Source organism: Pseudomonas sp. LjRoot277 (genome assembly GCF_964253845.1).
GTDB lineage: Bacteria > Pseudomonadota > Gammaproteobacteria > Pseudomonadales > Pseudomonadaceae > Aquipseudomonas.
Genome location: NZ_CAXURI020000001.1, coordinates 3,743,838 through 3,801,508, shown reverse-complemented (window position 1 = coordinate 3,801,508; position 57,671 = coordinate 3,743,838). Strand labels below are relative to the sequence as shown.

The window sequence follows — 57,671 nt, the reverse complement described above, 5'->3', positions numbered from 1 at the left end:
TCTGCGCGGCCAGCGGTGTGAGCTGGGCAGTGAGTTCTGTCTTGCGGGCGAACTGGTGCCGTTGCGGGGCCAGTTGTTCCAGGCGAGTCAGCTTTAAACGTTCGCCGGCCAGACCTTCCCAGTGCTGCCGGGCCGATTGCAGCTGTTCGGTGGCGCTCTGCTGCTCGTCCTGCAACTGGCGCAAATCTTTGAGCCAGGTGTGTTGCAGTTCCAATTGCTTGAGTTGCGCTTGCTGGGTCTTGAGTTGCTGCTGAGCCTCGTTGAAGCGTTCATCGAGCTCGGCCCGGGCTTCTGGCGACAATGGCGTCACGCCGGTGGCCTGGTCCTGCAACAGCTTGTGGGTTTCGCGAGCCTCTTTGGTTTTGTCGAACGCCCGGCGACCGAGGCGCGTATAGAGCGCGGTGTCGGTGAGTTTTTCCAGCAGTTCGCTACGTTCGTTGTCGTTAGCCTTGAGGAAAGCACTGAATTCACTCTGAGCCAGCAACACCGCGCGAGTGAATTGCTCAAAGTTCAAGCCCAGTACGGATTCGAGATGGGTTTTGAATTCAACTTTCTGACTGGCCAGCAGTTGATCCAGATCGATGTCGCGCAAACTCTGACGACTGGCTTGCAGCTTGCCGCCGGCCTTCTCCCGGGCGCGATTAGCCTCCCAGCGAGCGCGGTAGCGACGGCCATCGATGCCAACGAAATCTACTTCGGCATAACCTTCACCGGTGCCGCGACGCAGTAGCGTGCGGGGGTCGCCAGTGCTGATCTCGCCATCGGCGTCTGGCGCTTTGGCAGACACCTGAGCATTGCTCAGCCGAGGCACGGCGCCGAACAGCGCCAGGCACAAGGCGTCGAGCAAGGTGCTTTTACCGGCGCCGGTCGGCCCGGTGATCGCGAACAGACCGGCGCTGGCCAACGGCTCAGCGGTAAAGTCGATTTCAAAAGGCCCGGCCAGTGAGGCGAGGTTTTTCAGGCGGATCGCGAGGATCTTCATGGTTGTTCGCTCTCCATCTGCACGTCTTGCAACAGCTCGGCAAAGTCCTTGAGGGTTTGCTCATCGACCTCGCTGCCGTAGTTGTCCTGCCAGGCGCGGCTGAACAGTTCCTGAGGTGAGAGCTGGTCGAGCTCGATCAAGGTCGTGCCGTCATCGACGCCATCGCGGCTGCCATTGCCGGCATATTCAGCTGCGATTCGCACCAGGCGCACGGCTTTGCCTTGCAGGGCGGTTTCCACTTGATAGCGCAAGTCGGGTTGCGGCTCATCGAGACGGACCCGAACTTCCAGCCACGGCTGGCGCTGGATATCGGCCAGCAGGTCAATGTTCGGCAAGTCGGCCAGTTGCAGCAGGATTTCCGCCAATGGCGCCGGACCGATGCGTTGCAGATTCACAGCCCGGGGGATCAGTTTGGGTTCGACGCTGACCAGGGTTTCGCCTTTCAATTGGATGTCGAGAATCTGGTGCTGATAGCCAATCTCGGAGAACGACAACGGAATCGGCGAGCCGCTGTAGCGGATACGCTCTTCACCATTGACCTTCTGCGGCTTGTGCAAGTGACCGAGGGCGACGTAACTGATGCTCGGCCCGAACAGGCTGGCGGGCAGCGCTTCGGCGTTGCCGATGATCAGGCTGCGCTCGGAGTCTTCCGACACCGAGCCGCCGGCCATGTGCGCGTGGCTGATAGCGATCAGCGCCTGACCTGGTTTGCGCTTGGCATTGGCCGCTTCGATCAGCCATTCGTGAACCTGACCGATACCGCGAAGGTAGTTGTCACCCAAATGCGCACCGGTCACTTCGGCGGGTCGCAGGAACGGCAGCGCCAGGCACCAGGCGACGGTTTTGCCTTTGGCATCCGGTAATGGCAGCAACAAGCGCTCGGCGTCGAGTTGACCATCATCCAGCCACAGCACACGGCCCAGCGCATGCGTGCGCAAACGCCGCATCAACGGCGCGGGCAATTCGATCCGCGAGCCGGAATCATGGTTGCCGGCGATCATCACGATGGTCAGCTTCGGTTGTTGTTCATGGGCGCTGACGATGAAGTCGTAGAGACGTTCCTGGGCTTTGACCGGCGGATTGACCGTGTCGAAGATATCGCCGGCGATCAGCAGCACGTCTGGCTGGTCCAGCTTCAGCTGGCGCAGCAGCCATTCGAGAAAGCAGGCGTGTTCGAAGTCGCGTTCCTGGCCGTGCAGGTTCTGCCCGAGGTGCCAGTCGGAGGTATGAAACAGACGCAAGGTGAACTCCGTAGGAAATAAGGTGATGGCCGCGAGGTAAATGATGGCGGCTAAAGGGGAGGGAGTTTACTGGCAAACACGATAGATGTGGCCACGGACTCCTTGTAGCAGCTGGCGAAGCCTGCGTCCGGCTGCGCAGCAGTCGTAAAATCAGCACACGCGGTGTATCAGACAAACCGTGCAAGCAGGATTTACGACTGCTGCGCAGCCGAACGCAGGCTTCGCCAGCTGCTACATGGAATGCGGTGGCAGTGGTTATTTGGGGTAAAGCGGCGGCAACCCGCTGTCACCCACCGGGTCCTGAACCCGCTCGGCATTCGGAATCGCCTTGATCGCCCGCCACAGATCGTCACCTTGCCAATGCTGGCCGGTTTCGCTGTAGAGCGCGCCGTTCAAGCCATCGAGGGCGTCGGACAGCGGCACAAAACGCGCCGCCATATCGGCCAGGGTTTCCGGTTGTTGGCGGGCCCAGGCGTCGAGGGCCTGGCGGGTGGCGTGGGAGTCGTTGGCCTGACAGGCGCGCTTGAGATCGTCGAGCACGGTGCGCGGGCTCGGGCCGGTCTGCGCCGCGCGCAGGATCGCCGGTTGCCAGCGGGCGCGCCACCAGAGACCGAAGCCCAGCAGGGTGGTGCAGGCCAGGATCAGGCTGCTGAGTTTCCACCACCAGAGGGCTTCGTTGTCGGCAGCGGAAAAGACTTGTGGCATGCCGGCCGGGGTGTCGACCATCAGGCTTGGATTGTTCGCCACTGGCAGGGTTCGGGCCGGCAGGCTGCTGTGATCCAGGTGGTCCTCGAAGGTGTTCCACCAGATCACTTCAACCGCTGGCAACTCGATTGCGCCGCTGCGCGTTGGCACCAGGGCCTCACGATCTTCGCGACTGCCGATCAGCCCGCGCTCGCTGTTCTGGTTGCCCAGCACCGGTTGATCCGGGTAGCGCCGCAAGCCGTTGACGTCGGTGGCGGGCAGTGGTGGCAATTGCGAACTGTCCAGCCCCTCAGCCTTTACCGTCAGGCTGCGGGTCAACGAATCACCCACCTGCGCATGATCCGGTTCCGGGTTCCAGCTTTCGCTCAGGCTGAGGCTGCGGGCCGGCAGCCATGGCATGTCGGCCGGGTAGGTGACGGGTTTGGCTTTGACCGTCAGCAGAATCTCGGCGGAGCTGACCCGCATTAATTTGCCGGATTTCGGTGCCTGGGCGGCGGCGTCCTGAGCGGGGTGTGCATCGACCAGTGCGGCATTGAATATCTGCGGCGGAATGACCAACTCACCGCTGTGTTGCGGGTAGATCGCGTAGCGCATCTCGATCACGCCGTGGCGCAGGCCATTGATGTCTTTCTCGTAGGTGCGCGCCTCGCCCAGTTGCTCGATGCGCACATCGGGGATTTGCAAAGGGGGCAGGCTGCTGTCGTCGTACAGCGACACCGAATGGTAGATACGCAAGGTCAGGATCGCCTGGGCTTGTACGTACACGCTGTTTTGATCAAGGCTGGCGTCGATGAACACCGGGTCCCGTTGGGTCGGGCTGTCCTGGGTTTCGGTCTCGACCACTTGTACGGTGATCGGCTGGCTCTGCACGTCACCCAGTCGCAGTGATGGAATCACCACGCTGCCATTCTGCCGAGGCAACAGAGTGATGATCCAGCGGGTGGTCGCACGGTTGTCGCCGTTCAGGGTGGTCAATTGGTTGACCTGACGGGTGCCACGCACGTCGAACAGCGGCTCCAGCGGTGTCAGATCAGGCTTGCCGAACTGCGTCACGTCGTTGGTTTCCAGGGTCAGATCAATCGTTTCGCCGCTGTTCAGGCGACTGCGATCGACACTGGCGACCAGCCCCGCTGCCTGGGCTTGAACAGTCCAGAGCAGCAGTGCGAGCAAGAAAGCGGTGAAGCGGGTCATCGAGTTTTTCCCTGATCCTGATGTTGTTGCTGTTCGTACCAGAATTTGCGTCTGAGCAATTCACCCGGATCATCCGGGATCTTGCGCAGCCATTGCTCCAGCGCCTGGCGTTGTTCACCATCGATGCTGTCGCTGGCCGGACGCATCGGTGGTCGGGTGCTGTCTTCATTCCCCAGCTCGCTGCCAGGGACTTCATTGGTGCCGGGTTTCGACGGCGTTTTGCTCTGTGGGTCGGAGTCCGTCGTGGTTTGTTGGCCGTCGGTTTTCGGTTCGCCATTATCCGACGGTTGCGTGGCCGCGCCCGGCGGCGGTTCTTGTGTGTGGGGCTCGGTCTGGTTTTCGGAATTTTTGTCTGGAACAACGGGCGGTGGAGTGTTTTTCTGCTTGAGCAGACTTTCCACCAGCGCCTTGTTGGTCAGGGCCGGGCGCAAATCCGGTTGACGCTCCAGCGCCTGTTCGTAGGCATCCAGCGCGGCTTCCAGCTCACCGCTTTTGGCCAGGGCGTTGCCACGATTGTAGTGGGCGTGGGCGTCGCTGCCTTCGGCGAACCGCTGGGCGGCGCCGCTGTAGTCGCCTGCCTCGTAAAGCGCCACACCTTGCCATTGTCGATCTTCGAAATGCTGCGCAGCCTCGGCCGCGCGCTTCTGCTTGAGCAAGATCAGACCCTGTTGGTCGGGGCGCAGCCACAAATCGTTGAAGTCGAAGGCATAACTCGGTTGTGGCAGCAAAAACAGCAGAGGCAAGCAGAACAGCCAGCCGCGGCGACCGGCGCACGCCGCCAGCAGCAGCAACGGCAACAACAGCCAGTAACCCTGATCGGCCCACGTATCGAGGCGCAGGGTCTGGCCGTCGTTGCGCAGCGCGCGTGGTCCCTCGAGCAAGCCGAGTGCGCGCAGGTCGGCATCGTCCAGGCGCGCGTGGCGATAGCGTCCGTCCAGGCCGTTGGCAAAGGCTTTCAGGCCTGGTTCGTCCAGATGTGGCACCAGAATCGCGCCCTGGTCGTCCTTCAGAAAACTGCCGTCCTCCTGGGTGATCGGCGCGCCTTCGGCAGTGCCGATACCGAGCATCTGAAATTGTGTCGACTTGCCGTCCAGCGCCTGTTGAATCCCTTGGCGTTCCTGTTCGGTCAAGGTTGAACCGATCAGCAGGATCCGCCCGTCACCGAGGGCGCCCTGTTCCAGCAGGGCAAGGGCCTTGGTCACCGCGAGATCGGCGCGATGTCCTGCCTGGGGCATCAGCGAAGGCTTGAGGGCATCCAATAGATTGCGGCTGGTCGACAGGTCATCCGACAGCGGCACCAGCGTGTGAGCGCTGCCGGCGTAGACGACGATCGCGGTCTGGGCATCGCTGCGGTTCTCCAGCAGGTCGAACAGCTTGCGCCGGGCCTGTTCCAGCCGGTTGGGTGGTACGTCGGTGGCGAGCATTTCCGGGGTCAGCTCAAGGACCACGACCAGCGGGTCGGCGGGCTTCTGACTGGCTTGCTCGACACGTTCCCAGCTCGGGCCGAGCAGCGCCAGAACGGTCAGCACCCAGGCACATCCAAGGATGACCCATGGCAATTTGCTGTCGCGACCGTTGCCACCACTGAGCAACGCCGCATGGAAGGCCGGTGGCAGAATCATCTGCCAGCGCCCGGCGCGTTTCTGCCGATGCCAGAGCTGCCAGAGCAACCAGCCGAGCAATGGCAACAACAGCAACCACCAGGGGCGGAACAAGTACGGCCAGAGTGCACTCATCGGCGCCTCCGCAGACGCAGGCGTTTAAGCCGCTGGCGCCAGTCGGGCAGTTGCGATTGCAAAAACAGATCCTTGGTAAACAGTCGCCGAAACGGGTTGTCCGGCCAGCGCTCGCGAACCACCAACAGCATGCTCAACAGCAACGCTATTGCCAACGGCCAGTGGTACAACGCCTGCGCCGGGCGGGCCTGAGTCGGTTGCTGGGTCACCGGTTCCAGTTTGTCGAGGGTGTCCTTGATCGCTTGCAGTTCCTTGTCATCGTGGGCGCGAAAATACTGGCCGCCGGTGGCTTCGGCGATCGCCATCAAGGAGGGTTCATCGAGGTCGAGGCTCGGGTTGACCCCAAGGAAACCCAAAGTGCCGCTTTGCTCCGGATCGGCGCCGATACCGATCGGGTAGATTTTCACGCCTTCGCTAGCCGCCAGCCGCGCAGCCGTGAGCGGATCGATTTGGCCACCGTTGTTGGCGCCGTCAGTGACCAGAATCAGTACGCGACTTTGTGCCGGACGTTGGCGCAGGCGTTTGAGGGCCAGGCCGATGGCATCGCCGATGGCGGTGTTCTTGCCGGCGATGCCGATCCGCGCTTCGTCGAGCCACACGCGCACCGTGTGTCGGTCGAACGTCAGCGGTGCTTGCAGATACGCTTGGCTGCCGAACAGGATCAGGCCGACGCGATCGCCATCGCGACTTTCAAGGAAGTCACCGAGCAAATGCTGAACCAGTGTGAGTCGACTGACGTCTTCGTCCTGCCACTGCATGTCGGGGTAATCCATCGAGCCAGACACGTCGACCGCTACCAGCAGATCGCGACCGCTGGCGGCGATGGGCAGCGGTTCGCCAAGCCATTGCGGGCGCGCCGCGGCGATCAGTAACAACAGCCACAGCAGAATGAACGGTGCCTGTTGGCGCCAGGCCGGCAGGTTGGCCCGGGCGCGGCGGCGGACCAGACCTTCGAGGTCGCCGAGGAAGCTGACTTTGAGCGCCGGTTCGCCACTGTCGGCGACAGGCAGCACGATGCGCATCAGCCAGGGCAGTGGCAGCAGGGCAAAGATCCACGGCCAGGCGAACTCAAACATGTTTACGAATCCAGGTGTCGACAGCCTGAGTCAGGCCGGCGATGGCCTTGTCGTCGAGTTTGCATTCGGGTTTGTAGGCGCCTTCGACCAGCACCATCCAGCGGGTCAGGCCGGCGGCGGGGCAGCGATTATCGAGGAATGCCAGCCATTTGCGCCCATTGAGGGTATGGCTCTGGCTGTAGGGGTAGTGGTTGCGGCACAGGCGTTTGAGCAAACCGTTGAGTTGCTGCAACCAGGCACCGGCCGGAGCCCCGTCGTAGGGTTTGGGCATCCGCGCCAGTTCGGCCAGCGCGGCGAGGCGCACTGGGTCCAGCGGTTGTTCGGCGCGCACGATCGGACGCTTGCTCGGAAGGAAGTGCCTTGCCTTCCACAGACCGAAACCGATGAGCGGTATTAACAGCAGCAACAGCCACCAGCCCGGTGCCGGTGGCCAGAATTCGATCGGTGGCGGGGAGATCAGCGGTTGCAGTTGATCGAGGCTGCTCATCGGCCTTTCCCCGGCTTCTGTGGGTTCAGGTACTCGCGCAGTTGCTCGACCATCTCACTCTGGGTGCTCAAGGGCATCAGCAATATCCGCAGCTTCTGCGCCAGCAATTCCCAGCGAGCGATGCGTGCTTCGGCCTGGGCGCGATAGGTCTGGCGCAGCTCGAAATTGAGGGTGTCGAGTTCCAGTTGCGCACCGCGTTCGGCGAAGCGCAAAAGTCCGGCGGCGGGCAGGGCGTGATCGAGAGGATCAGACACCGGCAGCAGCAATAGATCGCAATGCCGCGACAACAGGCTCAGCTGTTGTTCGGCGCCTTCGGTCAGGGTGCGTTCGTCGCAGATTATGATCACCAGGCTGCCGGGGCGCAGGACTTCCCGGGCACGGCGCAGGGCAATGTTGAAGGCGTCCCGGTCCGGCTCGTTTTCCGTGTGCAGCGACTGATTGACCCGCACCAGACGGTTGAGTAATTGCAGCAGGCTCTGTTTGCTGCGTCGTGGCTTGATTTCATAGTGTTCGTTGTTGCCGAACACCAATCCGCCGACCCGATCGTTATGACCCAGTGCGGCCCAGCCGATCAGGCTCGCGGCCTGGGCGGCGAGCACCGATTTGAACATCAGCCCCGAGCCGAAAAACAGCCGGCGACTTTGCTCGACCATGATGAAAATCGGCCGCTCGCGCTCTTCATGGAACAGCTTGGTATGGGGTTCCTGGGTCCGCGCGGTGACGCGCCAGTCGATGCTGCGCACGTCATCGCCGGCCTGATAGACCCGCACCTGATCGAAGTCCACCCCGCGCCCGCGCAGTTTGGAGTGGTGCAGGCCGATCAGCGGGCTGCGCTGGCTCGGTGTGGAAAACAGTTGCACTTCACGCACACGATGGCGCATCTCGATCAGCTCGGCGAGGCTGACACGGATGCCCGGCTCGGGCGGCAGGATGACGTTCATCGGGGTCAAGCGACGGCTACGACGTCGAGAATCCGCTGGACCACCCGGTCCTGGTCGATGCCCGCGGCTTCGGCTTCAAAGGAAAGAATGATGCGGTGACGCAGCACATCGAACAGCACCGCTTGAATGTCTTCCGGGCTGACGAAGTCGCGACCGGCCAGCCAGGCGTGGGCCCGGGCGCAACGGTCGAGGGCAATCGAACCGCGCGGACTGGCGCCATAGGCGATCCACTCGGCCATCTCCGGGTCGAACTTGGCCGGGGTACGTGTGGCCATGACCAGTTGCACCAGGTATTCCTCCACGGCGTCAGCCATGTACAAGCCGAGGATTTCCTTGCGCGCGGCAAAAATCGCCTGCTGGCTGACCCGGCGCTCGGGCTTGGTTTCGCCATTCAACGCTTCGCCACGGGCCTGTTGCAGAATCCGTCGTTCGACGGTGGCGTCCGGAAAACCGATTTTTACATGCATCAGGAAGCGGTCGAGCTGCGCTTCGGGCAGTGGATAGGTGCCTTCCTGTTCGATCGGGTTTTGCGTGGCCATCACCAAAAACAGCGGCGACAGCTCGTACGTGCTGCGCCCGACGCTGACCTGGCGCTCGCCCATGGCTTCGAGCAGGGCGGACTGAACCTTGGCCGGGGCGCGGTTGATTTCGTCCGCCAGCACCAGGTTGTGGAAGATCGGGCCTTGCTGGAACACGAAACTGCCGGTTTCCGGGCGATAGATTTCCGTACCGGTGATGTCGGCGGGCAGCAGGTCGGGGGTGAACTGGATGCGATGGAACTGTGCTTCGATGCCTTCGGCGAGTTCTTTGATGGCCTTGGTCTTGGCCAGGCCTGGAGCGCCCTCGACCAGCATGTGGCCGTCGGCAAGCAAGGCGATGAGCAAGCGCTCGATGAGTTTTTCCTGGCCGAGAATCTGCGTTGAAAGAAAGGTTCGCAGCGCTAGCAGCGCTTCACGATGTTCCATCGATGACTGTTCCTGGAAAGGGTGACCGAAGACGTTCGAATAACGCCAGGGCTGGGGGCGTTACTTTAATCTATCGGGGGGGGCGGCGACTAACGGCATTTTGTGCAAAGTGAGGGAATTGATTAGCGATTTTGCAGGGCTTGGAGGGTTGTGGTGTTCTTTCGGTCCTCTTCGCGAGCAAGCCCGCTCCCACATTTAACCGCGTTCCTCCAAGGGAAATGTAATCAAATGTGGGAGCGGGCTTGCTCGCGAAGAGGACCGCCCAGACACCATTAAAGCTCGCTGATGTAGGTGCCAGTACCCTTGAGAATGTTCTGTAACGTTTCTTCCACTTCAGCCAAATCCGCCGCATCAGTGCTGTGAATGATTTCCAGCGAATCATCACCATTCAGCGCATCGGCGTCAGCGGCAGCGATTTCGATCAGCAGGCGGGTAGGGCTGAGGGTGACTTTCACGCCGTCCAGGGTCGAAGGCTCGTCGCCGAGGCTGATGTCCAGCGCGTCCTCGTCCGGGTAACGGGTCATCAGGAACATATCGCCCTGATCGCTGTGGCAGCAGAGCATGGCCATGTTGTCTTCTTCGTCATCGCACGGGTTAACGATCAAGAGGGCGGTGGTCATTTGCATGGGGAATTCCTGGGTCGACGAGCGTTGTAAAGACGAACAAAGGGCGATTCTGCCAGCAGACGGGAATTTCTGCTCGTCTGGTTGTCAGAGGATGTGTCGTGAGCATCTGGGGTGTTGCTGGTCATTTCTGGTACGGATGTGCCGCAAAACCGGGCTTAAACCCCCCGTTTTGCCGCGCGGCTGCTAGTGTTGTTCGATGCACAAGGCACAAGCTGCGTACCGATGACCGAATATGTCGCAGCGCTGCAAGCACGGGCCTTGCCGCACTGGTTAAGCTGCGCAACGGATGAGCACCTGTAAAGGCATTGCGCTGTACCTTGCCCAGTCGTTTTTGCAGATGCCCATTCATGGAAGGTGAATGTGACCTGAGTGTCTCGTCCAGCTTCACCCACCTGTCATCCTGTTTCCTCTGCCCGAGAATCAGGAACAGGGTGACGGATTGCCCCGAAAGGGGTTTGCACGCGACGCTTCCATCAATAACAAGCCCAAGCGGAGTACCACAGATGGCGTTCTTCACCGCAGCCAGCAAAGCCGACTTCCAGCACCAACTGCAAGCGGCACTGGCCCAGCACATCAGTGAACAGGCACTGCCACAAGTGGCGCTGTTCGCGGAACAATTTTTCGGCATCATTTCCCTGGACGAGCTGACCCAGCGTCGGTTGTCCGACCTCGCCGGCTGCACCCTTTCTGCGTGGCGCCTGCTTGAGCGCTTCGATCACGCGCAACCGCAAGTGCGCGTCTACAACCCCGACTACGAGCGCCACGGCTGGCAGTCGACCCACACCGCGGTCGAAGTGCTGCACCACGACCTGCCATTTCTGGTGGACTCGGTACGCACCGAGCTGAACCGTCGCGGCTACAGCATCCACACCCTGCAAACCACTGTGCTGAGCGTGCGTCGCGGCAGCAAGGGCGAGCTGCTGGAAATCCTGCCGAAAGGCACCCAGGGCGACGACATACTGCAAGAGTCGTTGATGTACCTGGAAATCGACCGTTGCGCCAATTCGGCGGAACTGAATGTCCTGAGCAAGGAACTGGAACAGGTTCTCGGTGAAGTCCGCGTCGCGGTCGCCGATTTCGAACCGATGAAAGCCAAGGTCCAGGAGATCCTCACCGGCCTGGACAACAGCCAGTTCGCTGTCGATTCTGAAGAAAAAGCCGAAATCAAAAGCTTCCTGGAATGGCTGGTGGGCAACCACTTCACCTTCCTCGGCTATGAAGAGTTCGTGGTTCGCGACGAAGCCGATGGCGGCCACATCGTCTACGACCAGGACTCCTTCCTCGGCCTGACCAAATTGCTGCGCACCGGCCTGACCTACGATGACCTGCGCATCGAAGACTACGCCGTGAACTACCTGCGCGAACCGACCCTGCTGTCGTTCGCCAAGGCTGCGCACCCAAGCCGTGTACACCGTCCGGCTTACCCGGATTACGTGTCGATCCGTGAAATCGACGCCGACGGCAACGTCATCAAGGAATGCCGTTTCATGGGCCTGTACACCTCCTCGGTGTATGGCGAGAGCGTGCGGGTCATCCCGTACATCCGCCGCAAGGTCGAAGAAATCGAACGCCGTTCGGGCTTCCAGGCCAAGGCTCACTTGGGCAAGGAACTGGCCCAGGTAGTTGAAGTGCTGCCGCGCGACGATCTGTTCCAGACCCCGGTGGATGAGCTGTTCAGCACCGTGATGTCGATCGTGCAGATCCAGGAACGCAACAAGATTCGCGTATTCCTGCGTAAAGACCCGTACGGCCGTTTCTGCTACTGCCTGGCCTACGTGCCGCGCGACATCTACTCCACCGAAGTGCGCCAGAAGATCCAGCAAGTGCTGATGGATCGCCTGAAAGCCTCGGACTGCGAGTTCTGGACCTTCTTCTCCGAGTCCGTGCTGGCCCGCGTGCAGCTGATTCTGCGCGTCGATCCGAAGAACCGTCTGGACATTGACCCGGTTCTGCTGGAAAAAGAAGTGGTGCAAGCCTGCCGCAGCTGGCAGGACGACTACGCGAGCCTGGTCGTCGAAAGCTTCGGCGAAGCTCACGGCACCAACGTGCTGGCCGACTTCCCGAAAGGCTTCCCGGCCGGTTACCGCGAGCGTTTTGCCGCGCATTCGGCCGTGGTCGACATGCAGCACCTGCTGAGCCTGAAAGAATCCAATCCGCTGGTGATGAGCTTCTATCAGCCACTGGGTCAGGTCTCTGGTCAGCGCGAGCTGCACTGCAAGCTGTATCACGCCGATACCCCGCTGGCACTGTCCGACGTGTTGCCGATCCTGGAAAACCTCGGTCTGCGCGTGCTGGGTGAATTCCCGTATCGCCTGCGTCACAACAGTGGCCGCGAGTTCTGGATTCACGACTTCGCGTTCACCGCTGCTGAAGGCCTGGAACTCGACATCCAGCAACTCAACGACACCTTGCAGGACGCTTTCGTCCACATCGTGCGCGGCGATGCCGAGAACGATGCGTTCAACCGTCTAGTACTGACTGCCGGCCTGCCATGGCGCGATGTCGCGCTGCTGCGTGCCTACGCTCGTTACATGAAGCAGATTCGCCTGGGCTTCGACCTGGGTTACATCGCCAGCACCCTGAACAACCACACCGACATCGCTCGCGAGTTGACCCGGTTGTTCAAAACCCGTTTCTACCTGGCCCGCAAGCTCGGTACTGACGATCTGGAAGACAAGCAGCAACGTCTGGAACACGCGATTCTGAGCGCACTGGACGACGTCCAGGTGTTGAACGAAGACCGTATCCTGCGTCGCTACCTGGACCTGATCAAGGCCACCCTGCGGACCAACTTCTACCAGACCGACGCGCACGGTCAGAACAAGTCCTACTTCAGCTTCAAGTTCAACCCGCACCAGATTCCAGAGCTGCCGAAGCCAGTACCGAAGTTCGAAATCTTCGTTTACTCGCCACGCGTCGAAGGCGTGCACCTGCGCTTCGGCAACGTTGCTCGTGGTGGTCTGCGCTGGTCCGACCGTGAAGAAGACTACCGCACCGAAGTCCTGGGCCTGGTAAAAGCCCAGCAAGTGAAGAACTCGGTCATCGTGCCGGTGGGCGCCAAGGGCGGCTTCCTGCCGCGTCGCTTGCCACTGGGCGGCAGCCGTGACGAGATCGCGGCCGAGGGCATCGCCTGCTACCGCATCTTCATCTCGGGCCTGTTGGACATCACCGACAACCTGAAAGACGGCGCGCTGGTACCGCCGGCCAACGTCGTGCGTCATGACGACGATGACCCGTACCTGGTAGTGGCAGCGGACAAGGGCACTGCAACCTTCTCCGACATCGCCAACGGCATCGCCATCGACTACGGCTTCTGGCTCGGCGATGCGTTCGCATCGGGCGGCTCGGCCGGTTACGACCACAAGAAAATGGGCATCACCGCCAAGGGCGCGTGGGTTGGCGTTCAACGTCACTTCCGTGAACGCGGCATCAATGTTCAGGAAGACAACATCACGGTGGTCGGCGTCGGCGACATGGCCGGTGACGTGTTCGGTAACGGCTTGTTGATGTCCGACAAGCTGCAACTGGTCGCAGCGTTCAACCACCTGCACATCTTCATCGACCCGAACCCGGAGCCGGCCAACAGCTTCGCCGAGCGTCAGCGCCTGTTCGACCTGCCGCGTTCGGCCTGGTCGGATTACGACACCAGCATCATGTCCGAAGGCGGCGGGATCTTCTCCCGTAGCGCGAAAAGCATCGCGATTTCCCCGCAGATGAAAGAGCGCTTCGACATTCAGGCTGACAAGCTGACCCCGACCGAACTGCTGAACGCCTTGCTCAAGGCACCGGTGGATCTGTTGTGGAACGGCGGTATCGGTACTTACGTCAAAGCCAGCAGCGAAAGCCACGCCGATGTCGGCGACAAGGCCAACGATGCACTGCGCGTGAACGGCAACGAACTGCGCTGCAAAGTCGTAGGCGAGGGCGGTAACCTCGGTATGACCCAGCTGGGTCGTGTCGAATTCGGCCTCAATGGCGGCGGTTCCAACACCGACTTCATCGACAACGCCGGTGGTGTGGACTGCTCCGACCATGAAGTGAACATCAAGATCCTGCTGAACGAAGTGGTTCATGCCGGTGACATGACCGACAAGCAACGTAATCAGTTGCTGGCGAGCATGACCGACGAAGTCGGCAACCTGGTGCTGGGCAACAACTACAAGCAGACTCAGGCACTGTCTCTGGCAGCACGCCGTGCTTTCGTGCGGATTGCCGAATACAAACGTCTGATGAACGATCTGGAAGGCCGCGGCAAGCTGGATCGCGCCATCGAGTTCCTGCCGGCTGAAGAGGCGATCAACGAGCGCCTCGCGGAAGGCCATGGCCTGACCCGTGCCGAGCTGTCGGTGCTGATCTCCTACAGCAAGATCGACCTCAAGGAAGCGCTGCTCAACTCCCAGGTACCGGACGACGACTACCTGACGCGCGACATGGAAACCGCTTTCCCGCCGACCCTGGTGAGCAAGTTCTCCGACGCCATGCGCCGTCACCGTCTGAAGCGCGAAATCGTCAGCACCCAGATCGCCAACGATCTGGTCAACCACATGGGCATCACCTTCGTTCAACGACTGAAAGAGTCGACCGGCATGAGCCCGGCGAATGTTGCGGGTGCGTATGTGATAGTTCGGGATATCTTCCACCTCCCGCACTGGTTCCGGCAGATAGAGGCCCTGGATTACCAGGTTTCCGCTGACGTGCAACTGGAGCTGATGGACGAGCTGATGCGTCTGGGCCGTCGCGCTACGCGCTGGTTCCTGCGCAGCCGTCGCAACGAGCAGAACGCTGCCCGTGACGTCGCGCACTTCGGTCCACATCTGGCAGCGCTGGGCCTCAAGCTCGACGAACTGCTGGAAGGCCCGACCCGCGAAGGCTGGCAGACCCGTTATCAGGCGTACGTCGCGGCTGGCGTTCCTGAGTTGCTGGCGCGCATGGTTGCAGGCACCACTCACCTGTACACCTTGCTGCCGATCATCGAGGCGTCCGACGTGACCGGTCAGAACGCAGCTGACGTGGCGAAGGCTTACTTCGCTGTCGGCAGCGCGCTGGACATCACCTGGTACCTGCAACAGATCAGCGCTCTGCCGGTTGAAAACAACTGGCAGGCCCTGGCCCGTGAAGCGTTCCGCGATGACGTCGACTGGCAACAACGTGCGATCACCATCTCGGTCCTGCAACAGGGCGACGGCACCCAGGACGTGGAAACCCGTCTTGAGCTGTGGATGGAAGAGCACGAAGGCATGATCGAACGCTGGCGCGCCATGCTGGTAGAAATCCGTGCCGCCAGCGGCACTGATTACGCCATGTATGCGGTGGCCAACCGTGAGTTGCTGGATCTGGCGTTGAGCGGTCAAGCGGTAGTGCCAGTCACTGCAGCTGCCACTACCAGCGCTGAGCTGGAACCGGCGGCCTGATCAGGCGCTGAATGAAGAAGCCCCGTCTTGAGAGAGGCGGGGCTTTTTTTTTGTCTGATATTTTTGTGGTGTTTGGTCGGGCCCTTTCGCGAGCAAGTCGGATCGCCGCACCGCCGCTCCCACATTAGTTTTGCGTCGTACACATAATCAATGTGGGAGCGGCGGTGCGGCGATCCGACTTGCTCGCGAAGGGGGCATCACATTCAATACAACTGTATGCCTGCTGCATTATTGTTCATCGACACTTTATCTGTCGGTCTGGTCAATAAATTACTGAGCGACTGGTCAAACTTCTGCAAGGCCCGAACTTGCACATTCTGTTGTTCGTTAATGTCGGCAACTATCTCTTCGCTGCGTTTATAGTCCGCCCATACCGGGCTCAGTTCTTTAGCGTCATGCCCTTGTGCTGTGCCGATGTAGTTGAAGTTGGAATCGTAGAACGCCGCGCTGACATTCGCGCTGATGTCCGAACTGCGCGACGTCATCAATTGACTGCGCGTGTCGACGACGGCGACCACGTCTGGTTTAGCGGCCCTGAGACTTTGCATGTCCGGGTATACCGTCACCGAGCCAAACTGACGCTGCAAGGATGCTTTGACCCAGTCCACCGCCAGGTCCGGTTTGGAGGTGGCGACGTAGGCGTCGTGAATCGATTGCACCAGCAGGCTCTGGCCGAAACCGGTGCCGGCGTTGGCCTGGTAATCCTGAAGGTAGGCGCGGTTGGTCTGAGTGTTGCGGCTGTAGACGATGCCCAGGGAAACGTTGCTGCCATTGGTGACATGTGTGGTACTGCTGCGGCCGACCGGCTCGGTAAAGACGCCGTCGAGCGAAGAAACAGCCTTCGGTGCAGTGGGTATTGAACAGCCCGTTAAAAGAATCGTCATCGTCAAGGTGCTGACAAGTGCAAGTTTCATGGTGTTTCTCCCGTGAAACAACTTGAGTCGGAAAGTTAATAGGCCGGACACAGTCGGCGGAGATTCCAGACTAAACCTGTCGTCACTGAATGAAATGGCTAAATACTGCACTTGTCCGGTGATTACTAGTTTTGTTTGGTTTAAAAGGCCCCGGTTAATTGCGCCGGGAAATAAACAGGCCCGAATTGTTAATTCGGGCCTGTTTATTTATGGCTGGCGCAACAGCTATCAGTTTTCCAAAGGGATCAATACTTTTTCTTCTGGCGCTAACACCATAAACACCAACAGTTTGGCGGATTTGGTGGTACTGGCATTTTTCGAGACCAAATGCTCCGAACCGGCCGGCTCGTACCAATATTCACCGGCCTTGTAAGTGATCGCCTTTTCGCCTTTGACCTGGGAAATGATTTCTCCCGAAATCACGTAAGCCATGGCCGTGCCCTCGTGCTTGTGGGCGATGGACGATTGGCCGGGCAGATAGTCGACCTCGATCATCAGCGCCTTTTTATTGGGCACGTTTTTCAACATCTGGTCCTGCAACACGGTGACCTTCTCCGAAGGCGCGGCTTCATGAGCGTATGTCGCGGCGGAAAAGATCAGGGCGAGGGCGGCGAGGGGCGCAGCACAGTAGCGTAAGGCGTTCATGGGTTATCACCTGCTGTGGTTAGTTGTCAGGGACCACAGTAAGTCTCGGCCAAGGCCAATCAAACAGCCAATTTTCGTGAAGGCGAGGGGACCAATCATGCGCTTTTTAAAAAACAAGATCGCCGCCTCCAGCCACTCCTGCAGGGGTACCCATAACCCTGTAGGAGTGGCCGAAGGTGGCGACCTAATTTTTAAACGATAGGAAAACTGTTGAAGTCGACGCTGTTGGCCAGGCGGCTGTCGATCAGGCTGATAAAGCCTTGTACTTCAGGGCAGTTGAAATGCATCTGCATGGCCGCTTCCGATTGCCAGCGGGCGCTGACAGTCCAGCGGTTGTCGTCCTCGGGGCAGCGGTCGACCATATAGGAATCACAGCCCGGTAGTTCGCGCAGGGTGTCGACAATCTTTTGCAGTTGCTTGCCCAGTTCGTCCGAGCGGCCGGCGGCGGCCTGCACCTTAACGGTATTGATCACTTCGTTGGACATTGCTCACACTCCTGAATCAGGCCGGACGAATCCTGCTCATTGAGGGATAACGCTTATGCAGGATAGGCCTGCATCCCCGGACCACCAATAGCCAATCGCGGGATAAAAACGCAGACCAATCCGTCAGGCGACCTGCTGCAGAATGTCCCGCAGGCGGTCCAGGGCGATGTCGATGTCGAGGGTTTCGATGGCGCCAAAACCGAGGAAAAGCCCGGACTGCGGCGCTTGCTGATAGAAAAAACTGTCGATGGGATACACCCCCACTTCGACCTTTTTCGCCAGTTCGATCACCAATGGAATATCGATAGACACTTTGCACATAACCACCATGTGGAACCCGGCGGTGGTCGGGACAGCCTCGAGCCACGGTGAAAGATCGCCGGCCATGCGCTCGAGGATCCGCTCACGGCGTCCGGCATAGATCGTATGACAGCGCCGGATGTGCTTGAGCAGACAGCCTTCGGCGATGAACTTGGCCAGCGCCCATTGGGGCAGGGTGGACGTGTGCAAGTCGGTGAGCTGCTTGGCGCGAATGACCGCTTCGAGAATCGCCGGTGGCAGGATCGCATAACCCAGGCGCAGCTCCGGCAGCAGGGTTTTCGAAAAGGTCCCGACGTAGGCGACGATGCCGCGTTCGTCCATGCTTTGCAGCGAGTCGGTAGGCCGGCCTTCGTAGCGGAATTCGCTGTCGTAATCGTCCTCGATGATGATCGCGCCCAACTCATGGGCCCGCTCCAGCAGCGCCTCCCGGCGCGCCTGGCTCATCGGCATGCCGAGCGGAAACTGGTGCGACGGGGTGACGTAAATCAGGCGGGTGCCAAGGGGGATCTTGTCCACCTGAATGCCTTCGGCATCCACCGGGACGCCGATCACCGTGGCACCGTGGGTACCGAACAACAGGCGTGCGGGCGGATAGCCGGGGTCTTCCATGGCGACAAGGCTGCCGGGACGCGTGAGCACCCGAGAGATAAGGTCCAGTGCCTGTTGCGCGCCGTTGCACACCACCACGTCTTCGTCCTGGCAATTGACCCCGCGCGAAAACGCGATGTGCCGGGCGATCGCATTACGCAGCGCCGGCAAGCCTTCAGGCAGGCTGTAGAAACCCTTGGAAGCGGCGATCTGGCGCAAGGCGTGAGCGGTGCAGCGCCGCCAGTCATCCTGGGGAAACTGGCCCTTGCTGGTGGCGCCGCCGATGAAGTCATAGCGCAACGAGCCTTCCAGCGTTGGATGGCGCAGGAACACCGGGAGGTTGCGCCAGGACTCGATGACCTCGGCACTGGCCAATTCCGAATGGCTCTGTTTACGGGTGATTTTCGCCGGTCGGGCGTTGACGTAGGTGCCTTTGCCGATGACCCCGGTGAGGAAGTTTTCGTAGGTCAGTTGCGTGTAGGTGTCGGAAATGGTCTTGCGCGAAATGCCCAATTGTTCTGCCAGCAAACGACTGGGCGGCAGTTGCGTCCCGGCTGCCAGGCGACCGGATTCGATGGCGCTGCGCAGTTGGTTGTACAACTGGCCTGCCAGGTCCTTGCGGCCGTTGATGACAACGTGAAGTTCCATACCGGCGAGGCTCCTGGGGCGATTGAGGCGCGTGTGCGTCGGGCCAGATTACCCGCATGAGCGCCTGCGCAAAAGTTGCGTGGGCGAAAAACCTCCGATTGGTCTGGTGCCTGGGTGGTCCACGGGTATTTCGTAGAATTGGATCTGTAACGCCTGCGTATCAACGCCTACCTTGAGGGGTACACATTCGATCCACGAGGACACTCCATGAACGCCCGCCTGGATTACTACAGCGCATCGCCCAAAGCGATGAAAGCGATGATTGCCATGGAGGCCTTGACCAGCAGCCTCAGCATCGAGCCGGCCTTGCTGCACTTGATCAAGATCCGTGCCTCGCAACTCAATGGCTGCGCTTTCTGCACCGACATGCACTCGGTGGATGCCCGGCGACTCGGCGAGACTGACCGTCGTTTGTATTCGATCGTGGTCTGGCGCGACAGCGGCTTTTTCAACCCGCGAGAACGCGCGGCGCTGGCCTGGACCGAAGCCGTCACCTTACTCTCTGAAAGCCATGTGCCGGACGAGGTCTACGCGCAGGCCCGGGAGCAGTTCAACGAAGGCGAGATGGTCGACCTGACCATCGCCGTCACCACCATCAACAGCTGGAATCGCCTGGCGGTGAGTTTTCGGCAAACCCCTGGAGGCTGAATCGATTTTCTGCCCTGAGCGTCACATCAGCTTCATAAACCCTGCGCAGGATGAGGCTTTCAAGGACAGATCGACAGGGAGTCAGCGATGCCATTCATGGAAACCACAGGTCGTCAGCAAGTTGCCAAGTACCGCTCGCCCGTAGAAAAAACCTCATCCTGGCGCACATTGGCGGCGGGCATCGATCCGGTGCTGGCGCAGTCTTTTCGGGTCAGTGCCCGTTGCGGCTGTTTCATGCAAGCGGCCCGCAGTCTCAACATCAAGACCACCCAGCTGCGCAAACAATTGACGCAGCTTGAAGCGCACCTGCAGTGTTCGCTATTCAGCCACTCAGAGAATGGCGTTGCCCTCAGTCGTGACGGATTGCAGCTGCAATCACAGTTGATTGAAATGGCCCATGAGCGCGACTTGCCGGTGATCGAACAGCCGTTGATTCGCTTGGCCGTTGCCGAATCGATCCTGCATGACATTCTCGGTCGCGATCTGGTTGCCTTGTTGCGGCGCAACGCCAGCGTGCGCCTGGACATCATCACCCTGGACAGCGAACTCTCCCTGCAAGCGGTCAGTGCCGATGTGGTGCTATGGCTGGCCGGCACCGATTCACCGCTGCCGGGCCCGAGTTTTGCGGTCAGCGAGCCCCGGCGTCTGGCACGGCTCGACTACCTGCCCCACATCGCCAAACGTTATTCACGGGTCGCGTCGCGGCCAGACAGCCTCGACGACCTGACGGATTTTCTGCTGGTGCAATGGCAACATGACCGTCAGGTCGCCAGCTTTCGGCCGTGGAATACCCTCGTGGACCAGCGCCTGGCCGGGGTGGTGCAGTTGCATTCCTATGAGCTGATGCTGGAGATGATCCGTTGCAGCGCCTGCATTGGCCTGCTGCCCGGATACATCAGCCGCTTCGATCGCGGCCTGATTGAATTGCCGGGGCTGTTCAGTCAACCGATGCAGCGTCAGGTATGGATGGCGGTGAATGCTGAGTCTGAGGGGCAAGCGCAGGTGCAGATGATCGTCGAGCTGATCCAGAACACCTTCAACGAGCGTAGAGAATGGTTCGAAGGCTGAACACGGTCAAAAATGTGGGAGCGGGCTTGCTCGCGAAGGGGGACTGACATTCAACATCATCGTTGAATGTGAAATCGCCTTCGCGAGCAAGCCCGCTCCCACATGGGTTCTCTTCACAATCGGGTTCTCGCCATGCCGTGAGAATGCGGTATAGAGTGGGCGGCCATGTCTGTCTCAAGGATGAATCACCCATGCCCGCCATTGACGCTGTCATCACCCTCGAACGTTTCAACGAATCCCACATTGACGGCATTACCGCGCTCTACAACGACCCCGCCATTACCCGTCAGGTGCTGCAAATGCCGTTTCAGTCCACCGAAGTCTGGCGCAAGCGCCTGGCGCCGGACAACGAGCGGGTGGTGCAGCTGGTGGCGCTGCATCAAGGGACGGTCATCGGCAATATTGGCCTGGAGCAGTTTTCGCGGATCCGCCGCAGCCATGCAGGCAATCTCGGCATGGGTGTCGCGGTGGGCTGGCAGGGCAAGGGCGTCGGCTCGAAACTGTTGGCGGCAGCGCTGGACATCGCCGACAACTGGATGAACCTGCAACGGGTCGAGCTTTCGGTCTACGCCGACAACGAAGCCGCTATCGGGCTCTACCGCAAGTTCGGCTTCGACACCGAAGGGCTGTTTCGCGACTACGCCGTGCGTGACGGCGTGCTGGTGGATGCCTTGAGCATGGCGCGTCTGCGTCGCACACCCAAGGCCGGTTGAGTCACTCGCCCAAGGCGAACGCCACCGCCGCCTGCGCATGCAGTTCGGTGGTGTCGAGCAAGGGCAGGGCGCTGTGCTCGGGTTTGATCAGCAGGCCGATTTCCGTGCAGCCGAGGATGATGGCCTGGGCGCCACGTCGGGTCAGTGATTCGATGACCTGCTGATAGACCTTGCGTGACGCCTCGCTGACCACCCCGACGCACAACTCGTCATAGATGATCCGGTGGACGGCCTGACGTTCATCAGCCTCCGGCACCAGTACGGTCAGCCCCATTGAAGTCAGGCGCTCCTTGAGGAAGTCCTGCTCCATGGTGAACGCTGTGCCGAGCAATCCAATCTTCAGCGCGCCAGCCTCGACGGCAGCCTGACCCGCCGGGTCGGCGATGTGCAGAAACGGAATACTGATCGCTGCCTGAATCTGCCCGGCCACTTTGTGCATGGTGTTGGTGCACAGCACCACGCAATCGGCACCACCCGCCTGCAGCCGCTGCGCCGCATCCACCAGAATCGCCGCCGCATCGTCCCAGCGCCCGGCATGCTGGGCCTGTTCGACAGGCCCGAAGTCGACGCTGTACATTAGCAATTTCGCCGAACGCAATGGCCCGAGCCGGTCGCGCACCTGCTGGTTGATGAGACGGTAATACTCGGCGCTGGACTCCCAGCTCATGCCGCCGATTAGGCCGATGGTGCGCATGTCGTGCTCCTGTTGATGGCAACCCTTTGTTCGAGCATGCCCTTAGTTGAGAGTACCCGTGGCTCTTCATAACGATCTATCAGGAAATTTCACATGCCAGCGGTGCTGAGCCAAGAGCTGCTGGACGGCAGACTCTGCCTGCAGCTTTTGCCCCGTGCGGCTTACAGCGCGCGTGACCCTGTGCAGTGGCAAACCCTTGGGGTGACACTGGAACGTCAACACGGCGTGCACGCCATCGATTCGGATCATCGGGTGGATTTCGACACCTTGCCAGGCGTACTGGCTTACACCCCGGTCGGCGTGGAAGTGTTTTCCGAATCGGCCAGCGGTGGCGAATACCTGCTGATGCGACTGGACGAGTCGTTGGCCCATCAGCATTTACCCTCGGTTGACCACCGTGTGCAGTCTTCAGGTAATCGCCGTGCGCTGATGCTGGGCCGGGAACTGCGTTGTCTGTTGCTCGCTCCGCAACCGGACAGTCTGGCGCTTGAGCAAAGTGCGGTGGAATTCGTTGGTTTGGTGAGTTCAAAGGCAGATATCGCACAACGTGCCACGCCCAGGGTTTTCACCCGAGTGCTGGATCAGATCGCCGAGCAGTTCCATGAACCCCTGACCCTGGAACAATTGGCGGCCACCTACGGGCAAAACGAGCTGCGCTTTCTGCGCGACTTCACCCGGACCATCGGCCTGACACCCCACGCTTACCTCGTTGAAGTGCGGCTCCAGGCGGCACGCCGGATGATCGAACACTCTGACCTGTCCCTGGCCGACATCGCCCTGGACGCCGGCTTCGCCCATCAGTCCCACATGGGCAGTGCCTTTCGCAAATACCTGGCGATGACGCCCAGCCAATACCGTTCACGCTTTTAGTCGTACGCCGGCAGCGCGCATCTGCCATGCTCAAAGTCCGCAGCACCGTTTCAACAAAGGAACACCGCAATGGACGATGTACAGCAACTGGGTGAGATGCTTCGCCATTACGCAGAAAGCGAAGCGCACAAGAAGCAACTGTTCGAGTCGCAGTCGGCCGTGTGGGCGACGCGCATTGGTGAACTGTTCGATCAGATCCAGCAATGGCTGGAACCGGTCCAGGCGCCGAATCTGCTGGAGGTGAGCTGCGAGGCCTATGTCGCCTCGGGGCCGAGCGTTCCGGTCGAAACGTCGACCTTCAAGACCGAGAAGCTGTCCATTGTGATCGCCGGTAAACCGGTTGAATTCGTGCCGGATGTGATGGGTGCCGGTGGTCAGATTTCACTGGCCGTGATGGGCCTGACGGCCGCGCGCTACGGCAGCATTTCGCTGGTGTGCCTGCCGCCGTCCACTAGCTGGCAATGGCGCAAGACCAATGGGTTGAAAGACCCGGATACCTTTGCGTTCGATGCGAACTTTCTGGCGCAGCAGTTGCAGAGCCTGATTCCCCGCGAGCGCAGCTAAGGTCAAGAACCACCCCTCACCCCAGCGGGGAGAGGGGGAAAGGGAGCAGATATCCATCGTTTTCAGAACCTGAGTTCAACTCGATGTTTCAGGTCGATGTATCTCGAAAGATACCTCGGTCAGTCCCCTCTACCCCCTGGGGAGAGGGTTAGGGTGAGGGGTGGTTCCAACTGACACCCCTCAAACCTCCAAATTGCCCCAGCCAGGTTTCGCCTCTTCCGGCGCCACCGCCTTCACGGTCTTGCCCGTCGCCAACTCCACCCGCCGCGCCACCTCCGGGTCATCGGCAAACGGAATCAGACTGGCTTCATCCAGACTCTCTGCAGTCTGGTGTTTCAGGCAGTATTCAACCGCCAGCCAAAGCCCCACCACGCCCAACACATTCAACACGACCTCAATCATCTCAAGCCCCTTGCCTCAGGCAATCTGCGCTTCGCGGTGGGCCATTTCGACGTCCGAAACCCGCACCGTGCGCCAGACGTTGTAAGCCATCAGCAACATGCCGCTGAGGAAGAACACCCCGCCAGCGAAGCGCACCACGAACCCAGGATGGCTGGCCTGCAACGCTTCGACGAACGAGTAGGTCAGCGTGCCGTCGTCGTTGATCGCGCGCCACATCAGGCCCTGGGTGATGCCGTTGACCCACATTGAGGCGATGTACAGCACCGTGCCGATGGTCGCCAGCCAGAAGTGCAGGTTGATCAGTGGTGTGCTGTACATCTGCTCGCGACCGAAGACTTTCGGGATCATGTGGTACAGCGAGCCGAAGGTGATCATCGCCACCCAGCCCAGAGCCCCGGCGTGAACGTGGCCGATGGTCCAGTCGGTGTAGTGGGAGAGGGCGTTCACCGTCTTGATCGCCATCATCGGCCCTTCGAAGGTCGACATCCCGTAGAAGGCCAGGGACAACACCAAAAAGCGCAGGATCGGGTCGGTACGCAATTTATGCCAGGCTCCCGACAGGGTCATCATGCCGTTGATCATCCCACCCCAGCTCGGCGCCAGCAGGATCAACGACATCGCCATGCCCAGTGACTGCGCCCAGTCCGGCAGCGCGGTGTAATGCAAATGGTGCGGGCCGGCCCAGATGTACAGGGTGATCAGCGCCCAGAAGTGCACGATCGACAGCCGATAGGAATACACCGGTCGTCCGACCTGTTTCGGCACGAAGTAATACATCATCCCGAGGAACCCGGTGGTCAGGAAGAACCCCACTGCGTTGTGCCCGTACCACCACTGCACCATGGCGTCGGTCGCCCCGGAATACACCGGATAGGACTTGAACCAGTCCACCGGGATCGCCAAGTGATTGACCACGTGCAGCATCGCAATCACCACGATGAACGCGCCGAAAAACCAGTTGCCGACATAGATGTGCTTGGTCTTGCGCTGCACCACGGTGGTGAAAAACACGATGGCATAGGCGACCCAGACCACCGTCATCCACACCGCGCCGGAGAATTCGATCTCGGCGTATTCCTTGGTGGTGGTGTAGCCCAGCGGCAGGGTGATCAGCATCACCACGATCACTGACTGCCAGCCCCAAAAGGTGAATGCGGCGAGCTTGTCCGAAAACAGCCGCACCTGGCAGGTGCGCTGCACCGCGTAGTAACTGGCGGCGAATTGTGCGCTGCCGGCAAAGCCGAAAATCACCAGGCTGGTGTGCAGCGGGCGCAAGCGGCCGAAGGTGGTCCACGGCAGGTCGAGGTTCATCTGCGGCCACACCAGTTGCGAGGCGATCCACACCCCCATCGCCATCCCCACGACACCCCAAACCACGGTTGCCACGACGAATTGGCGGACGACCTTGTAGTTATAGGCCTGTCCGATTGTTGCTGTGCTCATGGTCAATGCTTCCACGGTTGCAAAGTCTTGCCAGGCCACCCGGACTGGCATGTCGCCCACTGTAGAAACCCCACCGGAAACAAAACAGACTCAGAAAAACAGAGTTTATGCGGATCAGATTTGAGGTAACCCTGCGGCCATCTGCCACAACCTGATACGGTTTTTTAGCGTTCAGGTGAATCTGTAACGCGCTGCGCCGCAGGTCCATAGTCGTTACCTCGTGAACGAGCCGCAGAGCCCGATCAATCCTGATGAGGTAGCCACATGTATCAGTACGATGACTATGACCGGGCCCTGGTCTTTGAGCGGGTCGCGCAGTTTCGCGATCAGGTCGAACGCTTTATGGCGGATGAGTTGAGCGAAGAAGAATTCCTGCCGCTGCGTTTGCAAAACGGCCTGTACATGCAAAAACACGCCTACATGCTGCGCGTGGCGATTCCTTACGGCACGTTAAGCGCGCCACAAATGCGCACGCTGGCGAGCATCGCCCGGGATTACGATCGCGGCTACGGCCACTTCACCACCCGGCAGAACATGCAGTTCAACTGGATCGAACTGGCCCAGGTGCCGGACATCCTCGAACGCCTGGCACACGTGGAAATGCACGCGATCCAGACTTCCGGCAACTGCGTACGCAACATCACCACCGAAGCCTTTGCCGGAGTTGCAGCGGATGAAATGATCGACCCGCGACCACTGGCAGAAATCCTCCGGCAATGGTCGACCATCAACCCGGAATTCCTGTTCCTGCCGCGCAAGTTCAAGATCGCCATCTGCTCGGCGGAACAGGACCGGGCGGCGATCATGATGCATGACATCGGCCTCTATCTTTACCCGGGCACCGACGGGCAAATGCTGCTGCGGATCATCGTCGGCGGCGGATTGGGGCGCACGCCGATCCTCGGCTTGCAGATCCGCGAAGGGTTACCGTGGCAGCATTTGCTGTCCTACGTCGAGGCGGTGCTGCGCGTCTATAACCGCCACGGTCGGCGCGACAACAAGTACAAGGCGCGGATCAAGATTCTGGTCAAGGCGCTGGGCATCGAAGCCTTTGCCCGGGAAGTGGAGGAGGAGTGGCAGTACCTCAAGGACGGGCCGGCGCAGTTGACCAACGTCGAGTATGAGCGTGTGGCCAGTGCCTTTGTGCCACCGGATTACCGCGCTCTGGCGGACACCGACCTCGATTTCGGCACACGCCTGTCCGAAAACCCGGCCTTCGCCCGTTGGGTGTCGCGCAACGTTCAGCCGCACAAAGTGCCGGGCTACGCCAGCGTGGTGTTGTCGACCAAACCGGGCATTGCCTCACCGCCGGGTGATGTCACGGCCGAGCAGATGGAGGCGGTGGCCAGTTGGTCCGAGCAATTCGGTTTTGGCGAAATTCGCATCGCCCATGAACAGAACATTGTGTTGCCCGACGTGCCCAAGGCTGATCTCTACACGCTCTGGAGTCGCGCCTGCGAACAGGGCCTGGGCTGCGCCAACATCGGTTTGCTGACCGACATCATCGCCTGTCCCGGCGGCGACTTCTGCGCGCTGGCCAACGCCAAGTCGATCCCCATCGCGCAAGCCATTCAGGCACGCTTCGAAGACCTCGACTATCTGCATGATCTGGGCGACATCAGCCTGAATATTTCCGGCTGCATGAACGCCTGCGGCCACCACCACATCGGCAATATCGGCATTCTGGGGGTCGATAAGAACGGCAGCGAGTGGTACCAGATCACCCTCGGCGGAGCCCAGGGCAAGAACAGCGCATTGGGCAAAGTCATCGGCCCGTCCTTCAGCGCCGCCGAAGTGCCCGAGGTGATCGAGCAGATCATCGCCACATTCGTCAATTACCGCGAGAGCGAGGAAGTGTTCGTCGACACCTTGCAGCGCATCGGCCTGGAACCGTTCAAAGAGCGGGTCTATCCGAAGCTGCTGGAGGTGTCGGCATGAACAATTTGCTGCGGCTGGAGGAGGGTGTGGCGCGGATTGTCGCTGATGATCCCTGGACCCTGGTCAGGGATGTCAACGATGAATGGCCGGCGGGTGCAATGATTCTGCCGTTGGCCCGTTGGCTTGAAGGCCCACCGCAAAAGGGCGTGTGGTTGGGGCCGGACGATGAGGTGGAAAGTCTCAAACCGTGGTTTTCACACCTACTGCTGATTGCCCTCGACTTTCCGAGTTTTCGTGATGGGCGCGGTTACAGCCAGGCGTACTTGTTGCGCACTCGATTGGGCTGGACGGGCGAGTTACGCGCGGTCGGCGATGTACTGCGCGATCAACTCAGCCACATGCGTCAATGCGGGTTCGACAGCTTCGCGGTGCGTGAGGACAAGTCCGCCGAAGATGCGCTCAAGGGACTGGCCGGGATGAGTGTGTTGTATGGGCGCTCGGTGATTGAGCCGCGACCGTTGTTCAGGCGACGTTGAGGGTTTCGCTTGGGTCGATGATGGCACTTTTGGTAGAGTCCGCACCTCATAAGGAAGTTGTATCGAAAGGAGTCTGGTTTGAGCGTGGGCAAAAAGATTTTAGGGTTAATCGCGTTGCTGCTGATGTTGACCCTGTGGGGCGGTTACTTTTATGTGTTCCAGGAAAACCGCGGCGGGCAGTTGGGTGGTGCGTTCGACAGTTACGCCTGGTGCGGCACGCCACCGGCCGCCGATGCGCTGTCGCTGGGCAAGGATCAGCTGACCCTGCGCATCACCAACAACCTGCGTGGCGAGTTCATGCTCAGCGGCGCGGTGATTGTTTCCGAGCGCACTTTCAACCGCTACGACCTGGGCCGAAACGAGCTGCGCCTGCGCCTCGAGCCGCTGCAATGGTCCTACGGCGCCACGCCGATTTTCCTCGAACAGGTGAGGATCAAATCCCTGAGCCGAAACCTCGCTTCTGACAACAAAAGTGCCTACGCGGAGCTCGAGCCGCGACCGATTGGCGTGCAGGGGCGCGCCACCGAGTTTCCCTTCGACACCTACCGCTACGGTTACAAACCGGTGCTGTATTACCTCAAGGGCAATGAGCGCATCGACTTGCGCTTTCGCCACATCACCACGGTGATGGAGATGTCGAACGCCTTTACGCCCATTCAGAAGTACAACCGGGCCGAGTACATCAACGAGAAACATTCGTTGGTTCGCGAGGAAGATTATAAACCCTACGCCACCCATGAATGCGCGTTCAGCGTCGAGCGCAAAGGCTCGTTCAAGGTGATCGTCCTGCTGTTGCTGCTGGTGATTTGCCTGCCGCTGATGCACGTGTTTTATCGCGACGAGCCGGGCATCGATTTTCTCGCCACGCTGGTGAGTATCGGTGCAGTCCGGATATTGCTGGTGGGGCCGTTGCAAGACTTTCAGCTGTACAACATCGACTTCCTGTTCGGCGCGGCGATTTTGCTGGTGGGGACGGTGTCGTTGATCAAGGCGATGCGGGCGAACAGTCGGCGGGAGTTGGCGTTGAAGAGCGGGTCGTCATGGTGATATCACCGTCCATGTAGCAGCTGCCGAGCAGCGCGAGGCTGCGTTCGGCGACGAAGTCGCCGTGAAATCAGGCGATACGGTTTACAGGAAAACCGCGTTTGCAGGGTTTACGACGACTTCGTCGCCGAACGCAGCCTCGCGCTGCTCGGCAGCTGCTACAGGTTACAGACCGAACGCGTTCAAGATCACTTCAACGCCGGATCCCCCATGTTCATTTTCTTCCAGCCCTGCAACAGCACCTGTGCCTTCGGTTCCTGTCCGTTATCCAGGTAGTACTGGATCAACGACAACCGAGCATTGCGATTGGCCGGCTGCACTTTCAACAATCGCTCCAGCTCTTCGCAGGCCTCATCGACCTTGCCGCTGTCGTGCAACGCCACCGCCAACACGTAACCGTACTGGGCGTTCTGCGGCTCCAGTTGCGCGGCTTTGCGCAGGGCCGGCATGGCCTGGGCGGATTTGCCCGCGCGTACCAGCGACAGGCCTTGAGTGTGTTGCAGCAGGGCGGCATCCGGGTGTTCTTTCAGGCTCTGCTCCAGCAGCGTCTGAGCTTCCTGACTGCGCCCGTTCGCCTCCAGCCATTGCACCAGCGTCACCAGCGCCGGGTAGAAATCCGGATCGCGCTTGAGGGCGGTACGCAGCAGCGCTTCGACTTCGCCGCTACGACCGCTGGCTTGATAGAGCATGGCGAGGTTGAGGTTGGCTTCGGCGCGTTCCAGCAGGCTCTTTTGCACCGCTTCGTATTCGGCGATGGCCGCGTTCCAGTTGTCCTGGGCGCTGCCCAATCCATTACGGGCCACGCTCAGTAGATCCCGAGCCGCGGCAATCCGCACAGCCTTCACCGGGTCGGCCAGCAACGGCGTCAGCAGCGACGCACGCTCCGGTGGCGGCAGGAACGCGCTGATCGCCCGAACGGCGCTTTCACGCACTTGCGGGGCCGGGTTGTTCAAGTCCTTGGTGGCCAGTTTCAACGCCTGTTCGCTTGGGTACAGCGGCAACTCGGCCAGCAGGGTCGCGCGTTGGATCGCTGGCAAATTGCTGCGTTGAAGCTGCTCGTACAAGGCTTGCGCCGCGCCGGGCTGACCATTGCGAATCAGCCACAGGCTTTCGTCGTAACGCGGTGCCTGCGCGGTGGTGGTGTTCCAGAGCTTGAATTGCTCGGTGACCTTGTCGCCAGCCTTGCCCTGGTGACAGGTCAGGCAAGCGTCCGGTGTGCCGAGTTTTTTCGCCCGCTCAGGGTTGGGGATGCTGAAACTGTGGTCATGCCTGAAGTCATTGCCCATGTAGAACTTGCCGGGCATGTGGCAATCCACGCACTGCGAACCCGGTTGGCCCATGGTGTGGCGGGTGTGTTCGATGGAATCGTAATTCTTCGCTTGCAGGCCTTGGCCATCAACGCCTTCCACCGAGGTCTTGCCGGCAGTGTTGTGGCATTGCAGGCAAACACCGTTGCCCGGCGCCTTGAGCTCGGTGCTGTGCGGGTTGTGGCAGTTGCTGCAGCGCACGCCCTTGTCGAACATTTTGCTCTGGGCGAAGGAGCCGTGCTCGAACACTTCGTCCTTGATCTTGCCGTCCAGCGCGTACAACTCGCGGGTCAGGGGGCTCGGCAAGTAGTCATCCATCAGGCGCTTGCCGGCGGTGAAGCCGTCGCCCAATGGCGCGCGGCGCGAGTGGCAGCGCGCACAGGTTTCGATTTCGACAGTGGCGTTCTTGTCCTTCAGGTCGACGGTAAAACCGGCATGGATCAGGTCAGCTTTTTTTGCCGTCCATTCCAGGTGATTGGAGGCCGGACCATGGCAAGCCTGGCAGCCGACACCGAGACTGTTCCAGTGACTGTCGAAGGTGTTTTTCGCAGCATCGAAATTGCGTTTGTAACCGGTGGTGTGGCACTCGACGCACATGAAGTTGGCGTTCTGGCTCGGCTTGCTCCAGTGCAACGGGTCTTTGAAGTTCACGCCCTGGCCCGGATAGAGGTGAAACCAGCGGTGCTTTTCGGTATCCCAGGCCACGCCGAGGGCTTGCAACCGACCTTCGCTGACCTCGATCAGGTATTGCTGCAGCGGCGCGATGCCGAAGGTGTAGACGACCTTGAAGTCGGCATTCTTGCCGTCAATCCCGGGGGTGTTGACCCAGAAACCGTCGTCCTTGCGCGAGAAACGGGTGGTTTCGTTTTCCGCTTTGAAGGTGACGTTACTGAAGTCGCCCAGCATTGTTTCGGCATTGGCCTCCTGCATTGCCAATTGGTGATGGGAGCCTTGCCAGTCCTTGACCTGCTCGCTGTGGCAGCCTTGGCATTGTTGCTCATCGACCATCGTTGCCGGCGCCACGGCGGCCGGTTGCGGTTTGGCCGGCTGAGCGACCGGCGTACTGACAGGCGCATAAGTCACGGGGGCCGGTTTGCTGCTGAACAGAAACCAGCCGATGCCCGCTATGGCCAACAGCAAAACGCCGAGGGTGACGGGAAACAGGTAACGGTTAATCAAGGTCGGTGGCGAATCAGGGTTTGGCTGTACCGCTTTATTTTTATGTTTCGGCATTGCGACTTCCATAGTCCGGGTGCGTTTGCCGTCAGGCGCGGGTTCAAGCTCGATGCAGCTTTGCCGGATGGCCGGCGTCTGTCAAATGACGGTTGCGGAGGCGCTGCATCACTCCCCGACAAACCACCGGAAATACGGATTCCCCCCATCCCCGCGCATCACCTCGCGAATATCCCTGGCCCACGCGTCCCGGTCACCGTCATAAGCATGCAGGCTCGCCCGATAAAACTGCATCAGGCGTTGCTGGTGCGCGTTCATCCGCTCGTTGAAGCCCGCGTCGGCATTCACCAGTGGTGGCGCTGTACGCAGGTCCAGCAGGGCCGGCAGTACGCGGCTGATCTCCTTGGCACGCACCCACGGCGCATATTCGATACGCGGCTGATCGTCGGTCACCGGTTGGGCGTCGGCAGCGAAACGCTCCAGGCCTGCACGATCGGTGACCCAGGTCGAGAGCAACGCGGCAGCGGAGCCAATGCCCACGTCCTGCAAGGTGCTGCGCACCGTTTCCTGTTGGAAGCGTTGGCTGATTTTCGTCGCGTCCAGTTCGATCGGTTCCATCGAGCCCACCAGCAGCATTTCGTGGAACTCACTGGTCCACAGGGTGGCGTAAGGGAACACGTCGAGAAAGCTGCGCACCAGTGAGCGCGAATCGTCGATGTTCTGGGTGGGCAGCGGCAACCACTGAGCGACCAGGCCTTGTTTCTCCAGGCGGCTGGCGGCCAATTGATAGAAGTCCCGTGAATACAGATTCACCACGCCAGCAGCGGAGGGCGGTGGCGGTTCGAGGGTGATCAAGTCGTAGCGCTGTGGGTTGCGCAGCAATTCCTGTCGGCCATCGTGCAGGCGTACGTCAACGCCGGGGTCGGCGGCCGCATTGAAGTTGCCTTTGAACAACGGTGCGGCTTTGACCACCGATGGCAGCAGTTCGGCCACGACACGATGCTCCAGCCCCGGATAGCGCGTCAGGGCGCCAGCGGTGATGCCGGTGCCAAAACCGATCACCAGCGCCGAGCGCGGTTCGCCATTGTGGATCAGCAGTGGCAGCAACGCCTGGATACGCATGTAGCGCAGGGACGGCATGGCGTCGCCTGTGTTGGACACGCCCTGAATGTACAAGCGCTGGAACGCTTTCTGTCCCTTGCCCTGAGTGACCACGGCGACGGTCCCACCGCGTCCTTCTTCGTAAAAAGCCAGAGTGGCGTTGCGTGCACCGGGGAGCAGGCTGGCGAGTTTGTTCACTGGCGTAAAAACGGCCAGCGCAATCGACAACAGGCCGATAGTGACCACAGCCTGGCGCCGGCCTTTCTTGACCCCATGACCCTTGCGCACCGCGAAGTACCCAATCCCGGCAGCGACAATCGCCAGCAGGCCCAGGGTTCGGACCAGCCCCAGCAACGGGATCAGCACAAACCCGCAGAGCATCACTCCGATAATCCCGCCCAGCGTATTGAACGCCACCACCGCGCCGACAGCCTGACCGACCCGCTCGCGGCCGACGCTCAAGCGCAGGGCCAGCGGAAAGGCGGCGCCGAGCAGCAGGGTCGGTACAAACACGATGCTCACTGCCGCCACCGCAAACCGCGCGGTCATGCCCAGCAGGTCACTCGCACCCAACAACAACACCCAGGTTTCGGCCAGGCTTTGGGCGACCACCAGCCAGCGTCCGAGCAAGGCGATTTCCAGCAACGCGACGAGCCCGGCACAGGCGATCAGCAAACCGAACACACCCCAGGGATCGCGAATGCGATCAACCCGACGGGCCAGCAGGATGCTGCCGAGAAACAGCCCGGTGAGGTACGTCGCCAACACCACCGCAAAGGCGTAAGTACGGGTGCTCATGAACTGCACGATGGACTGCGACCAGACCACTTCGTAACCGAGGGCTACGCCGCCGGCAATTGAGTAAAGCCACAAGGCAACGCGATCGGGTGCTTTGTCGGCGTGGTGCTTGACCGGCGCAGTATCGCTCGGTAGCGAGCGGTGGCGTTGGAGCCACAAGGCACCGACGGCGGCCAGCAGGTTCAGCATGGCCGCGGCCAAGGCACTACCGCGTACACCGAGGGTCGCAATCAACACAAACGCGGCGAGCAGGGTGCCGGCGATGGCCCCGGCGGTGTTCGCCGCGTAAAGCTGACCGCCGGCCTTGCCCAGCTGTTGCGGGTTTGCTGCCAACGAGCGAACAAGCACCGGCAGGGTGCCGCCCATCAGCAGCGCCGGAATGCCCACCAGCGCAAACGGCAACACCCAGGCCAGCAGGCCGACTTGCTGTTCCAGCCAGGCAAACGGGCTGGCTGCGAGGCTCATGGCGAAGGTGGCACCGACACCGAGCACCGCCACCAGCACTTCCAACCCTGCGTAGAGCAGAACCGGCCGCTGCAAGCGATCGGCCCACCGGCCAAACAGCAAACCGCCTAACGCCAATCCGGCAAAAAAGGCGCTGATCCCGGTGGTGATGGCGTACACCTCGACGCCGACCACCAACGATAACTGCTTGATCCACAGCACCTGATACACCAGCGCCGCGGCACCGGAGACGAACAGCAACAGGGCGGGAATCAGCAGCACCGGGGCTTTGCTCTGAGTGGCAGGGATGGCCGACGACTTGCTGGCGACACGTGAGGTCATTGCGGATTGCCTTGTTCCAATTCGAAAAAGTCTGCGACCCTGCCGGCCCCATCGCGAGCAGGCTCGCTCCCACAGTGGACCGCATTTCAAATGTGGGAGCGAGCCTGCTCGCGATGGGGCCGACGCGGTCTCAAGTCAAAATAGGGCCGCTCGCCGGTGAAGGCGAGCGGCAGTCAAGCGGTCTTACTGTGCAGTTTTCATTTTTTCTTCGATTTTTTTGTCTACGGCAGCACGGATCTGGTCAACGCTGAAGCTGGCCGGTTTCTGGCTCGGCGGATACTCGATGAAGGTCTGCAGGAACTGCGCAGACTTGGTAACCGCTTGCGCAACCAGGTAGACGTTTTTGGTAGTCCAGTCGTAATACTGATCGGAAACGGTATCCGCGCGTTCAAACGGGTCCATCCGCAGGTTGAAGATTTTCGGCACCCGCAGGCATACGAACGGTTCGCTCCAGACCTTGAAGCCGCCCGGTGCGCGTTGCTCGCAGAACACGGCTTTCCAGTTGTCGAAACGCATCGACACCAGCACACCGTCATCGTTGAAGTAGTAGAACTCCTTGCGCTCGCCTTTTGGCTGTTGACCGGTCAGGTACGGCAGTTGGTTGTAACCGTCCAGGTGCACTTTGAAGTTGGTGCCGCCCGAGGTCGATGCCCAGCCTTTAAGGAGTTTGTCTTTCACACCGGTGTCGCCGGCAGCCGCCAGCAGCGTCGGGAACCAGTCAAGACCGGAGAACATCTCGTTGGAGACTTCACCCGGTTTGACCTTGCCCGGCCAGCGAATCATCGCCGGTACGCGATAGGCGCCTTCCCAGTTGGAGTTCTTCTCGTTGCGGAACGGCGTGGTCGCCGCGTCCGGCCAGGAGAACTGGTTCGGGCCGTTGTCGGTGGTGTAGACGACAATGGTGTTGTCGGTGATTTTCAGGTCGTCGAGGGTTTTCAGCAGTTTGCCGACGTCGCCATCGTGTTCCAGCATGCCATCGGCGTACTCGTTGCCGGGCATGCCGCTCTGGCCCTTCATCGACTCGCGCACGTGGGTGAACAGGTGCATGCGCGTGGTGTTCATCCAGACGAAGAACGGTTTGTCCGCCTTGGCCTGTTTCTCGATAAACGCCTGCGCGGCGGCGGTGGTTTCGTCGTCGATGGTTTCCATGCGCTTGGTGGTCAGTGCGCCGGTGTCTTCGATTTTGCCGTCAGCGAAGCTGTGAATCACGCCACGCGGGGAGTTGGCCTTGACGAACTCAGGGTCGTCCTTGGGCCAGTACGGACGCTCGGGTTCTTCTTCGGCGTTGAGGTGGTACAGGTTGCCGAAGAACTCGTCGAAACCGTGGTTGGTCGGCAGGTATTCATCCTTGTCGCCCAAGTGGTTCTTGCCGAACTGGCCGGTGGCGTAGCCTTGGGATTTGAGTGCCTGGGCGATGGTGATGTCACGTTTTTGCAGGCCTACCGAGGCACCGGGCGCGCCCACTTTCGACAGGCCAGTACGCAGCGGTGTCTGTCCGGTGATGAAGGATGAGCGTCCAGCCGTGCAGCTGTTCTCCGCGTAATAGTCGGTGAACATCATGCCTTCTTTGGCGATGCGGTCGATGTTCGGCGTCTTGTACCCGACCACGCCCATCGAATAGGCGCTGATGTTGGTCTGGCCGATGTCATCGCCGAAGATCACCAGAATGTTGGGTTTTTCAGCGGCTCCGGCTGTTGCCGAAATCGCCATCACCGAGGCTGCCACCAGGGCGAATTTCGGTAGCCACTTGTGTATGCGAGTCATCTGACTTGCTCCTTTGCTCACTTGCGTCGCTCAAGCGCGACAAACGTTTTTTGCAGTCCTGCGTAACGCTTTTTTATTGCACGTGCTCGGGGGCGGCGGCCTCGAAGGGATAGATCCGGCGCCATTCGGCGGCCATGTCCACGATAGTCCAGCCACGTGATTTTGCTTCGTCCAGGGCCTTGTCCAGACGACCGATCTGCGATTGACGGTCGTAGGCCCATTCGCGTTTGGCGTCGGTGTGATGCACCAGCCCCATGAAACGTTTACCCGGCCCGGCGGCGGTCCACTGCAACATTTGCAGGTCGCCGTCGGAGTTGCCGAGCGCGAGGATCGGGCGCCGGCCGATGACCGCGTCGATGCTTTCCGGTTTGCCCGGGCCATCGTCGTTGTGGGCCAGTTTGGCGGTGCGCAGGATCGACGGTTGGCCGTCCTTGAGCTGGTAGGCGGTGACAAACGTGGTGCCAATGACTTGTTCCGGCGGGATGCCATAGACCTTCTCGGCGAAGGCGCGCATGAACGCGGTGTCGCCGCCGGAGACGATGTAGGTCTTGAAGTCCTGGCGGCGCAGGTAATCGAGCATTTCCAGCATCGGCTGGAAGATCATTTCGGTGTACGGCTTGCCGGTTTTCGGATGGCGCGCCTGGGTCAGCCAGGTTTTGGCGTAGTCGTCGAAGGCTTCGGTGGTCATGCCGGTGTGAGTGGCACCGAAGATTTTCAGCATGCCGTCCATGCCCGACTCGCCCAGGGCCTTGTGATCATTTTCGAGCACGGCCTTGAAGGGCTGGGTGGTTTTCCATTCCGGATGCTGCGGTGCGGTGCGCTTGACCTCTTCCAGGGCAAACAGCAATTCGAAGTACATCGGCTGCTCGCTCCACAGCGTGCCGTCGTTGTCGAACACGGCGATACGATCGGCGGGTTTGACGAAGTCCTTGCTGCTTTGATCGGTCACTGCCTGGACGAACTCGATAATGTTGGTTTTCGCCGGGCCGTCGTTCCACGAGGGCAGGGGCTCGCGGGTCTGGGCCAGCGCCGGGAGGCTCAGCGCAAGGGTTAACAGCAACGTCAGCCCGTAGCGGTGGCGTAGCGATATCGGGTTCGTCATGGGAAATCCTTCTCGTGAGCGGGATTGAGTGGACGCAGTGCAGGCGCGGCTGATTCGGTATTGCGTTTGGCCTGACTATGCAGCGTAGCCAAGGATTGCATGAGGTGATGCAGCGCCTGTTTTTCGGTGGGTTGACGGCTGTAACAGGCGCGTAACAGGTCTTGCAGGCGCGGGCCAAGGTTCGTCAGTTTCAGGCCCATGCGGCTGCGTCTGACCCATAGGTACAGGGCGCTCAACTGTGCGGGTTTGCCGTCGATTTGCGCCGGAATCTGCCGCCAGGCGTAGTCGGCGGATTCGAGCCACGTGGCGCGTCGGGCGCGGCGTCGGGCCTGCCATTGAAGGTACGCACGATGGACGAGCGGACGGGCAAACCAGCCGAGCAGCGTCACGGCCACCAGCAGCGCTAAAAGCACCAGCCAATGCCCGGAGAGATGCACGCGACCTTGCTGACCCAGGTTTTTCAGGTCTTCGGTGATCGAAAATACCGGCCGATAAGCGCTGTTGGCTGCGGCAGCGAAGGTTACGGCCGGGACTTGGGCCGTTCGGGTCTGTCCGGTGCTGGCGTCCCACCATTTCAGCTCGATCGCCGGCAGGTTATGGCGGCCTTCGGTGTCGATCCGATAGGTCACGGTATCGACGCGCTGGCCACCGTTGAAATGGCCGCGACCGTCATCGAGGTTGCTGATTTGTGCGGCTTTCGGATAACGGCTGAGGCCGGCGACATCCTCCAGCGACGGCACTGGCAGCGACATTGCCAAGGCATCGTCAGCCTGCAAAGTCAGTTGCCGGGTGATGCTGTCACCGACCTTCAGGGGTGTCGCCGAGTTGAGGACTGTTTGCGTGAAGCGCAGTCCTTGGGCCACCAGCACCGGTTCGCCGGGTTGGAACCCTGGCGGTTGTGTGGCAATGAAGTGCAGTGGCTGGCTTTGGGCGGTCAACGGCGCACTGGCCTGACCGGGCGTGGCGCGCACCGTCAACGCCGGGATGTCGAAACCCTGCGCCAGATTCGGGGTGATCCGGTAGCTGTAGCGCATGCCGTTGAACGGCTTGCCGTCGAGCGTCTGGTTCAGGTGTTCGGCGTGGCCGTCGGGCGGCATGACCAGTGCGCCGGGTAGCTTTAGATCGGGCAGGGTGGGCGCGTCGGTGAACCAGCTGTCGGTGAGGACATCGAGTTGCAGTTGCAGAATGCCGCCGACCATGACTGAGTCGGCGGGTTGCAGGCGGGTCTGGATTCGCAGCTCGGGTTCGACAGCAACGGCTTTGATGCTGATCAGGGAGAAGATCAACAAAGTGCCGAATTTAGTGGCGAATGACCTGGCGCTTTCGCGAGCAAGCCCGCTCCCACATTTGATCTGTATGCAACGCAAATCCCCTGTGGGAGCGGGCTTGCTCGCGAAGGGTGCGACTCGGTCTATCAGACGGGTCATAGTTTGCCTCCCGCCTTATCCTGCAAACTGAATTTCTGCTTCAGGAATTTCGCCGGCGACGTACTGAGGTTCTGCAACCACAGCGCATCCGACGCCGCTTGCTCGGTCTGAACCGGTTTGCTCTGGCCCTTGTCCGGTGCCTTGTCCATTTTGATGTCGTCGGGTTTGACCTCCGGCGCGTTCTGTTCGGCGCTGTCGGTGTCTTTCTGCAAGGCGATGGCCAAGGCCAGGTTGGCGGTGGCTTCAGGGAATTGTGGTTGCACCTTCAACGCCTGGGTATACGCGGCGATCGCCTGATCAAACTTGAAGCGGCGCACGTAAATATTGCCCAGGTAGAAATACGCCTGCGGGGTGTCCAGTCTCGCGAAACTGGCCAGTGCCAGGTCGTAATCGGCGGCGTTGTAGGCGGCGATGCCTTTCCAATAGGGATCGACGAAATGCGCAGCGGCCTGCGGGAAGTGTTCGTGCTCGAAAGCCCAGCGGCCTTGCTGGTCCGGGGTGAAAAAGGCATCGGTCAACGCGTTGGCTTCGGCCGGTGCCGGTTGCAAGCCAATGCCCAGCGCCAGCAACCACCCCGCCATCCAGTTCAGGCTCCAGCCCTTGCGCACGCTGAAGAAGGCGATCAGCAGCAACGGCCAGCACAGCCAGTAACCAGCGTCCTTCCAGTGCAGTTCGCGCTGTTCATCGCTGGCAGCCTGGAAATGCTGCTGAGCGTGCAGCTCGATCCAGTCCAGGTCGTCGTCATTGAGCGTCAGGCTGCCCAACGGCGCATCCAACGTTGATCCAAGCTGTTTGAGTGCAGCCTGATCAAAACTGCCGAGTGCCGGACGCCCGGTGCTGTCGGTACGTAGCTGGCCGTTGGCGTCGTGGATGATCCCGCCGTCCTCGCTGCCGACGGCCAGAATCAGCACTTGCAGCGCGCTGTCGTCCAGTTGCTTGTCCAGACCGCTGAGTTGTGAGGTGTCGGCGCCGTCGGTGATCAGCAGCAGGGTTCCCGGCATCTTCTCGGCGATCAGCAGGCGTTTGGCTTGCTCGATCACCGCGCCGACATTTTTCCCCGGTTTGCTGATCAGGTCGGTGCTCAGGGCCTGAATGAAGGTGTCGAGCAGGGCCGGATCGTCGGTCGGCGGCAATACCAGATGCGCGCTCCCCGCGTAGGCGATCAACCCGCTGCGCGCACCGGCGCGACGCTGGATCAGGTCATGCAGCTTGTGTTTGGCCGCTTCCAGACGACTTGGCTGGACGTCGGTGGCGTCCATGGACGGCGACAGGTCGATGGCGATGATCAGTGGCGCGCGGTTTTCCAGAAAGTCCGGACGGTCCTGTTCCCAGGTGGGCCCGGCAGCGGCGATGGCACCCAGCATCAACAACGCGCACGCCAGATGCTCGGGCCGAAAGCGCTGTTGATCCTGCGGCGTAATCAGCAAATGCGGCAACAAGTGCTCGGCAATGTTGCTGCGCAAGCGCCGTTGCACGTCGCGGCTGCGGCGCCAGAGCCAGGGCAACAGGGCGCCGAACGGCACCAGCAACAGCCACAGTGGACGCAGGAAATGGAAGTCACTGAGATTGATCTCCATCTCAAGCCTCCTGCCGCTGACGCGCGAATGTCAGGTGCGGACGGAGCAGGGCGCCCAAGTGATAGAGCGCGAGCAAACCGATCGCGGCCCCCAGCGGCCACCAGAACAGGTCCTTTTTCGGCTGATGACTGAGGGTTTTCACTTGATGCGGCGTGAGCTTGTCGAGGGTGCCGTACACCTGATCCAGCGCATTGCGATCTTCTGCACGGAAGAACTTGCCGCCCGTGGCCTCGGCGATTTGTTGCAAACCCTGAAGGTTGACCTTGGCTTCACCCGAGGCATCAGGGTCACCAATGCCGATGGTATGAATGACCACGCCTTTGGCGGCCGCCATGGACGCCGCGTGATCCGGGGTAATGGCGCTGCTGGTGTCGTTGCCGTCGGTGAGCAGGATCAGGACTTTTTCCTGTTCGTGGGCCTGATCGAGCAGTTTCAGGCTTAGACCGATGGCGTCACCGATGGCCGTGTTGGGCCCGGCCATGCCGATGCCGGTGTCGTCCAGTAACAGCGACAGACTGGCGTGATCGAGGGTCAGCGGCGCCTGCGGGTAAGCACCACTGCCGAACACGATCAGGCCCAACCGATCATCTTTGCGCTTGTCGATAAAGCCATGAACCACGTCCTTGACCGCCGCCAGACGGTTGATCTTCTGGCCGTTGGCGTCGGTGAAATCAGTGGTTTCCATAGACTGGGAAATGTCGATGGCCAGCATCAAGTCACGCACCGGTTGCTGGCGCTCGATCGGTTTTTCGACGAACACCGGGCGCGCGGCCGCCAGTAGCAACAGTGCCCAGACCAGCAGGTTCAGCAGCAACTGCCAGCGATTGCTGCGGGTGCCGGCCTGGCTGGGTGCCTGGCCGACGGCTCGGCTCATGGCAGTAAAAAACGGTACGCGCACGGCGCTGCGGGCTTCGCGGTAATCGGGCAGGTAGCGGTAGCCGAACCACGGCAGCGGCAAAAGGATTAGCAGCCAAGGGTAATCAAGCTGCCACATGGTGATGCTCCACCCAGTGTTTGCAGGTGGCAAACAGGTGTTGGCGCTGTTCGGTCTTAAGCGCCAACAATGCGGCATCAGGCGCATAGGCCAATTGCGCCAGTTGCTCGCTGAAATCGGCGGGCAAGGGCTGCGAACTGTGTCGCAGCAAAAACGCCTGCCAATCCTCACCCCCAAGCGCACCAACAGTCCCCTGTGGGAGCGGGCTTGCTCGCGAAGACGGACTTCCATTCAACATTGATGTCGCCTGACCAGACGCCTTCGCGAGCAAGCCCGCTCCCACATTGTCTGCATTCCAATTCGGGGAGGGTATCGACAGGGCCACGCGTTTGAGTAGTTCCGGGAGTTCGCGCAAGGCGTTCAACTGATCATCACTGCTTTGCAGTTCAGCCAGCCGCACCAACGCCTCCCGCCGATAGCGATCCCGCCGCCACTGCCAATACCTCCGTGCGCTGACCAGCAAAACGGCAATCAGCAACAGGCAGAGCAACACCCACCAACCCCACGTCTGCGGCGCATAACTGACCGGCGCGGGAAGGGCCATCTCCTTGAGTTGCTCGATGCTCGGGATGCTCGGGGTCATCGCCGGCCTCCGCCGAGCTTGCCCAGTTCGGCGCGCAATTGTTCCTGCGCCTCGGTGGCGGTGCTGAACATCATCAGCGGCACCTGACTGCGGCGCAGCAACGTGGCGACGTCCTTGAGCCGACCACTGAGAAAGTCCCCCAGCGGCTGATGAACGCTGCGTTGCTCGACGGCCAGTTCCACCTGCAACTGGCCTTGAGTGATCAGCAAACGGCCATTTTTCGGCAGGTTCAGCGCCAATGGGTCGTAGACCTGCATGGCAATCACATCGTTGTGAGCGGCCAATTGGCGCATCAACTGCAAGGTGCGCTCACCGGCGCCGGCAAAGTCGCTGACGATGCAAATCAGGTGATCGTGACCAGCCACCGCCAGGCAATGCTGTAAAACCTTGTCAAGCTGGTCCTCGCCTTCGGCGTCCGGATTGGCCGCGTTGAGTTGCTGATTCTGCTCAGCGATGCGACTGCACAGCGCTTCGACACGCTTACGGCTGCGCAGCGGGGCAATGGCGTCGATGCGTAGATCATTGAACACCAGGCCGCCGACCCGATCTCCCGAGTGGAACACCATCCACGCGGCCAACGCGCCAAGTTCGGCGGCAATGGCGGATTTGAAACTGCGTTGGGAGCCGAAGAACATCGACATGCGCTGGTCGACCAGAATCAACGCCGGGCGGTCGCGTTCTTCGGTGAAGGTGCGAACCACCGGTTTTCCGGTGCGCAGCGACGCCCGCCAATCCAGATGACGCAAGTCGTCTCCCGGCTGATAGCGGCGCAGCTCATCGAAGTTCAAACCACGGCCCCGCAGGCGCGAGGCATGGTTGCCGGCGAGGATGCTGCCTTGCGGCTGACGCGCGAGGAAACTCAGGTCACGCGCCTTGAACTCCAGGGCCATCAACTGCGCCAGAGAGACGTAGACCAGACCGTCCGCACTGTTCATTTTCGATCTCAGGCCGGAATCGCGACTTTGTCGAGCAGGCGATCAAGCACCTGATCGGCAGTGACGCCGTCAGCAACCGCGTCATAGCTCAGTTGCAGGCGATGACGCAGCACCGGATGCACCACGGCGCGAACGTTGTCCGGCGAGACAAAATCCTGCCCCTGCAACCAGGCATCGGCCCGGGCGCAACGATCCAGGCCGATACCGCCGCGAGGGCTGGCGCCGATGGCGATCCAGCGACCGAGGTCGGCATCGTAATCGGCCGGGTGGCGGGTGGCATTGATCAGGTCGATCAGGTAACGGTCGATGGCCGGGGACACGTGAACGGCGCTGACTTCTCGACGCGCCGCGAAGATCACCTCCTGGGACAGCGCGAAGCCCTGCACCGCAGCCGTTTTCGCGCCCAACGCAAATTCTTCTTCACGTAACAGGCGCAGCACCTGGCTTTCGTTCTCCGCGCTCGGGTAATCCAGCAGAACCTTCATCAGGAACCGGTCCATCTGCGCTTCCGGCAGCGGGTAAGTCCCTTCCTGTTCGATCGGGTTCTGGGTCGCCACTACGATGAACAACTCCGGCAGCACATGGCTGTTGCCGGCCACGGTGATTTGCCGTTCTTCCATGGCTTCCAGCAACGCGGCCTGAACCTTGGCCGGGGCGCGGTTGATTTCGTCGGCCAGGATCAGGTTGCCGAACAGCGGGCCGGGCTGGAACTGGATCTCGTTCTTGCCATCGATCTGGTGCAGCACCTCGGCGCCGGTGATGTCCGACGGCAGCAGGTCTGGGGTGAACTGGATGCGACTCATCTTCGCGTCAAGGTGTTTGGCCAGCGCTTTGACCGTGCGGGTCTTGGCCAGGCCGGGCAGGCTTTCGAGCAACAAGTGCCCGTTGGCCAGCAGGCCAAGGATAATCTGGCGGATCACCTGATCCTGGCCGAGCACGGCTTCGGCGATGCTGGCTTGCAGGGCGTTGAGGTCTTGGAGCGCAGTCATGGAATGTTCCTCTCCTAGAAAAACGCCAGCGTCAGGTTGACGCTGAAGCCATTGCCTTCAGGGCGATTCTTGGTATCGAACTCCGGTACCCAACGCGCGCTGACGCTGGCCTGGGCATCGGCAAATTTACCGGCCCAGCCCACCACCGGGCCGGCGCCCACGGAGCGGCCGCGAAAGCCGTTGAGTGAATCGGCGGTCTGGCCTTTGTCATCGGTGATCTGCTGTATGTAACCGCCGACAACGCCGGCGCTCCAGCCATTGCCGAAACCGTGGGTCCACAGCGCGTCGAGGGTGAAAATGTTGCCGTTGCGATAATCCGTGGCGTCGTTCTCGGTGTAGAACTCCAGGCCGCTCGACAGGGTGAACTCGCCGCCCTTGCCGTCCAGATGGGTGAAGGCCACGGTGGGCATGAAGGTGTAAGTGTTCTGCCCGGGGTTGGCCAGGCGATCGTCGTTATAGGCACCGGTCGGCACGTAGATCGGCAGGGAAAGCGAGAGGTGGTTGACTTCATCGAAGTGATAGCCGGCGGCGATTGGCGTGATCAGCATGTCGGCGAACTGTGTGCCGGTGTCTTCGTCGCCCAGTGTCCGGCCGCGCGGACCGGTAATGCTGATGCTGACGTCGGTGTACTGCACCGGCACGCCGATGGCCGAGGCGTAGTTCCAGCGCCCCTTGCCGGTGTCCCAGATGTGGGTGAAGTTGGCCATGGTGTAGGAGACTTTCATGTCCAGGTCTGCACCGATCTCACCGGAAATCGGCACACCCTTGCTGCCCTTGAGGTCACCGTCGTACCAGATGCTGGTCAGCGACATGACCCAGCCAGGTTCTGGCGGCACGATCCCGGCATTGGAAAATACCTGTTGTCCGGTGATCGGCCGGCCGACACCGCCCTCGGCCGCGAGGGCTAACGGGCTTGCACCGAGCACGCACAGGGCCAGTAAAGGACGCACAACATAAGGCCTGACCATGACGGACTCCATTTATTGTTTTGGTTGATTGACGGGGGTCAGCAACGGCATTTTCCATTCGCCACTGGTGACTTCCGGTTTCGGCAGGTACAAGCGCAACACGCCATAAAACGGACCGTTCGGCGCTGGCAGCCAATTGCTTTGCCGGTCCTTGGCCGGTGCCTCGTGCTGCACATAAAGAGTCAGCCCGCCGTCGGTGTCGAGCTTGAGATCCAGTAACATCCGCGAGTTGATCAGGTAACGATTCAACGGGTTGGCCACCAGCAATTTGTTCTTGCCGTCGTACATCGTCAGCGACCAGAACGCATCGGCCGGGGGCAGGGCGCCCTTGTCGAAGTGCAGGGTGTAATCGTGTTTCGAGGCGTCGACCGGTTGGCCATCCTTGTCGACGAAATAACCGATGTAATTCGCCTCTTCGGCGGAGTTGCCGAAAATCCCCATGTTGGCGCCGGCGTAGCGGTACAGGTAGTTACCGTTCAGGTGATCGCGGGTACCGAAGAAGTCACCGCTGGTGACCTGATGGCTATCGACCTTGTCTTTTTTGAACTGGGCAAACTCGGCTTTTGCATCGCTGATACCGTCCTCAAGCGCCTTGCGCTGCTCAGGCGTGAGCGCGTCCGGTTTGAAAGGCTTGCCGGCTTCAATACCGATTTTTGCAAAGCGTGCGAGCAGGTCCTTTTCCACGTCCTGCGCCGGGGCAAACGACAGCATGAAGTTCAGGTAGCGGAACAGGTCGGGCGTATCGCTCATGGTCGGGGTGGGTTTCGGCCAGTCGATCTTCGGCGCAGCGGGCGGGGCTTTTTGTTTGACGTAGTGGCTGAGTGTCTCGACCTTGTAACCCTTCTGGATCTCCTTGACCTTGCCCAAGTCCTTTTCATCGAACAACTGCGTGCGATACAGCGCGTAGGCGATGTTGGTTTCACTGCGCAGCAGCCGATCGATCTCCACCGGTTGCTGGCCTTGCCAGTTCGGCCCGGCAATCATGAAATGCCCGCCGTTGTTGCCCGTGCTACGTGTGCCCAGGTACGCAAAGTTCTGCGTGTAGGCGTCGATCAGTTGCACCGAGTAGTAACGGTGCTCGTCGATGGCCGGCAAGGTCAGCACCACCGGTTCGGCGCGCAGGTCCATCCAGATAAACGAATAAGGCGTGTCAGCATTCGGGGTGACGAAGGCGGTGTCTTTGGCAGTGAACGCCTTGGCGGTGTTGCCGATCTGGTTGAACGGTGCCTTGAAGTTTGGGCTCTTCTTGTCCACGGCCTGGGTGTAGAGGGTCTTGTACATTTCTACCACCGGGAAGCCGTACAAGTAGGCTTCCTTGGCGATGCCCCGGGCTTCTTCCGGGGTGGCGGTGAAGTCGGCCCAGGCGCTGGTACTCAGGGTGAGCGAGAGTGCGGTGAGCAGCATGCGGTTATTCATAAAACTTCCTTATAAAAAGCTTGGGCGTCATTCCACGGCCGTAATGTCGTCGAGTTTCCAGCTTTTATCGAAGTAGGCTTCGGTGGGCGCGTACAGGCGGAAATAGCTGAACCAGTGTTTGCCCGGCACGGTTTGCACCCAGTTGCTCTCGAAATCTTTGGGCGCGGTCGGGCCGAAGTACAAGTCCACCGAGCCGTCGGCGTTCTTTTTCAGATCCTGGCGGGACGACAGATCGGCCTTGCGCTGCGGGTTGTCGATCAGGCAGCGGCTGTCGATGTCATAGACGGTCATCGACCAGAACTGCTTGGCCGGCGGGTTGGCGCCGACGTGCAGGCGATAGCTTTTGCCGCCGTCGAGCCAGTTGCCCTTGGCGTCGGTGTAGGCGCCGAGGTAGGTCTGGCCCAGGCCCGGTGTCTTGGAAACCATGCCCTTGGTGTTGGTTACCGCTTCGTAGAACCAGGCACTGCGCTCCCACAACTGGTCGTAATAGGCGACGCGCTGCGACGGCTCGGCGATGTTCAGCACGGTGTCCCATTGCCGGTCTTTCCAGTACTGGGCGTCTGGAAAACGCTTGGCGAAGGTGTTGGCCTTGGCGATCAGTTCGCCGACTTGCGCACCTTGTTCCAGCGCCTTGCGTTGGTTGTCGTTGGGGTTGAAGGGTTTGTCTTTTTCGATGCCCAGGCTGGCCAGCATGGCCATGTAGAAACGGTCACGTTCGTTGACTGGCTCTTTCTGGATAATCTGGTGCAAGCGCTGCCAATACGCCAGGCCACGCGGCTGAGTGCCGGACCAGGCCTTGCCGCCGGGGGAGAGCAGTTGGGTCTTGCCCGGTTCGGCGCGTTTGGCGTAAGGGTACATCTTGAATTGTTCGACCAACGCCTTGCCCTTGGTCGGGTCCGGATCGAGGACGCGAAAGCCCACCAGCATGTTCATCGTTTCCGACTTTGCCAAATAGTATTTGCCAGCGTCGGCCGGTGGCTCGGCACCCGGTGGCAGCACCAGATACTTGCCACCCTTGCCTTTGTCCGGGCCGGTCTGGCCCATGTCGATGATTGCGCGTTGCCAGAAATCACCCACACCGCCCGCGGTCGGGCCGGGCGGCAGTTCGATCACCAGAGGACCGGTTTCATTCAGGTCAACAAAGCCGAGAATGTACGGCGTAGTGGCGTTGGCGGTGATCACGCCCAGTTTGTCTTCGTAACTGTTGAGCACCATCAAGTCGCCGCTGTGGGCGCCGAGTTTGTCGCGAAATTCTTCCTGCCACTGGGCATAGGACACCAGCGGCAAGGCCCACAGGTAACTCTGGGTCGCTTGTTGGAAATCCAGCTCGGCGTAGAGTTTGGCAATCGATTCATGGGCCGGCAGTTCGCCTTCCATCGCGATCTTGCCGATCCGCGTATCCAGCTCCTGGGCGCCGACACCGCAACTGACGAACATTGTCATCAGGCTGAAACCGGCTGCGCGAATTGCACCGTGCATATCAAAGTCCTTATTTGCCGAACGTGACGCTGATGCCGGTATCGTCACCGTTGTGGGGGCGGGGCGGGTGCCGATCGGCAGGGTAGCGCGCAGCAATTGGAGCGCACGCATGAAGGCGGCGGGGGCGATGGGCAACGTGAAAGGCGTGTGCTCGCGCATTGTTCGACATGAATCCCCCGTTCCTTCGTGGCTCATTGGACAACTCGGCACTTGGCGGTCGTTACTGCGAAATCTCTTTCCTATCAAGCCTGTAGGACACGTCTGTTGAAGCTAGCAGCTAACTCGGGGTTCGCCAGTCGAAGGGGGGATCTTTGGTTTTTTGTACACGTTTGTGGGGATTTATGTGTACTAAAAAGTTAATTCGAAACAGGGGGGCAAGGAGGCGGGAGGCAAAAAAGCAATCAAGGGTAAGCCTCGCTCCTTTGGGAGACCGACATTTTGGTCATTCCCACGCAGGCGCGTGGGAATGATCCGCTATTAGCGCTTTTTCACCTGCGCACGCACCCGTTCTTCCTGCTCCCGCAATTCCGGTGTGAACTCGTCCCCGAAATCTTCGGCCTCGTACACCTGGCGAATCTCGATCTCGGCGTCGGTGCCTGGCATCGGGTTGGGACAGCGCTTGACCCACTCGATCGCCTCCTGTTTCGACTTCACCTGCCATATCCAGTAGCCGGCGATCAGCTCCTTGGTTTCGGCGAACGGGCCGTCGATCACCGTGCGCTGGTCACCCGAGAAACGCACGCGGGCGCCTTTACTGCTGGGTTGCAGGCCATCGCACTCGATGAGGATGCCGGCTTTGACCAGCTCCTCGTTGTAGTTGCCCATCGCGGTCATCAGTTCTTTGCTGGGCAGTACACCGGCCTCGGAATCCTGGCTGGCTTTCACAATGATCATGAATCGCATGGTCTTATCTCCGCTGGATGTGAGTGACTCACAGGCTAGTCGAATGGCCGTCGCCTGAATCGACAATGCTGACTGCCTTTCGTCATGAAACACCAGGTTGCGGCCGGCGAGGGCGGTACGCTGTACACCGACCCTGTGGGAGCGAGCTTGCTCCGGGCGGCGATCCGACGATAGCGGTGTACCAGTCGACATCCATTTTGAATGTTATTCCGCTATCGCGAGCAAGCTCGCTCCCACAGGTTTTGTGTTGATTGTCAGAGTTGTATCCAATTTAGGGGGCGACACATCACAATTTGTATCTGGGCATAGGTCGTCGGGCCATTTCGTGGTTAACTTCGGCCTCTTCAAAATTCTCTACAACAACGTTCAGAAGGACTCCGTTCATGGCTCAAGTCACTCTTAAAGGCTCCCCGGTTCAAGTCAACGGCCAACTGCCACAAGCCGGTTCCAAGGCGCCAGCCTTTTCCCTGGTCGCCGGCAATCTGTCCGACGTGACCCTGGCGAGCTTCGCCGGCAAGCGCAAAGTGCTGAACATCTTCCCAAGCGTCGATACCCCGACCTGCGCCACTTCGGTTCGCAAGTTCAACGCCCAGGCCAGTGATGTCGCCAACACGGTCGTGCTGTGCATCTCCGCTGACCTGCCGTTCGCTCAAGCGCGCTTCTGCGGCGCCGAAGGCCTGGAAAACGTACAGAACCTGTCGACCCTGCGCGGTGCCGAGTTCATCGAGAACTACGGCGTTGCCATCGCTGACGGCCCGCTCAAAGGCCTGACAGCCCGTGCCGTCGTGGTTCTGGACGAAAACGACAACGTTCTGCACAGCGAACTGGTCAAGGAAATCGCTGACGAACCGAACTACGAAGCGGCACTTGCTGTTCTGAAGTAAACGCGCTTTTACAATTGTTAACGGCCTGGCCCTGTCCAGGCCGTTTTCATTTGTGCTTCAGTGCCTTAGATACATCTCCTGTAACGTAAGCCGAAGGTAAATTGCCGGTAAAGCCGCTTTGCTTAATGCCCGCCAGTGCTTATCGTTCAGCCTCCTGTAGAAGAAGCCCACGCGCCCAATGGTTGATCATTCCATGCAATCCTCCGTTTCCCGTAGTCCCCGTCGCTGGCTGTTTGGCCTGCTTGTCCTGTTGGTCATCGCTGGCGTGTGCTGGAAGTTCTGGCCCGCCGGCACTGCCCAAAAAGAGGGCGCAGGGCAAAAAGCCGTTGCCGGGCACACCGGCAGGTCGGGGGGGATGCGTCCCGGTTTCGGCGGGGCGACCGGGCCGGTTCCAGTGCGTGTCGCGCCAGCGGTCAAGGGTGACTTCCCGCTGTACTACAAGGCGCTGGGCACCGTGACGGCGCTGAACACCATTAATGTGCGCAGCCGCGTCGGCGGTGAGCTGATGAAGATCTCCTTCGAGGAAGGGCAGATGGTCAAGGCGGGCGATCTGCTGGCTGAAATCGACCCGCGTCCTTACCAGAACGCCTTGCTTCAGGCCGAAGGCACGTTGCTGCAGAACCAGGCACAACTGAAAAACGCGCAGGTCGATGTGGAACGCTATCGCGGCCTGTATCGCGAAGACAGTATCGCCAAGCAGACCCTGGACACCGCCGAAGCACTGGTGGGCCAGTATCAGGGCACGGTCAAAACCAATCAGGCGGCGGTTAACGACGCCAGGCTCAATCTGGAATTCACCAAGATCCGCGCCCCGATTGCCGGGCGTGTGGGCTTGCGTCAGCTGGATGTCGGCAACCTGGTGGCGGCCAACGACACCACCGCGCTGGTGATCATCACCCAGACCCAACCGATCAGCGTTGCCTTCACTTTGCCGGAAAACAGCCTGGAGACCGTGCTGGCCCGTTATCGCACCGGCGCCAAACTGCCCGCCGAAGCCTGGGACCGTGGCGACACCAAGTTGCAGGCCACCGGCGTTTTGCAGAGCCTGGACAACCAGATCGACGTCACCACCGGGACCCTGAAATTCAAGGCTCGTTATGAGAACCGCGATCAGGCGCTGTTCCCGAATCAGTTCGTCAACGTCCACCTGCTGGCCGACACCCTCAAAGACGTGGTGCTCGCACCTTCGGCAGCGATTCAGTTCGGCACCAACGGCACGTTTGTCTACGCCCTGGATGGCGACAAGAAAGTCGCGATTCGTCAGTTGAAAGTCGGCGCCAGTGACGGTGAAAACACCGTGATTACCGAAGGCCTGGCCCCAGGGGATCGCGTGGTCCTTGAAGGCACCGACCGCTTGAAGGAAGGCAGCGAAGTAGAAGTGGTCAACGACACCAAGGATGTACCGACCACCCCGACCGGGCACCTGCAAGGCAAATCGGCCGCCACGGCGCCTGACGCGACGACCACCGACAAGGCGAAAAAGGGCGGCGCATGAACATCTCGCGGCTGTTCATCCTTCGCCCGGTCGCCACGACCCTGAGTATGCTGGCCATTATCCTGGCCGGCGTGATCGCCTATCGGCTGCTGCCGGTGTCGGCATTGCCTCAGGTCGATTACCCGACCATCCGCGTCATGACGCTGTACCCCGGTGCGAGCCCGGATGTCATGACCAGCGCCGTGACCGCGCCCCTTGAGCGTCAATTCGGGCAGATGCCCGGCCTGACCCAGATGGCGTCGACCAGTTCCGGCGGCGCTTCGGTGCTGACCCTGCGTTTCAGCCTCGACATCAACATGGACGTCGCCGAGCAGCAGGTGCAGGCCGCGATCAACGCCGCGACCAATTTGCTGCCCAAGGACCTGCCGGCGCCGCCGGTGTACAACAAGGTCAACCCGGCGGACACCCCGGTGCTGACGCTGGCCATCACCTCCAAGACCATGCTGCTGCCCAAGCTCAATGATTTGGTCGACACGCGCATGGCGCAGAAAATTGCCCAGATCAGCGGCGTCGGCATGGTCAGTATTGCCGGCGGCCAGCGTCAGGCCGTGCGGATCAAGGTCAACCCCGAGGCGCTGGCGGCCAATGGCTTGAACCTGTCGGACGTACGCACCTTGATCGGTGCGTCCAACGTCAACCAGCCCAAGGGCAACTTCGACGGCCCGACCCGGGTGTCGATGCTCGATGCAAACGATCAACTGACCTCGCCCAAGGACTACGCCAACCTGATTCTCGCCTACGCCAACGGCGCGCCGTTGCGGTTGAAGGACGTGGCAGAGATCGTCGATGGCGCGGAAAACGAACGTCTGGCGGCGTGGGCCAATGAAAACCAGGCGGTGTTGTTGAACATCCAGCGTCAGCCAGGCGCCAACGTCATCGAAGTGGTCGACCGGATCAAAGCCCTGCTGCCGAGCATCACCGACAACTTGCCGGCCGGTCTCGAAGTCACCGTGCTGACCGACCGCACCCAGACCATCCGCGCCTCGGTCACCGACGTGCAGCACGAATTGTTGATCGCCATTGCACTGGTCGTGATGGTGACCTTCCTGTTCCTGCGTCGGGCCAGCGCCACGATCATTCCGTCGGTCGCGGTCCCACTGTCGCTGATCGGCACCTTCGGCGTGATGTACCTCGCGGGTTTCTCGGTGAACAACCTGACCCTGATGGCACTGACTATCGCCACCGGTTTCGTGGTGGACGATGCGATTGTCATGCTGGAGAACATTTCCCGATTTATCGAAGAGGGCGACAGCCCCCTGAATGCGGCGCTCAAGGGCGCCAAGCAGATTGGCTTCACCCTGATCTCCCTGACCCTGTCGTTGATTGCAGTACTGATTCCGTTGTTGTTCATGGCCGACGTGGTGGGGCGGTTGTTCCGCGAATTTGCCATCACCCTGGCGGTGGCGATCCTGATCTCCCTGGTGGTGTCCCTGACACTGACGCCCATGATGTGCGCGCGGCTGCTCAAACGTGAGCCGAAGGAAGCAGAACAGGGCGGTTTCTACCGCTCCAGTGGCGCCGCAATTGATTGGATGATCGCGGCTTACGGGCGCAAGTTAAAGTGGGTTCTCAAGCATCAACCGCTGACCCTGATGGTGGCCATCGGCACGCTGGCGTTGACCGTGTTCCTTTACATGGTGGTGCCCAAGGGCTTCTTCCCGGTGCAGGACACCGGCGTGATCCAGGGTATTTCCGAGGCGCCGCAGTCGATTTCCTTTGCAGCGATGAGCGAGCGTCAGCAGGAATTGTCCAAAGTGATCCTGGCGGATCCGGCGGTGGAGAGCTTGTCGTCTTACATCGGTGTGGACGGTGACAACTCGACGCTGAACAGCGGTCGTCTGCTGATCAACCTCAAATCCCATAGCGATCGCGACCTCAGCGCCACCGAGGTGATTGCACGCCTGCAACCGGAACTGGACAAACTCGTCGGCATCCGCCTGTTCATGCAGCCGGTGCAGGACCTGACCATCGAAGACCGCGTCAGCCGGACTCAATACCAGTTCAGCATGTCGTCGCCGGATTCCGAGCTGCTGAGTCTGTGGAGCGGTCGTCTGGTGGACGCACTGGCCCAACGGCCGGAGCTGACCGACGTTGCCAGCGATTTGCAGGACAAGGGCCTGCAGGTCTATCTGGTGATTGACCGCGATGCGGCGTCGCGGGTCGGTGTGTCGGTGTCGAACATCACCGATGCGCTGTACGACGCCTTCGGTCAGCGACAGATTTCCACCATCTATACCCAGGCCAGCCAATACCGCGTGGTGCTGCAATCGCAGTCCGGCGAGAAGATCGGCCCGGAGGCGCTGAACCAGATTCACGTGAAAACCACCGACGGCGGGCAAGTGCGCCTGTCCAGTCTGGCGCACATCGAGGAGCGTCAGGCACAACTGGCGATCACCCACATCGGTCAGTTCCCGGCAGTGATGATGTCCTTCAACCTCGCGCCCGGCGTAGCGTTGGGGCAGGCGGTGGAGATCATCGACCAGGTGCAGAAGGACATCGGTATGCCGATTGGCGTGCAGACCCAGTTCCAGGGCGCGGCCGAGGCTTTCCAGGCGTCGCTGTCTAGCACCTTGCTGCTGATTCTGGCGGCGGTGGTGACCATGTACATCGTGCTCGGTGTGCTTTACGAGAGCTACATCCATCCGATCACCATTCTCTCGACCTTGCCCTCGGCGGCGGTTGGCGCCTTGCTGGCGTTGCTGTTGAGCGGCAATGACCTGGGCATGATCGCGATCATCGGCATCATTTTGTTGATCGGCATCGTGAAAAAGAACGCGATCATGATGATCGACTTCGCCCTCGACGCTGAACGCAATCAGGGCATGGACCCGGAAACGGCGATCTATCAGGCGGCGCTGTTGCGTTTTCGGCCGATTCTGATGACCACACTGGCGGCGTTGTTCGGCGCGGTGCCGCTGATGCTGGCGACCGGCTCCGGCGCGGAACTGCGTCAACCGTTGGGTCTGGTGATGGTGGGTGGCTTGTTGGTGAGTCAGGTGCTGACGCTGTTCACCACTCCGGTCATCTACCTGTATTTCGACCGCCTCGGTCGGCGCTGGGGTCGCAAGCCTGAAGCCGTGGAAGCGGCAGAACAGCCATGAACCTGTCCGGACCTTTCATCAAGCGCCCGGTTGCGACGATGTTGCTGAGCCTGGCGATCCTGCTGCTGGGCGGCGTGAGCTTCGGCCTGTTGCCGGTGGCGCCGCTGCCGCAGATGGACTTTCCGGTGATCGTGGTCCAGGCGAGTCTGCCCGGTGCCAGCCCGGAGGTCATGGCCTCGACGGTGGCCACGCCGCTGGAACGCTCCTTCGGCGCCATCGCCGGGGTCAACACCATGAGCAGCCGCTCCAGCCAGGGCTCGACCCGGGTGATTTTGCAGTTCGACCTGGACCGCGACATCAACGGCGCGGCACGAGAAGTGCAGGCGGCAATCAACGCCTCGCGCAATTTGCTGCCGAGCGGGATGCGCAGCATGCCGACCTACAAGAAGGTCAACCCGTCCCAGGCGCCGGTCATGGTGCTGTCGCTGACCTCCGACGTACTGGAAAAAGGCCAGCTCTACGATTTGGCCTCGACGATTCTGTCCCAGAGCGTGTCTCAGGTGCAGGGTGTCGGCGAAGTGCAGATCGGCGGCAGTTCCTTGCCGGCGGTGCGCATCGAACTCGAACCGCAGGCGCTCAACCAGTACGGCGTGGCGCTGGACGATGTGCGCAACACCATCGCCAACGCCAACGTACGCAGGCCAAAAGGCTCCGTCGAAGACGGCCAGCGGCTGTGGCAGGTTCAGGCCAACGATCAACTGGAAAAAGCCAAGGATTACGAGTCGCTGATCATTCACTACGCGGACGGCGCGGCTCTGCGCCTGAAGGACGTGGCCAAGGTCAGCGACGGCGTCGAAGACCGCTACAACAGCGGTTTCTTCAACAACGACGCGGCGGTACTGCTGGTGATCAACCGCCAGGCCGGCGCCAACATCATCGAGACGGTCAACGAAATCAAGGCTCAACTGCCGGCGTTGCAGGCCGTGTTGCCGGCCAGCGTCAAACTGAACGTGGCGATGGACCGGTCGCCGGTGATCAAGGCGACCTTGCACGAAGCGGAAATGACCCTGCTGATTGCCGTGGCGCTGGTGATTCTGGTGGTGTTCCTGTTCCTCGGTAACTTCCGCGCCTCGTTGATTCCGACGTTGGCGGTGCCTGTGTCCCTGGTCGGCACCTTTGCGGTGATGTACCTCTACGGATTCTCCCTGAACAACCTGTCGCTGATGGCGCTGATTCTGGCCACCGGGCTGGTGGTGGACGATGCCATTGTGGTGCTGGAGAACATTTCCCGGCACATCGACAAAGGCGTACCGCCGATGAAGGCCGCGTACCTCGGGGCGCAGGAAGTCGGCTTCACCTTGCTGTCGATGAACGTCTCGCTGGTGGCGGTGTTCCTGTCGATCCTGTTCATGGGCGGGATCGTCGAAAGCCTGTTTCGCGAGTTTTCCATCACGTTGGCGGCGTCCATCGTGGTGTCACTGGTGGTCTCGCTGACGCTGACGCCGATGCTCTGCGCCCGCTGGCTCAAGCCGCATACGCCGGGTCAGGAAAACCGTTTGCAGCGCTGGAGTCAGCGCGCCAACGAGTGGATGGTCGGTAAATACGCCACAAGCCTCGACTGGGTGCTGCGTCATCGCCGGTTGACCTTGCTTAGCTTGATCGTGACAGTCGGCGTTAACATTGCATTGTATGTCGTTGTTCCTAAAACATTTATGCCTCAGCAAGACACCGGTCAGCTGATCGGTTTCGTGCGCGGCGACGACGGACTGTCATTCAGTGTGATGCAGCCGAAAATGGAAACCTTTCGCCGTGCCGTGCTCAAGGATGACGCGGTGCAAAGCGTTGCCGGCTTTATCGGCGGCACCAACGGCACCAATAATGCCTTCATGCTGGTGCGGCTGAAACCGATCAAGGAACGCAACCTGTCTGCGCAAAAGGTCATTGAACGCCTGCGCAAGGAAATGCCCAAGGTCGCCGGTGCGCAGCTGATGCTGATGGCCGATCAGGACCTGCAGTTTGGTGGCGGTCGTGAACAGTCCACGTCCCAGTATTCCTACATCCTGCAAAGCGCCGACCTTGGCGAGTTGCGCGAGTGGTATCCGAAAGTCGTTACCGCACTCAAGGCTTTGCCGGAGCTGACCGCGATTGACGCCCGTGAAGGGCGCGGCGCCCAACAGGTGACGCTGATCGTCGACCGTGATCAGGCCAAACGCCTGGGCGTCGACATGGACATGGTCACCGCGGTGTTGAACAACGCCTACAGCCAGCGGCAGATTTCGACGATTTACGACAGCCTTAACCAGTATCAGGTGGTCATGGAGGTCAATCCGAAATATGCCCAGGACCCGATCACCCTCAAACAGGTACAGGTGATCACCGCTGACGGTGCGCGGATTCCGCTCTCGACCATCGCTCATTACGAAAACAGCCTGGAAGACGACCGCGTCAGCCACGAAGGCCAGTTCGCCTCCGAAAGCATTTCCTTCGACATGGCCGAAGGCGTGACGGTGGAGCAGGGCTCGGCGGCCATCGAGCGGGCCATCGCCCGACTCGGCATGCCGGAAGACGTGATCGTGAAAATGGCCGGCACCGCCGACGCCTTCGCCGCCACCCAGAAGAGCCAGCCGTGGATGATTCTCGGCGCACTGGTGGCGGTGTATCTGGTACTCGGTGTGCTGTATGAAAGCTATATCCATCCGCTGACCATTCTCTCGACCTTGCCGTCGGCCGGGGTCGGCGCGTTGCTGTCGATTTACGCGCTGGGCGGTGAATTCAGCCTGATTTCGTTGCTCGGGCTGTTCCTGCTGATCGGCGTGGTGAAGAAAAACGCCATTCTGATGATCGATCTGGCCTTGCAGCTGGAACGGCATCAGGGCATGGCGCCGCTGGATTCGATTCGTAGCGCTTGCTTGCAACGTCTGCGGCCGATTCTGATGACCACCCTGGCGGCGATCCTCGGCGCGTTGCCGTTGTTGCTGAGCCGCGCCGAAGGTGCGGAAATGCGTCAGCCGCTGGGCCTGACCATCATTGGCGGGCTGATCTTCAGCCAGGTGCTGACCCTTTACACCACCCCGGTGGTTTACCTCTATCTCGACAAACTGCGCCATCGCTTCAACCACTGGCGTGGGGTGCGTACCGATGTTGCTCTGGAAACTCCGCTATGACTGACCGTTCGCTTATCACTCTGGCTGCACCGCTGGTAACGGCCCGAGGCTCGCGTTTATTGAGCCTTGCGCTGTGCATGGCGATGCTCAGCGCCTGCGCCATCGGCCCGGATTACCAGCGCCCGCAAGCGGCTGCGCCGGCGCAATACAAGGAAGCGGCAGGCTGGCGTCAGGCCAATCCCGGCGATTCCCTGGCCCGTGGCGCCTGGTGGGAGTTGTATGGAGATCAGCAGCTCAATGGCCTGATCGAAAAACTCAACAGTGCCAACCAGACAGTCGCGCAGTCCGAAGCCCAGTACCGTCAGGCCCAGGCGTTGGTGCGCAGTGCTCGTGGCGCGTTTTTCCCCACCGTGGACCTGACCGTCGGGAAAAACCGCTCCAGCCAGGGCACCGGCAGCAGCAGTTCGAGCCTGACCAGTTCTTCCAGCGGGATTCGTGACACTTACACCGCACAGGCCGGAGTCAGTTGGGAGGCCGACGTTTGGGGCAAGCTGCGCCGAGGACTGGAAGCCGACACCGCCAACGCCGAGGCGAGTTATGCCGATCTGGCGGCGATGCGCTTGAGCCAACAGTCGGAACTGGTGCAGAACTATCTGCAATTGCGGGTGATCGACCAGCAGAAACGCCTGCTGGAAGCGACGGTCGAGGCCTATCAGCGCTCGCTGACAATGACCGAAAACCAGTACCGCGCCGGCGTCTCCGGCAAGGACGCGGTGGCGCAGGCTCAGACTCAGCTCAAAAGCACCGAGGCTGACATGGTTGATCTGATCTGGCAGCGCGCCCAGTTCGAGAACGCCATTGCCGTGCTGATCGGGCTACCGCCGGCCGAGTTCAGCCTGGCTGAAACCGAAGACATTCCTGCGTTGCCCGAGATACCGCTGGGTCTGCCTTCGCAATTGCTCGAGCGCCGCCCGGACATCGCCTCCGCTGAACGCTCGGTGATGGCGGCCAATGCCAACATCG

Annotated in this window: 44 protein-coding genes (2 of these 44 cut by a window edge); 14 read left to right on the top strand and 30 right to left on the bottom strand. The window is 60.6% G+C overall.

What is annotated here, in order from left to right; all coding sequences use genetic code 11:
* The 9 genes from ACSQ87_RS17845 to ACSQ87_RS17805 form a co-directional block, all read right to left on the bottom strand.
* On the bottom strand, positions 1-982 hold the beginning of the coding sequence (locus ACSQ87_RS17845; protein ID WP_436273965.1) for an SbcC/MukB-like Walker B domain-containing protein. The gene continues 2,660 nt to the left of window position 1, outside the view; only the first 982 of its 3,642 coding nucleotides appear in the window; its start codon is at positions 980-982; the stop codon falls past the left edge of the window.
* Entirely contained in the window at positions 979-2,223 is a 1,245-nt protein-coding gene (locus ACSQ87_RS17840) for an exonuclease SbcCD subunit D C-terminal domain-containing protein (RefSeq protein WP_150657581.1), read from the bottom strand. The genes ACSQ87_RS17845 and ACSQ87_RS17840 overlap by 4 nt, the downstream gene beginning before the upstream one ends.
* A gap of 255 nt (positions 2,224-2,478) precedes the next feature.
* Positions 2,479-4,119 carry a BatD family protein gene (locus ACSQ87_RS17835; RefSeq protein ID WP_436273964.1) on the bottom strand — a complete coding sequence of 547 codons (1,641 nt, stop codon included), beginning with the start codon at positions 4,117-4,119 and terminating at the stop codon, positions 2,479-2,481.
* The gene (locus ACSQ87_RS17830) at positions 4,116-5,855 is read right to left on the bottom strand and encodes a tetratricopeptide repeat protein (RefSeq protein ID WP_436273963.1); all 1,740 of its coding nucleotides are present in this window, start codon (positions 5,853-5,855) and stop codon (positions 4,116-4,118) included. The genes ACSQ87_RS17835 and ACSQ87_RS17830 overlap by 4 nt, the downstream gene beginning before the upstream one ends.
* The gene (locus ACSQ87_RS17825) at positions 5,852-6,931 is read right to left on the bottom strand and encodes a vWA domain-containing protein (protein WP_223430322.1); all 1,080 of its coding nucleotides are present in this window, start codon (positions 6,929-6,931) and stop codon (positions 5,852-5,854) included. The genes ACSQ87_RS17830 and ACSQ87_RS17825 overlap by 4 nt, the downstream gene beginning before the upstream one ends.
* Positions 6,924-7,418, bottom strand: coding sequence for a DUF4381 domain-containing protein (locus ACSQ87_RS17820; protein WP_150657585.1), 495 nt, complete (start codon positions 7,416-7,418; stop codon positions 6,924-6,926). Before ACSQ87_RS17820 ends, ACSQ87_RS17825 begins: the two co-directional genes overlap by 8 nt.
* Entirely contained in the window at positions 7,415-8,359 is a 945-nt protein-coding gene (locus ACSQ87_RS17815) for a DUF58 domain-containing protein (protein ID WP_046046923.1), read from the bottom strand. Before ACSQ87_RS17815 ends, ACSQ87_RS17820 begins: the two co-directional genes overlap by 4 nt.
* Before the next feature lie 5 nt (positions 8,360-8,364).
* Positions 8,365-9,324, bottom strand: a complete 960-nt coding sequence (locus ACSQ87_RS17810) for an AAA family ATPase (RefSeq protein WP_008030123.1) — start codon at positions 9,322-9,324, stop codon at positions 8,365-8,367.
* Between the two features lie 272 nt (positions 9,325-9,596).
* Positions 9,597-9,950, bottom strand: a complete 354-nt coding sequence (locus ACSQ87_RS17805) for a hypothetical protein (protein WP_033054675.1) — start codon at positions 9,948-9,950, stop codon at positions 9,597-9,599.
* 503 nt (positions 9,951-10,453) lie between these two features.
* Between ACSQ87_RS17805 and ACSQ87_RS17800 the strand changes: the two genes are divergently transcribed.
* The gene (locus ACSQ87_RS17800) at positions 10,454-15,361 is read left to right on the top strand and encodes an NAD-glutamate dehydrogenase (protein WP_436273962.1); all 4,908 of its coding nucleotides are present in this window, start codon (positions 10,454-10,456) and stop codon (positions 15,359-15,361) included.
* Positions 15,362-15,564: 203 nt separating this feature from the next.
* Here ACSQ87_RS17800 and ACSQ87_RS17795 read toward each other — a convergent pair whose 3' ends face one another.
* The 4 genes from ACSQ87_RS17795 to ACSQ87_RS17780 all read right to left on the bottom strand — a co-directional run bounded on the left by ACSQ87_RS17795 (position 15,565) and on the right by ACSQ87_RS17780 (position 18,962).
* Positions 15,565-16,275: an ATPase gene (locus ACSQ87_RS17795; protein ID WP_436273961.1), complete on the bottom strand. Its 711-nt coding sequence runs from the start codon at positions 16,273-16,275 to the stop codon at positions 15,565-15,567.
* A gap of 228 nt (positions 16,276-16,503) precedes the next feature.
* On the bottom strand, positions 16,504-16,920 hold the full coding sequence (locus ACSQ87_RS17790) for a cupin domain-containing protein (RefSeq protein WP_223430325.1): 417 nt from the start codon (positions 16,918-16,920) through the stop codon (positions 16,504-16,506).
* A 191-nt stretch (positions 16,921-17,111) separates the two neighbouring features.
* Positions 17,112-17,405, bottom strand: a complete 294-nt coding sequence (locus ACSQ87_RS17785; RefSeq protein ID WP_150657870.1) for a putative quinol monooxygenase — start codon at positions 17,403-17,405, stop codon at positions 17,112-17,114.
* Between the two features lie 123 nt (positions 17,406-17,528).
* On the bottom strand, positions 17,529-18,962 hold the full coding sequence (locus ACSQ87_RS17780) for a PLP-dependent aminotransferase family protein (RefSeq protein WP_436273960.1): 1,434 nt from the start codon (positions 18,960-18,962) through the stop codon (positions 17,529-17,531).
* Between the two features lie 207 nt (positions 18,963-19,169).
* On the opposite strand from ACSQ87_RS17780, the gene ACSQ87_RS17775 reads away from it, so the two are divergent.
* The 3 genes from ACSQ87_RS17775 to ACSQ87_RS17765 all read left to right on the top strand — a co-directional run bounded on the left by ACSQ87_RS17775 (position 19,170) and on the right by ACSQ87_RS17765 (position 21,391).
* A complete protein-coding gene (locus tag ACSQ87_RS17775; protein WP_436273959.1) occupies positions 19,170-19,610 on the top strand; it encodes a carboxymuconolactone decarboxylase family protein in 441 nt (146 codons plus the stop codon).
* Between the two features lie 87 nt (positions 19,611-19,697).
* Positions 19,698-20,678: a LysR substrate-binding domain-containing protein gene (locus ACSQ87_RS17770; RefSeq protein WP_436273958.1), complete on the top strand. Its 981-nt coding sequence runs from the start codon at positions 19,698-19,700 to the stop codon at positions 20,676-20,678.
* A gap of 191 nt (positions 20,679-20,869) precedes the next feature.
* A complete protein-coding gene (locus ACSQ87_RS17765) occupies positions 20,870-21,391 on the top strand; it encodes a GNAT family N-acetyltransferase (protein ID WP_223430330.1) in 522 nt (173 codons plus the stop codon).
* A gap of 1 nt (position 21,392) precedes the next feature.
* Here ACSQ87_RS17765 and ACSQ87_RS17760 read toward each other — a convergent pair whose 3' ends face one another.
* Positions 21,393-22,085, bottom strand: a complete 693-nt coding sequence (locus ACSQ87_RS17760) for an aspartate/glutamate racemase family protein (protein ID WP_134097061.1) — start codon at positions 22,083-22,085, stop codon at positions 21,393-21,395.
* 93 nt (positions 22,086-22,178) lie between these two features.
* Between ACSQ87_RS17760 and ACSQ87_RS17755 the strand changes: the two genes are divergently transcribed.
* Complete coding sequence (locus ACSQ87_RS17755; RefSeq protein ID WP_223430331.1) at positions 22,179-22,955, top strand: AraC family transcriptional regulator; 777 nt, start codon at positions 22,179-22,181, stop codon at positions 22,953-22,955.
* Between the two features lie 69 nt (positions 22,956-23,024).
* Positions 23,025-23,519 carry a hypothetical protein gene (locus tag ACSQ87_RS17750; RefSeq protein ID WP_436273957.1) on the top strand — a complete coding sequence of 165 codons (495 nt, stop codon included), beginning with the start codon at positions 23,025-23,027 and terminating at the stop codon, positions 23,517-23,519.
* A gap of 180 nt (positions 23,520-23,699) precedes the next feature.
* Here ACSQ87_RS17750 and ACSQ87_RS17745 read toward each other — a convergent pair whose 3' ends face one another.
* Together ACSQ87_RS17745 and ccoN are read right to left on the bottom strand one after the other, a co-directional pair.
* Positions 23,700-23,921, bottom strand: a complete 222-nt coding sequence (locus ACSQ87_RS17745; protein ID WP_436273956.1) for a cbb3-type cytochrome c oxidase subunit 3 — start codon at positions 23,919-23,921, stop codon at positions 23,700-23,702.
* A gap of 15 nt (positions 23,922-23,936) precedes the next feature.
* Positions 23,937-25,364, bottom strand: coding sequence for a cytochrome-c oxidase, cbb3-type subunit I (ccoN, locus tag ACSQ87_RS17740; protein WP_436273955.1), 1,428 nt, complete (start codon positions 25,362-25,364; stop codon positions 23,937-23,939).
* Positions 25,365-25,628: 264 nt separating this feature from the next.
* On the opposite strand from ccoN, the gene ACSQ87_RS17735 reads away from it, so the two are divergent.
* The 3 genes from ACSQ87_RS17735 to ACSQ87_RS17725 all read left to right on the top strand — a co-directional run bounded on the left by ACSQ87_RS17735 (position 25,629) and on the right by ACSQ87_RS17725 (position 28,825).
* Complete coding sequence (locus ACSQ87_RS17735) at positions 25,629-27,302, top strand: nitrite/sulfite reductase (RefSeq protein ID WP_436273954.1); 1,674 nt, start codon at positions 25,629-25,631, stop codon at positions 27,300-27,302.
* Complete coding sequence (locus tag ACSQ87_RS17730) at positions 27,299-27,778, top strand: DUF934 domain-containing protein (protein WP_436273953.1); 480 nt, start codon at positions 27,299-27,301, stop codon at positions 27,776-27,778. Before ACSQ87_RS17735 ends, ACSQ87_RS17730 begins: the two co-directional genes overlap by 4 nt.
* Before the next feature lie 78 nt (positions 27,779-27,856).
* Entirely contained in the window at positions 27,857-28,825 is a 969-nt protein-coding gene (locus ACSQ87_RS17725) for a hypothetical protein (RefSeq protein WP_223430336.1), read from the top strand.
* A 185-nt stretch (positions 28,826-29,010) separates the two neighbouring features.
* Here ACSQ87_RS17725 and ACSQ87_RS17720 read toward each other — a convergent pair whose 3' ends face one another.
* The 14 genes from ACSQ87_RS17720 to ACSQ87_RS17655 all read right to left on the bottom strand — a co-directional run bounded on the left by ACSQ87_RS17720 (position 29,011) and on the right by ACSQ87_RS17655 (position 48,124).
* On the bottom strand, positions 29,011-31,362 hold the full coding sequence (locus ACSQ87_RS17720) for a tetratricopeptide repeat protein (RefSeq protein WP_436273952.1): 2,352 nt from the start codon (positions 31,360-31,362) through the stop codon (positions 29,011-29,013).
* A gap of 108 nt (positions 31,363-31,470) precedes the next feature.
* Positions 31,471-33,987, bottom strand: coding sequence for a fused MFS/spermidine synthase (locus tag ACSQ87_RS17715; protein WP_436273951.1), 2,517 nt, complete (start codon positions 33,985-33,987; stop codon positions 31,471-31,473).
* A gap of 183 nt (positions 33,988-34,170) precedes the next feature.
* Positions 34,171-35,751: an arylsulfatase gene (locus ACSQ87_RS17710; RefSeq protein WP_436273950.1), complete on the bottom strand. Its 1,581-nt coding sequence runs from the start codon at positions 35,749-35,751 to the stop codon at positions 34,171-34,173.
* 73 nt (positions 35,752-35,824) lie between these two features.
* On the bottom strand, positions 35,825-36,853 hold the full coding sequence (locus ACSQ87_RS17705) for an HAD family hydrolase (RefSeq protein ID WP_436273949.1): 1,029 nt from the start codon (positions 36,851-36,853) through the stop codon (positions 35,825-35,827).
* A complete protein-coding gene (locus ACSQ87_RS17700) occupies positions 36,850-38,280 on the bottom strand; it encodes a hypothetical protein (RefSeq protein ID WP_436273948.1) in 1,431 nt (476 codons plus the stop codon). Before ACSQ87_RS17700 ends, ACSQ87_RS17705 begins: the two co-directional genes overlap by 4 nt.
* Complete coding sequence (locus ACSQ87_RS17695; protein WP_436273947.1) at positions 38,277-39,857, bottom strand: VWA domain-containing protein; 1,581 nt, start codon at positions 39,855-39,857, stop codon at positions 38,277-38,279. Before ACSQ87_RS17695 ends, ACSQ87_RS17700 begins: the two co-directional genes overlap by 4 nt.
* Before the next feature lies 1 nt (position 39,858).
* A complete protein-coding gene (locus ACSQ87_RS17690) occupies positions 39,859-40,851 on the bottom strand; it encodes a vWA domain-containing protein (protein WP_436273946.1) in 993 nt (330 codons plus the stop codon).
* Positions 40,838-41,434, bottom strand: a complete 597-nt coding sequence (locus ACSQ87_RS17685) for a DUF4381 domain-containing protein (RefSeq protein ID WP_436273945.1) — start codon at positions 41,432-41,434, stop codon at positions 40,838-40,840. The genes ACSQ87_RS17690 and ACSQ87_RS17685 overlap by 14 nt, the downstream gene beginning before the upstream one ends.
* The gene (locus tag ACSQ87_RS17680) at positions 41,431-42,369 is read right to left on the bottom strand and encodes a DUF58 domain-containing protein (RefSeq protein WP_223430345.1); all 939 of its coding nucleotides are present in this window, start codon (positions 42,367-42,369) and stop codon (positions 41,431-41,433) included. Before ACSQ87_RS17680 ends, ACSQ87_RS17685 begins: the two co-directional genes overlap by 4 nt.
* A gap of 8 nt (positions 42,370-42,377) precedes the next feature.
* Entirely contained in the window at positions 42,378-43,358 is a 981-nt protein-coding gene (locus tag ACSQ87_RS17675; RefSeq protein WP_436273944.1) for an AAA family ATPase, read from the bottom strand.
* A gap of 14 nt (positions 43,359-43,372) precedes the next feature.
* A complete protein-coding gene (locus ACSQ87_RS17670; protein ID WP_223430347.1) occupies positions 43,373-44,326 on the bottom strand; it encodes a SphA family protein in 954 nt (317 codons plus the stop codon).
* 12 nt (positions 44,327-44,338) lie between these two features.
* Positions 44,339-45,742, bottom strand: a complete 1,404-nt coding sequence (locus ACSQ87_RS17665; RefSeq protein ID WP_436273943.1) for a DUF1254 domain-containing protein — start codon at positions 45,740-45,742, stop codon at positions 44,339-44,341.
* Positions 45,743-45,769: 27 nt separating this feature from the next.
* The gene (locus tag ACSQ87_RS17660) at positions 45,770-47,221 is read right to left on the bottom strand and encodes a DUF1254 domain-containing protein (RefSeq protein ID WP_436273942.1); all 1,452 of its coding nucleotides are present in this window, start codon (positions 47,219-47,221) and stop codon (positions 45,770-45,772) included.
* A 477-nt stretch (positions 47,222-47,698) separates the two neighbouring features.
* Positions 47,699-48,124, bottom strand: coding sequence for a YciI family protein (locus ACSQ87_RS17655; protein ID WP_223430350.1), 426 nt, complete (start codon positions 48,122-48,124; stop codon positions 47,699-47,701).
* A gap of 383 nt (positions 48,125-48,507) precedes the next feature.
* Between ACSQ87_RS17655 and tpx the strand changes: the two genes are divergently transcribed.
* From tpx to ACSQ87_RS17630, 5 genes are all read left to right on the top strand, one after another.
* The gene (tpx, locus tag ACSQ87_RS17650) at positions 48,508-49,008 is read left to right on the top strand and encodes a thiol peroxidase (protein ID WP_033054703.1); all 501 of its coding nucleotides are present in this window, start codon (positions 48,508-48,510) and stop codon (positions 49,006-49,008) included.
* A 178-nt stretch (positions 49,009-49,186) separates the two neighbouring features.
* The gene (locus ACSQ87_RS17645; protein WP_436273941.1) at positions 49,187-50,503 is read left to right on the top strand and encodes an MdtA/MuxA family multidrug efflux RND transporter periplasmic adaptor subunit; all 1,317 of its coding nucleotides are present in this window, start codon (positions 49,187-49,189) and stop codon (positions 50,501-50,503) included.
* Positions 50,500-53,604, top strand: coding sequence for an MdtB/MuxB family multidrug efflux RND transporter permease subunit (locus ACSQ87_RS17640; RefSeq protein ID WP_436273940.1), 3,105 nt, complete (start codon positions 50,500-50,502; stop codon positions 53,602-53,604). The genes ACSQ87_RS17645 and ACSQ87_RS17640 overlap by 4 nt, the downstream gene beginning before the upstream one ends.
* Complete coding sequence (locus ACSQ87_RS17635) at positions 53,601-56,708, top strand: efflux RND transporter permease subunit (protein ID WP_223430353.1); 3,108 nt, start codon at positions 53,601-53,603, stop codon at positions 56,706-56,708. The genes ACSQ87_RS17640 and ACSQ87_RS17635 overlap by 4 nt, the downstream gene beginning before the upstream one ends.
* Positions 56,705-57,671 carry the 5' portion of an efflux transporter outer membrane subunit gene (locus tag ACSQ87_RS17630; protein WP_436273939.1) on the top strand. Its footprint extends 515 nt past the window's final position, so only the first 967 of its 1,482 coding nucleotides appear in the window; its start codon is at positions 56,705-56,707; its stop codon lies beyond the right edge, outside the window. Before ACSQ87_RS17635 ends, ACSQ87_RS17630 begins: the two co-directional genes overlap by 4 nt.

Excerpts from the sequence above, each read along its gene's own strand:
- ACSQ87_RS17710 (WP_436273950.1), bottom strand. The coding sequence starts at position 35,751 with ATGACTCGCATACACAAGTGGCTACCGAAATTCGCCCTGGTGGCAGCC.
- ACSQ87_RS17680 (WP_223430345.1), bottom strand. The coding sequence starts at position 42,369 with ATGAACAGTGCGGACGGTCTGGTCTACGTCTCTCTGGCGCAGTTGATG.
- ACSQ87_RS17705 (WP_436273949.1), bottom strand. The coding sequence starts at position 36,853 with ATGACGAACCCGATATCGCTACGCCACCGCTACGGGCTGACGTTGCTG.
- ACSQ87_RS17810 (WP_008030123.1), bottom strand. The coding sequence starts at position 9,324 with ATGGAACATCGTGAAGCGCTGCTAGCGCTGCGAACCTTTCTTTCAACG.
- tpx (WP_033054703.1), top strand. The coding sequence starts at position 48,508 with ATGGCTCAAGTCACTCTTAAAGGCTCCCCGGTTCAAGTCAACGGCCAA.
- ACSQ87_RS17665 (WP_436273943.1), bottom strand. The coding sequence starts at position 45,742 with ATGAATAACCGCATGCTGCTCACCGCACTCTCGCTCACCCTGAGTACC.
- ACSQ87_RS17640 (WP_436273940.1), top strand. The coding sequence starts at position 50,500 with ATGAACATCTCGCGGCTGTTCATCCTTCGCCCGGTCGCCACGACCCTG.
- ACSQ87_RS17760 (WP_134097061.1), bottom strand. The coding sequence starts at position 22,085 with ATGCGCACCATCGGCCTAATCGGCGGCATGAGCTGGGAGTCCAGCGCC.
- ACSQ87_RS17675 (WP_436273944.1), bottom strand. The coding sequence starts at position 43,358 with ATGACTGCGCTCCAAGACCTCAACGCCCTGCAAGCCAGCATCGCCGAA.
- ACSQ87_RS17820 (WP_150657585.1), bottom strand. The coding sequence starts at position 7,418 with ATGAGCAGCCTCGATCAACTGCAACCGCTGATCTCCCCGCCACCGATC.
- ACSQ87_RS17770 (WP_436273958.1), top strand. The coding sequence starts at position 19,698 with ATGCCATTCATGGAAACCACAGGTCGTCAGCAAGTTGCCAAGTACCGC.
- ACSQ87_RS17835 (WP_436273964.1), bottom strand. The coding sequence starts at position 4,119 with ATGACCCGCTTCACCGCTTTCTTGCTCGCACTGCTGCTCTGGACTGTT.
- ACSQ87_RS17815 (WP_046046923.1), bottom strand. The coding sequence starts at position 8,359 with ATGAACGTCATCCTGCCGCCCGAGCCGGGCATCCGTGTCAGCCTCGCC.
- ACSQ87_RS17660 (WP_436273942.1), bottom strand. The coding sequence starts at position 47,221 with ATGCACGGTGCAATTCGCGCAGCCGGTTTCAGCCTGATGACAATGTTC.
- ACSQ87_RS17830 (WP_436273963.1), bottom strand. The coding sequence starts at position 5,855 with ATGAGTGCACTCTGGCCGTACTTGTTCCGCCCCTGGTGGTTGCTGTTG.
- ACSQ87_RS17695 (WP_436273947.1), bottom strand. The coding sequence starts at position 39,857 with ATGGAGATCAATCTCAGTGACTTCCATTTCCTGCGTCCACTGTGGCTG.
- ACSQ87_RS17730 (WP_436273953.1), top strand. The coding sequence starts at position 27,299 with ATGAACAATTTGCTGCGGCTGGAGGAGGGTGTGGCGCGGATTGTCGCT.
- ACSQ87_RS17685 (WP_436273945.1), bottom strand. The coding sequence starts at position 41,434 with ATGACCCCGAGCATCCCGAGCATCGAGCAACTCAAGGAGATGGCCCTT.
- ACSQ87_RS17775 (WP_436273959.1), top strand. The coding sequence starts at position 19,170 with ATGAACGCCCGCCTGGATTACTACAGCGCATCGCCCAAAGCGATGAAA.
- ACSQ87_RS17690 (WP_436273946.1), bottom strand. The coding sequence starts at position 40,851 with ATGTGGCAGCTTGATTACCCTTGGCTGCTAATCCTTTTGCCGCTGCCG.
- ACSQ87_RS17785 (WP_150657870.1), bottom strand. The coding sequence starts at position 17,405 with ATGTCCAACGAAGTGATCAATACCGTTAAGGTGCAGGCCGCCGCCGGC.
- ACSQ87_RS17755 (WP_223430331.1), top strand. The coding sequence starts at position 22,179 with ATGCCAGCGGTGCTGAGCCAAGAGCTGCTGGACGGCAGACTCTGCCTG.
- ACSQ87_RS17715 (WP_436273951.1), bottom strand. The coding sequence starts at position 33,987 with ATGACCTCACGTGTCGCCAGCAAGTCGTCGGCCATCCCTGCCACTCAG.
- ACSQ87_RS17745 (WP_436273956.1), bottom strand. The coding sequence starts at position 23,921 with ATGATTGAGGTCGTGTTGAATGTGTTGGGCGTGGTGGGGCTTTGGCTG.
- ACSQ87_RS17750 (WP_436273957.1), top strand. The coding sequence starts at position 23,025 with ATGGACGATGTACAGCAACTGGGTGAGATGCTTCGCCATTACGCAGAA.
- ACSQ87_RS17765 (WP_223430330.1), top strand. The coding sequence starts at position 20,870 with ATGCCCGCCATTGACGCTGTCATCACCCTCGAACGTTTCAACGAATCC.
- ACSQ87_RS17805 (WP_033054675.1), bottom strand. The coding sequence starts at position 9,950 with ATGCAAATGACCACCGCCCTCTTGATCGTTAACCCGTGCGATGACGAA.
- ACSQ87_RS17720 (WP_436273952.1), bottom strand. The coding sequence starts at position 31,362 with ATGCCGAAACATAAAAATAAAGCGGTACAGCCAAACCCTGATTCGCCA.
- ACSQ87_RS17800 (WP_436273962.1), top strand. The coding sequence starts at position 10,454 with ATGGCGTTCTTCACCGCAGCCAGCAAAGCCGACTTCCAGCACCAACTG.
- ACSQ87_RS17645 (WP_436273941.1), top strand. The coding sequence starts at position 49,187 with ATGGTTGATCATTCCATGCAATCCTCCGTTTCCCGTAGTCCCCGTCGC.
- ACSQ87_RS17700 (WP_436273948.1), bottom strand. The coding sequence starts at position 38,280 with ATGACCCGTCTGATAGACCGAGTCGCACCCTTCGCGAGCAAGCCCGCT.
- ACSQ87_RS17795 (WP_436273961.1), bottom strand. The coding sequence starts at position 16,275 with ATGAAACTTGCACTTGTCAGCACCTTGACGATGACGATTCTTTTAACG.
- ACSQ87_RS17825 (WP_223430322.1), bottom strand. The coding sequence starts at position 6,931 with ATGTTTGAGTTCGCCTGGCCGTGGATCTTTGCCCTGCTGCCACTGCCC.
- ACSQ87_RS17780 (WP_436273960.1), bottom strand. The coding sequence starts at position 18,962 with ATGGAACTTCACGTTGTCATCAACGGCCGCAAGGACCTGGCAGGCCAG.
- ccoN (WP_436273955.1), bottom strand. The coding sequence starts at position 25,364 with ATGAGCACAGCAACAATCGGACAGGCCTATAACTACAAGGTCGTCCGC.
- ACSQ87_RS17655 (WP_223430350.1), bottom strand. The coding sequence starts at position 48,124 with ATGCGATTCATGATCATTGTGAAAGCCAGCCAGGATTCCGAGGCCGGT.
- ACSQ87_RS17670 (WP_223430347.1), bottom strand. The coding sequence starts at position 44,326 with ATGGTCAGGCCTTATGTTGTGCGTCCTTTACTGGCCCTGTGCGTGCTC.
- ACSQ87_RS17635 (WP_223430353.1), top strand. The coding sequence starts at position 53,601 with ATGAACCTGTCCGGACCTTTCATCAAGCGCCCGGTTGCGACGATGTTG.
- ACSQ87_RS17735 (WP_436273954.1), top strand. The coding sequence starts at position 25,629 with ATGTATCAGTACGATGACTATGACCGGGCCCTGGTCTTTGAGCGGGTC.
- ACSQ87_RS17790 (WP_223430325.1), bottom strand. The coding sequence starts at position 16,920 with ATGAACGCCTTACGCTACTGTGCTGCGCCCCTCGCCGCCCTCGCCCTG.